The organism is Pseudarthrobacter sp. AB1, from assembly GCF_014926485.1.
GTDB lineage: Bacteria > Actinomycetota > Actinomycetes > Actinomycetales > Micrococcaceae > Arthrobacter.
Map to the genome: position 1 here is coordinate 1 of NZ_PZKO01000004.1, position 40,614 is coordinate 40,614.

34 protein-coding genes, 1 tRNA gene and 5 pseudogenes are annotated in these 40,614 nt (G+C 64.2%); 19 read left to right on the forward strand and 21 right to left on the reverse strand.

All coding sequences use genetic code 11. The features are described from left to right. From DAD99_RS00180 to DAD99_RS00200, 5 genes and pseudogenes are all read left to right on the forward strand, one after another. The coding region (locus DAD99_RS00180) for an alpha-galactosidase (protein WP_193339852.1) at positions 1-1,128 on the forward strand (1,128 nt) is incomplete at its 5' end. 234 nt (positions 1,129-1,362) lie between these two features. Beyond that, a complete protein-coding gene (locus DAD99_RS00185) occupies positions 1,363-2,034 on the forward strand; it encodes an MFS transporter (protein ID WP_193339853.1) in 672 nt (223 codons plus the stop codon). 435 nt (positions 2,035-2,469) lie between these two features. Beyond that, complete coding sequence (locus DAD99_RS00190) at positions 2,470-2,844, forward strand: hypothetical protein (protein WP_193339854.1); 375 nt, start codon at positions 2,470-2,472, stop codon at positions 2,842-2,844. 384 nt (positions 2,845-3,228) lie between these two features. Further along, positions 3,229-4,519, forward strand: a pseudogene (locus DAD99_RS00195) (IS256 family transposase). Positions 4,520-4,994: 475 nt separating this feature from the next. Beyond that, positions 4,995-5,507, forward strand: coding sequence for a universal stress protein (locus DAD99_RS00200; RefSeq protein WP_193339855.1), 513 nt, complete (start codon positions 4,995-4,997; stop codon positions 5,505-5,507). A 31-nt stretch (positions 5,508-5,538) separates the two neighbouring features. On the opposite strand, the pseudogene DAD99_RS21430 reads toward DAD99_RS00200, so the two are convergent. Continuing rightward, positions 5,539-5,672, reverse strand: a pseudogene (locus DAD99_RS21430) (DUF485 domain-containing protein); the annotation flags it as partial. A gap of 156 nt (positions 5,673-5,828) precedes the next feature. Here DAD99_RS21430 and DAD99_RS00205 point away from each other — a divergent pair. From DAD99_RS00205 to DAD99_RS00240, 8 genes are all read left to right on the forward strand, one after another. Then, positions 5,829-7,100 (forward strand): 3-hydroxyacyl-CoA dehydrogenase family protein, encoded by a 1,272-nt coding sequence (locus tag DAD99_RS00205; protein ID WP_193339856.1) that lies wholly within the window; start codon positions 5,829-5,831, stop codon positions 7,098-7,100. Positions 7,101-7,183: 83 nt separating this feature from the next. Beyond that, positions 7,184-8,365: an acyl-CoA dehydrogenase family protein gene (locus DAD99_RS00210; protein WP_193339857.1), complete on the forward strand. Its 1,182-nt coding sequence runs from the start codon at positions 7,184-7,186 to the stop codon at positions 8,363-8,365. A 9-nt stretch (positions 8,366-8,374) separates the two neighbouring features. Further along, positions 8,375-10,009 carry an AMP-binding protein gene (locus tag DAD99_RS00215; protein WP_193339858.1) on the forward strand — a complete coding sequence of 545 codons (1,635 nt, stop codon included), beginning with the start codon at positions 8,375-8,377 and terminating at the stop codon, positions 10,007-10,009. Beyond that, positions 10,006-11,205: an acetyl-CoA C-acetyltransferase gene (locus tag DAD99_RS00220; protein WP_193339859.1), complete on the forward strand. Its 1,200-nt coding sequence runs from the start codon at positions 10,006-10,008 to the stop codon at positions 11,203-11,205. The genes DAD99_RS00215 and DAD99_RS00220 overlap by 4 nt, the downstream gene beginning before the upstream one ends. Then, positions 11,189-11,872 (forward strand): TetR/AcrR family transcriptional regulator, encoded by a 684-nt coding sequence (locus tag DAD99_RS00225; RefSeq protein WP_193339860.1) that lies wholly within the window; start codon positions 11,189-11,191, stop codon positions 11,870-11,872. The genes DAD99_RS00220 and DAD99_RS00225 overlap by 17 nt, the downstream gene beginning before the upstream one ends. Positions 11,873-11,927: 55 nt before the next feature. Further along, positions 11,928-12,785: a LuxR C-terminal-related transcriptional regulator gene (locus DAD99_RS00230; protein WP_193339861.1), complete on the forward strand. Its 858-nt coding sequence runs from the start codon at positions 11,928-11,930 to the stop codon at positions 12,783-12,785. A 118-nt stretch (positions 12,786-12,903) separates the two neighbouring features. Then, complete coding sequence (locus tag DAD99_RS00235; RefSeq protein ID WP_193339862.1) at positions 12,904-14,259, forward strand: MFS transporter; 1,356 nt, start codon at positions 12,904-12,906, stop codon at positions 14,257-14,259. After that, positions 14,216-14,455, forward strand: a complete 240-nt coding sequence (locus tag DAD99_RS00240; protein WP_193339863.1) for a hypothetical protein — start codon at positions 14,216-14,218, stop codon at positions 14,453-14,455. The genes DAD99_RS00235 and DAD99_RS00240 overlap by 44 nt, the downstream gene beginning before the upstream one ends. Before the next feature lie 672 nt (positions 14,456-15,127). Here DAD99_RS00240 and DAD99_RS00245 read toward each other — a convergent pair. The 4 genes and pseudogenes from DAD99_RS00245 to DAD99_RS00250 all read right to left on the reverse strand — a co-directional run bounded on the left by DAD99_RS00245 (position 15,128) and on the right by DAD99_RS00250 (position 18,475). Then, a complete protein-coding gene (locus tag DAD99_RS00245; protein WP_375372166.1) occupies positions 15,128-16,501 on the reverse strand; it encodes an NAD-glutamate dehydrogenase domain-containing protein in 1,374 nt (457 codons plus the stop codon). A gap of 30 nt (positions 16,502-16,531) precedes the next feature. Beyond that, positions 16,532-16,612: pseudogene (locus tag DAD99_RS22235) on the reverse strand (hypothetical protein); the annotation flags it as partial. Positions 16,613-16,776: 164 nt separating this feature from the next. Further along, positions 16,777-17,286, reverse strand: a pseudogene (locus DAD99_RS21995) (NAD-glutamate dehydrogenase); the annotation flags it as partial. After that, positions 17,264-18,475 carry an NAD-glutamate dehydrogenase domain-containing protein gene (locus tag DAD99_RS00250; protein ID WP_193339864.1) on the reverse strand — a complete coding sequence of 404 codons (1,212 nt, stop codon included), beginning with the start codon at positions 18,473-18,475 and terminating at the stop codon, positions 17,264-17,266. The gene DAD99_RS00250 and the pseudogene DAD99_RS21995, both read right to left, overlap by 23 nt. A 197-nt stretch (positions 18,476-18,672) precedes the next feature. On the opposite strand from DAD99_RS00250, the gene DAD99_RS00255 reads away from it, so the two are divergent. After that, positions 18,673-19,293 (forward strand): helix-turn-helix domain-containing protein, encoded by a 621-nt coding sequence (locus DAD99_RS00255; protein ID WP_193339865.1) that lies wholly within the window; start codon positions 18,673-18,675, stop codon positions 19,291-19,293. Beyond that, positions 19,290-19,856 carry a DUF6036 family nucleotidyltransferase gene (locus DAD99_RS21435; RefSeq protein ID WP_227007451.1) on the forward strand — a complete coding sequence of 189 codons (567 nt, stop codon included), beginning with the start codon at positions 19,290-19,292 and terminating at the stop codon, positions 19,854-19,856. Before DAD99_RS00255 ends, DAD99_RS21435 begins: the two co-directional genes overlap by 4 nt. A gap of 48 nt (positions 19,857-19,904) precedes the next feature. Here the strand turns inward: DAD99_RS21435 and DAD99_RS00265 are convergent, their stop codons facing one another. The 3 genes and pseudogenes from DAD99_RS00265 to DAD99_RS00275 form a co-directional block, all read right to left on the reverse strand. Next, the gene (locus tag DAD99_RS00265; protein WP_309233161.1) at positions 19,905-20,210 is read right to left on the reverse strand and encodes a helix-turn-helix transcriptional regulator; all 306 of its coding nucleotides are present in this window, start codon (positions 20,208-20,210) and stop codon (positions 19,905-19,907) included. Further along, a pseudogene (locus DAD99_RS00270) lies at positions 20,210-20,443 on the reverse strand (type II toxin-antitoxin system RelE/ParE family toxin); the annotation flags it as partial. The pseudogene DAD99_RS00270 and the gene DAD99_RS00265, both read right to left, overlap by 1 nt. A 213-nt stretch (positions 20,444-20,656) precedes the next feature. Continuing rightward, positions 20,657-20,812 (reverse strand): hypothetical protein, encoded by a 156-nt coding sequence (locus tag DAD99_RS00275; RefSeq protein ID WP_193339867.1) that lies wholly within the window; start codon positions 20,810-20,812, stop codon positions 20,657-20,659. Between the two features lie 327 nt (positions 20,813-21,139). Here DAD99_RS00275 and DAD99_RS00280 point away from each other — a divergent pair, with 327 nt between their 5' ends. Together DAD99_RS00280 and DAD99_RS00285 are read left to right on the forward strand one after the other, a co-directional pair. Then, positions 21,140-21,562 carry a DUF309 domain-containing protein gene (locus DAD99_RS00280; RefSeq protein ID WP_309233162.1) on the forward strand — a complete coding sequence of 141 codons (423 nt, stop codon included), beginning with the start codon at positions 21,140-21,142 and terminating at the stop codon, positions 21,560-21,562. A 74-nt stretch (positions 21,563-21,636) separates the two neighbouring features. Then, positions 21,637-22,455, forward strand: coding sequence for a DUF1206 domain-containing protein (locus DAD99_RS00285; RefSeq protein ID WP_193339868.1), 819 nt, complete (start codon positions 21,637-21,639; stop codon positions 22,453-22,455). Between the two features lie 342 nt (positions 22,456-22,797). Here DAD99_RS00285 and DAD99_RS00290 read toward each other — a convergent pair whose 3' ends face one another. Then, positions 22,798-22,950: a hypothetical protein gene (locus DAD99_RS00290; protein ID WP_193339879.1), complete on the reverse strand. Its 153-nt coding sequence runs from the start codon at positions 22,948-22,950 to the stop codon at positions 22,798-22,800. A 301-nt stretch (positions 22,951-23,251) separates the two neighbouring features. Further along, a tRNA-Leu gene (locus DAD99_RS00295) sits at positions 23,252-23,333 on the reverse strand. 204 nt (positions 23,334-23,537) lie between these two features. Here DAD99_RS00295 and DAD99_RS00300 point away from each other — a divergent pair. Next, complete coding sequence (locus tag DAD99_RS00300; protein ID WP_056345656.1) at positions 23,538-24,143, forward strand: ANTAR domain-containing response regulator; 606 nt, start codon at positions 23,538-23,540, stop codon at positions 24,141-24,143. Positions 24,144-24,205: 62 nt separating this feature from the next. On the opposite strand, the gene pyk is transcribed toward DAD99_RS00300, so the two are convergent. The 11 genes from pyk to hisI form a co-directional block, all read right to left on the reverse strand. Beyond that, positions 24,206-25,690 (reverse strand): pyruvate kinase, encoded by a 1,485-nt coding sequence (gene pyk / locus DAD99_RS00305; RefSeq protein WP_185263328.1) that lies wholly within the window; start codon positions 25,688-25,690, stop codon positions 24,206-24,208. A 71-nt stretch (positions 25,691-25,761) separates the two neighbouring features. Continuing rightward, positions 25,762-27,219 (reverse strand): glutamate synthase subunit beta, encoded by a 1,458-nt coding sequence (locus DAD99_RS00310; RefSeq protein WP_193339869.1) that lies wholly within the window; start codon positions 27,217-27,219, stop codon positions 25,762-25,764. Continuing rightward, positions 27,212-31,825 (reverse strand): glutamate synthase large subunit, encoded by a 4,614-nt coding sequence (gene gltB, locus DAD99_RS00315; RefSeq protein WP_193339870.1) that lies wholly within the window; start codon positions 31,823-31,825, stop codon positions 27,212-27,214. The genes DAD99_RS00310 and gltB overlap by 8 nt, the downstream gene beginning before the upstream one ends. Positions 31,826-32,088: 263 nt before the next feature. Beyond that, on the reverse strand, positions 32,089-33,243 hold the full coding sequence (gene lgt / locus DAD99_RS00320) for a prolipoprotein diacylglyceryl transferase (RefSeq protein ID WP_193339871.1): 1,155 nt from the start codon (positions 33,241-33,243) through the stop codon (positions 32,089-32,091). A 5-nt stretch (positions 33,244-33,248) separates the two neighbouring features. Continuing rightward, positions 33,249-34,055 (reverse strand): tryptophan synthase subunit alpha, encoded by an 807-nt coding sequence (trpA, locus tag DAD99_RS00325; RefSeq protein WP_185263324.1) that lies wholly within the window; start codon positions 34,053-34,055, stop codon positions 33,249-33,251. Continuing rightward, positions 34,055-35,461 (reverse strand): tryptophan synthase subunit beta, encoded by a 1,407-nt coding sequence (gene trpB / locus DAD99_RS00330; RefSeq protein ID WP_227007452.1) that lies wholly within the window; start codon positions 35,459-35,461, stop codon positions 34,055-34,057. The genes trpA and trpB overlap by 1 nt, the downstream gene beginning before the upstream one ends. 75 nt (positions 35,462-35,536) lie before the next feature. Further along, positions 35,537-36,358: an indole-3-glycerol phosphate synthase TrpC gene (gene trpC, locus DAD99_RS00335; RefSeq protein WP_193339872.1), complete on the reverse strand. Its 822-nt coding sequence runs from the start codon at positions 36,356-36,358 to the stop codon at positions 35,537-35,539. Next, positions 36,358-36,645, reverse strand: a complete 288-nt coding sequence (locus tag DAD99_RS00340; RefSeq protein WP_056345635.1) for an HGxxPAAW family protein — start codon at positions 36,643-36,645, stop codon at positions 36,358-36,360. The genes trpC and DAD99_RS00340 overlap by 1 nt, the downstream gene beginning before the upstream one ends. 117 nt (positions 36,646-36,762) lie before the next feature. After that, positions 36,763-37,365, reverse strand: a complete 603-nt coding sequence (locus DAD99_RS00345; protein WP_193339873.1) for a Trp biosynthesis-associated membrane protein — start codon at positions 37,363-37,365, stop codon at positions 36,763-36,765. Further along, on the reverse strand, positions 37,362-38,966 hold the full coding sequence (locus tag DAD99_RS00350; RefSeq protein WP_193339874.1) for an anthranilate synthase component I: 1,605 nt from the start codon (positions 38,964-38,966) through the stop codon (positions 37,362-37,364). Before DAD99_RS00350 ends, DAD99_RS00345 begins: the two co-directional genes overlap by 4 nt. 122 nt (positions 38,967-39,088) lie before the next feature. Beyond that, positions 39,089-39,496, reverse strand: coding sequence for a phosphoribosyl-AMP cyclohydrolase (gene hisI / locus DAD99_RS00355; protein WP_193339875.1), 408 nt, complete (start codon positions 39,494-39,496; stop codon positions 39,089-39,091). A gap of 136 nt (positions 39,497-39,632) precedes the next feature. Here hisI and DAD99_RS00360 point away from each other — a divergent pair, with 136 nt between their 5' ends. After that, positions 39,633-40,277: a TIGR03085 family metal-binding protein gene (locus DAD99_RS00360; protein WP_185263719.1), complete on the forward strand. Its 645-nt coding sequence runs from the start codon at positions 39,633-39,635 to the stop codon at positions 40,275-40,277. Positions 40,278-40,614: the final 337 nt, after the last annotated feature.

Below are 40,614 nucleotides of genomic sequence, written 5' to 3' on the forward strand. Positions count from 1 at the left end.
GACTGGTACGTCGACGAAACCCTCTGGCCCGACGGCCTCACGCCCCTGATCGACGCCGTAACCTCGCGCGGAATGGAATTCGGGCTCTGGGTGGAACCCGAAATGGTCAACCTGGACTCCGATATTGTCCGCGCACACCCCGAATGGATCGTTGGTCCGTCCGTCCACAGCTACAAGGACGGCGGCCGCCTGCCACTTGAATGGCGGAACCAGCATGTGATCGACCTCGTGAACCCGGACGCATGGCAGTACATCTACGACCGTGTCGACGCCCTGCTGCGCGAGAACAACATCAGCTACCTCAAATGGGACCAGAACCGGGACCTGCTCGAACACGGCCACGGCGGCCGCTCCTCCGTCCACGAACAAACCCTTGCCGCCTACCGCCTCTTCGACGAACTCCGCAAGGCGCACCCCGGCGTCGAAATCGAGAGCTGCTCCTCCGGCGGCGCCCGCGTGGACCTCGGCATCCTCGAACGCACCGACCGCATCTGGGCCTCGGACTGCAACGATGCCCTCGAACGCCAGACCATCCAGCGCTGGACCGGCGTCGTGGTTCCGCCTGAGCTGGTGGGCGGACACATCGGCCCCACCACCTCGCACACCACGGCCCGCACGCACGACTTGTCCTTCCGCGCCATCACCGCCCTGTTCGGCCACTTCGGCATGGAATGGGACGTCCGCAGCGTCCAGGGCGCCGAGCGCGAGGAACTCAAACGCTTCATCGGCCTCTACAAGGAACACCGCGCCCTGATCCACTCCGGGCGCATGGTCCGCGCGGACATGTCCGACGATTCCCTGATGCTGCACGGTGTGGTGGCCCCCAGTAGTGCCACGCAGGGAACGACCGCGGCCCTGTTCGCCCTCGTCAGCACACGCACCGCCTTCGCAGAACAGCCGGGACGGATCACCATCCCCGGCCTGGAACCGGACCGGGACTACCGGGTAGAAGCCATCTTCCCAGCCCCGGCAGATGCAGACTACGCCCACACCTTCACCCAGGTCCAACCCCCCACCTGGCTAGCGGACGGCGCAGTAGCCCGCGGGAGTTTCCTCGCCGAAGTGGGCCTGCCCATGCCCGTACTCAACCCGGAGCACGCACTGCTGCTTAAAATCATCGCCATGTAGCAATGGGAATGACTGCCCCGACGTTCCCGGCTGTCCTGAGCCGCCGGAACGTCGGGGTAGTCTTCGCTCAATGAGGATGTACATGAAATTTCTGGTCACAGGTGGCATCAGGTACGTCGGTACGGGCAGATCGCGGCAATGTTCGGTACTGGCGGATCAAGGTTTGGAATCATCGAGGGAGCTGAACCCGGCCATCGGGATGTTCAAGTTCTAGTTGGATTTGCCCTGGCGGCTATGAGTACGGCAGTTTTCATCGCCGCACAGGTTCGCGGCCGGCACCCCATGATCCCCCGGCAACTGTTCGGATCCTCTACCGTTGCCTTGGGACTCAGCACTGCGCTCGTGAATATGGCTGCTTTCTGCGGTGTCGTTTCCTCCAGACTCACAATTTCCACCAGCAGCACGGCATGGATCTTTTGGCCGCCGGGCTGCATTTTCCTGCCGATTACCGTGCTTGTCGTCATGCTCAAGTCCACAGTCGTTCGAGCCCTGGAACGATTCGGGAAGCTGCCGACCATGATCGGAGGCCAGGGTCTCGTTGCCGCGGGACTTGTGGCCATTAGCCTCCTTCCACAAGACGCACCGACCATCGCTGCGGCACTCCTAATGGTTCCTGTTGGCGGCGGTGGCTCCTTCACTGGGCCCCCACTCACGGCTCTCATTCTGGATCACGTACCGGCCGACCGTGCCGGAACAGCGGCTGGCGTGCTCAATACCGCACGGCAACTCGGCGGTGCCATCGGAGTGGCGGTCCACGGCGCCACAACCAGCATTCAGCCCGACTTCATCAGCGAACTTCAACTCGACTTCCTGATAACTGCTTTCCTCGTGGTCATCTCGGCCGCCGCGCTGTTACCGCTTCGTGACGGCAGGATTGCCATGACGACCAGGCCGTCAAACCTGTAATACTGAGCTGCGGCGGGACGGCTGTGCCCCGAGGATGGGTTGGAGATGTGTCGAGCAGAACGTCAGGTGTGCTGGACTTCCATGGTGATGGCTGCCCGGGTGACTTCCCTGGCCATCGATTTTTCGAGGGCAGTTTCGAACCTGTCGCGGGCGAAGACGACATCCGCTAAGAAGCCGTCTCAATTCTGGAATTAGGTTCGGTGCACCTGATACGTTGAGGCGCCCCCGCGGTTGAGAGCGCGGAGGGAGAGCATGGGATGTCCTCAAGACCGACCTATTGCGGGAGGAAGCGAGGCGTCCAACCTTTTAAGTTTCTGGCGGAGCGGCGGTGCCGGAGGTTGACCCTGCGACTTCCGCGAGAGCCCCCAGGAGCAGCACGGCGTCGCCTCAAAAATTCCCCAGCACGCCAAGAGGGCAACAGCGGAGCCGACGGCGATGGGTAGGGTGATCTGCGCCAGCCGGTTGACCGTCATCCTCAGCCCCAGAACGGCGCTGTGGCTGGGTGATGCCGCCAGCGAAAACTACCCAAGTCATGGTGAGTGGCTGGGGTATGCCGAGACCGATGCTCAGTCCGATCATCACCGCGATCTCACCGCAGGGCCCCACAAACGGCAGTGCGACCAGTCGGGTAAGGCCCACCCTGCTCGCTACAACGTGGACCCGGAGGACGAGGAGCGTCCCTACGACTGCGCCACTGACGTTTGTTCGGCGGCCCAGACCGGGATGAACGCATACATCAGGTCCACCGCTACCACGACGCAGCCGCTGACCACCAGGGAACGGCACCGCCCTGGCGCCTTGAGGACTTAGCGAGGCTGACGGGCCCAGCGGCTGTTCTATGCCTGCCATTGCGCAGTCCGGCGTCCGTGCGCCCCAAGGAGAAATACGCTGGCGTGGCCAGCGCGCTGAATCTGAGACAGACCATCAGCCCCAGGGAAGTATCCGGATGGTCCCCGGCCGCGACACCCAGCGACGCCACGAGGGTCACGGCGGGCGGACCAATGAGCTGGCCGATGGAAGCGGCAGTTGTTGGGTTGCCGAACGCGCTGTCGGTGGAGCTACCCGAGCTAACCTGGGCTACGAAACCCTGCTGGCCAACCGTCACCATAAGGTGTCCCAAGCCAGGGACTGGGGAATTAACGGTGTATCCGGCTCGACATGCCGGGCGGTAAGCCTGGCGGGGAGGAGCCCGCTATGGCCGCGACACTTGAGGCTGTGCCGAGTACGAAAACCGCTGAGAAGAAGACAGAAATATCCGAGGCTGACGCTGCCCGCGAGCTGGTCAGGATGGCGAAGGAGCAGGGCCTGTCCCTGACCGGTCCCGATGGTCTGCTCAAGCAGCTGACCAAGACCGTGATCGAGACTGCGCTCGATGAGGAAATGACCGAGCATCTCGGATATGAAAAGCACGATACGGCCGGTAAACAGACCGGGAACTCCCGCAACGGGGTGCGCCCGAAACGGTGTTGACGGAGACCACCGGCCCCGTGCAGGTGGACGTGCCGCGGGACCGGGAAGGCACGTTCGAGCCGGTCATCGTCAAGAAGCGCCAGCGCCGCCTGACCGGGGTCGATGAGATGGTCCTCTCGCTCTACGCCAAGGGCCTGACCACGGGAGAAATCAGCGCGCACTTCGCCGAGATCTACGGTGCGTCGGTGTCGAAGGAGACGGTCTCCCGGATCACCGACCGGGTGCTCGAGGAGATGGCCGCGTGGCAGAACCGGCCGCTGGATGAGGTCTACGCGGCGATCTTCATCGACGCCATCGTCGTCAAGATCCGCGACGGGCAGGTCGCCAACCGGCCCGTCTACGCCGCAATCGGCGTGACCCTGGACGGGGAGAAGGACATCCTGGGGCTGTGGGCCGGGACCGACGGGGAGGGCGCGAAGTTCTGGATGAGCGTGCTCACCGACATCAAGAACCGCGGCGTTAAAGACACCTTTTTCCTGGTCTGCGACGGACTCAAAGGCCTGCCCGAAGTCGTCACCAACGTCTGGCCGCTGACAACCGTTCAGACCTGCATTATTCTCCTGATCCGGAATACCTTCCGGCTGGCCTCGAAGAAGGACTGGGACGCGCTCAAACGCGATGTGAAGCCCATCTACACCGCTGTGAACGCTGCGGCGGCCAGAGCGGCTTTCGAGGAGCTCACGGAGCGCTGGGGCAGGAAATACGGGGCGATCGTGCGGCTGTGGGAGAACGCGTGGGAGGAATTCATCCCGTTCCTGGACTATGACGTGGAAATCCGGCGCGTGATCTGCTCGACCAACGCGATCGAATCCCTCAACGCCAGGTACCGGCGCGCCGTGAAGGCGCGGGGTCATTCCCCACGTAGCAGGCTGCGCTAAAGTGCCTCTTTCTGGTCACCCGATCCCTCGATCCGACCGGTGCCGGCAGGACCCGATGGGCCGTGCGTTGGAAGCCCGCTTTGAACGCCTTCGCCATCACTTTCAGCGACCGATTCCCGGCCGCCGAAAGCTACTAAATGAAAACGCCGGATACACCGTTAATGAGATAGTCCCCCCCGTCCCTACTTAGGACGTACACAGAATGATTAACGGACGCGTTGCAATCCCAAGGATGCGCGGCACGGATGAATGGGAATCCCTGGCCGGAAGGGTGGTGGACGTTCATCTCGACAATGACCTTCACCGCCGGGGCTTGGTCGAAGATGTCATGCCCGACTCATCCGGTCTCTGGATAGCAGCTCAAGGCTCTTGCTCCCGCGAATTTGTCGATAAGGCGAGTGGTTACTCGGTTTGGACGGACCCGTGGACACTGCTTTAGCCCATGCGGCTACTTCGGTGATTGGACCTAAATAGCATCGGATTCCCGGACAGACCCGAGAAACATCTGTAGGCAGTTCCGTTCGCCTGCGGGTGCGCATATGCTCGGCACACAGCTACCGCTATTGGGAGCTGCAGACTACCCAGGGGATTCACCTTCGAAGGAGAATGATCATGGATGCGGAAGCCAAGGTTCTTGTCGGTGTGGACGGTTCGGAATCGTCCATCCAGGCGCTCCGTCTGGGGGCACAGCTGGCGCCGGCCCTGAACGCCACCATTGTCGCTATTGCCTGTTGGGATTTTCCGGAGATTTACGCCGGATATGTCCCACCCGATTTCGCCCGGTTTGAAGCGGCTGCGGCGAAGACTCTTGCGGACGCCTTGGAAAAGGCGTTCGGTGAGGAGACTCCGGAAAGACTGACCTCGAACCTGGTCCGCGGACCAGCTGCGGCGAAGCTCGTGGAAGTGGCGGCCGGCGCTTCATTGCTGGTGGTTGGACGCCGGGGCCATGGGGGTTTCCTTGGCATGCACCTCGGCTCCGTGAGCTCTGCGTGTGTTGCCCACGCGGACTGCCCCGTCTTGGTGCTGCATGCCGAAAGCAGCCACCGCTCCCATCATCTATGGAAGGGCTCCAAGGCGAAAGGGCAGACCCCTGCAAAAGCCGGGATTCCGCCTCTCAAGCCGTAAGACACGGCTTCTCACAGGAACCGGGTCCCTCTCATTTCGCCGCTCCGTCCACTCGGTTGCCGGATTGGTCGAACTCGTGGCTTTCGATTTCGTGGCGGATTTCAGGGCGATGGGGTCCAGTTTCCGGTTGGAGTAGCTGACATACCAGCCCGTAACGGCGAAGGTCTCGCCCTACTGCGACATCAGCCGAATTGAGGCGCACAGAAAAAGGAACTATCCCGGAGATCATCGCGCCAACCCAGCCGTTCCAAAGCCACCATCACCTTCTATGAAACTGAGTATCAGTTGACTTGACACTTAGTTTCACTGTAGAACGGTGACATGGTTCCTGACAATGTCGTAGAAACTGCCTCACTCACGGGCGCTGCCGTCGACGCCTGCGAGTCGCCCGGAAAATCGGCGCAGGCGTATGCCGCGGCCCTACTGGACACTCAACGGCAGCGTCCGGCGGGCGCACCCAGCGCCGATCCGCGCCCCGTCCGAAGCGTTGGCGTAATCGGGGCCGGGCTTATGGCGAGCCAGCTTGCCCTTGTTTTTGCCAAACAGCTCGGCGTTCCGGTCCTGATCACGGATCTTTCCCAGGCAAAGGTGGATGGCGCGCTTGGCTGGATCGCCGGGCACTTGGAGAAGCTGGTGAGCCGTGGGCAGCTCAGCGAAACGGCGGCCCGCGACTTGGGAAGTCTTGTCCGCGGCACCGTGGATAAGCGCGAGTACCGGGACTGCGATGTGGTCATCGAGGCGGTGTTCGAGGAGTTGGCCGTCAAACGCGCCGTCTTCGCGGAGATCGAGCCCCTGCTGCGCACTGATGCGCTGCTGCTGACGAACACGTCGTCCCTTTCCGTGACGGCGATGGGCCACGGCCTGGCACACCCGGAACGCCTGGTGGGACTGCACTTCTTCAACCCGGTGGCTGTGCTGCCGCTCGTGGAAATCATCAGCACTGAAAACAACGACGACGTCAGCGTCGCCACCGCTTGTTCGCTTGCCCGGCTTCTGGGCAAGACTGCGGTCCTGGTAACGGACACGCCGGGCTTTGTGGTGAACCGGATCCTGACCCGGCTGTTCTGCGAACTGCTGCGGGTCATTGATGACGGGACGGATATCGAGGTGGCGGACCATGCCCTGGACCCGCTCGGGCTACCCATGACCCCGCTGACGCTGCTGGGTTTCATCGGACCCGCCGTCCAGCTGCACATCTGCGAGAGCATGCACGCCGCCTACCCTGACCGGTTTTATGTCAGCAGCAGCCTGGCAGCCATTGCGGATGCCCGGCTGCGCGGCTACCTCGCTAAGACCGGCACGGTGCTTCCCGAGGCGGCCGCCCTGCTGCCCGTTGCCGAATCCGGAGGCTCAGTGTCGGCACCGGACGCGGCGGCCATCAGGGCAGGGATACTTGAGGCCCTGGCCGAGGAGGTGGGCCTGATGCTCGCCGAAAAGGTGGTGGTCGGTCCCGCGGAAGTGGATTTGTGCATGCTGCTCGGCGCCAACTTCCCCCAACATCAAGGAGGCCTTACCCCTCTGCTAGACCAAAGCGGCGCCTCCCGGCGTGTGTGGGGTAGGGATTTCCACCCCGGGTCCGGCGTCGCCGGATAGCCAGGGCCGCGCTGCCCGCCTCAAACAAGCGCCGCCACCTCGGCGCCATTCTTCAATTCCTCCCAATAAAAGGATGTAAGCCCATGCCCGACTATGACGTCGCTGAACCGCTGGACACGGACTACTACTCCGTCTTCGCCAACATTTCTGCACCCGACCGCGAAGCGTGGAGGCGTGCACGGGATTTCACCGTGGAGGCCCTCCCGCAGATGAACGACTACTGGGAACGGGCCGAGTTCCCCGCCCACCTGGCGAAGCGGATGGGCACCATGAACCTGCTGGCCGATGGCATTGACGTACAGGGCCTGGAGCCCATGTCCGCGCTGGCCGCCGGCCTGGTCAACATGGAGGTCTCCCGCGGGGACGGTTCCCTGGGCACGGTGATCGCAGTCCAGGGCGGCCTGGTACTGCGGACGATTGCCCTTTTTGGCTCCGACGCCCAGCGCAGGAAGTGGCTCGGTCCGCTGGCCCGCGGCGAAAAGCTCGGCGCCTTCGCCCTGACGGAACCGGACCACGGCTCCGATTCCGTGGCATTGGAAACCACCGCCTCGCTCGACGGGGAGGACTACGTCCTCAATGGCGAGAAGAAGTGGATCGGCAACGGCTCCGTCGGCGATGTCACGGTGGTCTGGGCACGCGATGACGACGGCGACGTCCGCGGTTTCCTGGTGGAACAGAACCGGGAGGGTTACGAGGCCGAAACCATCACCGGAAAGGCCTCGCTGCGCGCAATACACCAGGCCAGGATCAAGCTCAACAACGTCCGCATTCCAAAGGCCAGTCTTCTCCCCGGTGCCCGCACTTTCAAGGACACGTCCGAAGTCCTGGTTGCCACGCGCCTGGGGGTGGCCTGGTCCGCCCTCGGCCACGCCACCGCCGTCTACGAAGCCGCGTTGAACTATGCCACGCAACGGACACAGTTCGGCAAGCCGCTGGCAAAGTTCCAACTTGTCCAGGAGCGCCTGGCGTACATGCTCGCGGAGCTGACCAGCATGCAGCTGCACTGTTTCCACCTCGCGGGGCTTGATGCGGTCGGCGAGATGCGCCCCACGCAGGCCTCGATGGCGAAGTACCACAACACACGCAAGGCCCGCGAGCTGGCATCCATTGCCCGCGACATGTTGGGCGGCAATGGCATCCTGCTGGAAAACCACGTGATCCGGCACCTTCTCGACATCGAATCCATCCATACCTACGAAGGCACGCAAAGCATTCAGACCCTATTGATCGGCCGCGATGTCACCGGACAAAGCGCCTTCGCCTAAGGATTCGCCATGACCACAATTGAGCTTCCCAATGAAACCCCGCTGAGCCCCCTTCGGTTCCTGCAGCGCTCCGCCGAGGTGTTCGGACAGAAGACGGCGATCATCCACGGTGACCGCTCCTATACATACCGGGACTTCGCCACCGAAGCCCAGGGGCTGGCCAAAGCGATCAAGAGCAAGATCCAGCCCGGCGACCGGGTGGCCTTCCTGTGTCCTAATGTGCCGGAGCTCCTGATTGCCCATTACGCCGTCCCCCTGGCCGGCGGCGTTCTGGTGGCCCTGAACTCGCGGATGTCCGCCCGGGAACTCCAGTACATCCTGGAACATTCCGAAGCCAGGCTGCTGTTTGCCGATTCGGAACTGCTGGCCACCGTGGCGGGAATGGACCTGGGCCAGACACAGCTGGCTGAGGTGATCGAAGTGCCTGACAGCACCATCCCGTATCCGGAGGTCCCGGCAGGCATGGGCACAACGCAGTACGCAGACTTCCTCGCCGCGTCCGGACACCAGGACGCAGATCTTCCGTGGAGCGTAGAGGACGAACGCGCCCCCATCACGCTGAACTACACCTCCGGCACCACGGGCAAGCCCAAGGGCGTGCTGTATTCGCATCGCGGTGCCTACCTGAACTCGCTCGGGGAAACCTTCCACAATCACTTCACCGGCGACACGCGCTACCTATGGACCCTTCCGATGTTCCACTGCAACGGCTGGTGCACCACGTGGGCCGTGACGGCGGCCGCCGGCGTCCACATCTGCCTGCGGGCAGTACGCGCCGACGCCGTCTGGGACGCCATCGATACTCTTGGAGTCACCAACCTCTGCGGCGCCCCCACGGTGTGCAGCATTATTGCCGGCGCACCCCAGGCCCACGAGCTGAAGGTGCCGCTGCGGATCACGACGGCGGGAGCGCCGCCGTCGCCCGCGATCATCACGTCACTGGAGTCAATCGGGATCAGCGTGGTCCACGTTTATGGGTTGACCGAGGTGTACGGCCCGTACACGATATGTGAGCATCAAACCGAGTGGGATGATCTTTCCACCCAGGACAGAGCCGTCAAGATCTCGCGCCAGGGGGTGGGGATGCTGCAGGCCGAGACGGCGCGCATCGTGGACTTGGACATGCTCGATGTCCCGGCCGACGGCGCAACGCTTGGCGAAATCGTGCTGCGTGGCAACAACGTGATGCTCGGTTACTTCAAGGATCCCGAGGCCACGGCCGACGCCTTCCGCGGCGGCTGGTTCCATACCGGCGACCTCGGCGTGATGCATCCCGACGGCTACATCCAGCTCAAGGACCGGGCCAAGGACATCATCATCTCCGGCGGAGAAAACATCTCCACTATCGAGGTGGAGCAAGCCATCATGAGCCACCCGGCTGTGCTGAACGTGGCCGTGATCGGCGTCGCGCACGAGAAATGGGGCGAACGCCCGGTGGCCTTTGTCATCCGCAGCAGCTCCAGCCTGGTCACGGCCGAGGAGATCCGCTCGCACGTCAAGGGTCTGCTCTCAGGATTCAAGGTTCCGGACAGGATCCTTTTCCCCGAAGAGCTCCCCCACAACTCAACCGGCAAAGTCCTGAAGTCGCGGCTACGCGCCCTGGACCTCAGCGCCCCCGCCCTCAGCAAGGAACCCACCAAATGAGCAGCCAGGACATAGTTGTTGTGGGCGCGGCCCGCACCCCTCAGGGACAACTGATGGGCCAGTTGGCATCACAGAGCGCCGTACAGCTTGGCGCCGTGGCCATCGCCGCGGCCCTGGAACAATCCGGGGTTGGGCCGGCCGCCGTCGATGCGGTCATCGTGGGCCAGGTCCTGACGGCCGGCGCCGGCCAGAACCCCGCGCGCCAAAGCGCTGTCGCGGCAGGAATACCGCTTAGCGCCCCCGCCGTGACCGTCAACAAGGTCTGCCTCTCCGGGCTGAGCGCCATCATCCAGGGCGTCAGGCTGCTCAAACTGGGCGAGGCGGATGTGGTGGTGGCCGGCGGCCAGGAATCCATGAGCCAGGCCCCGCACCTGCTCACCGGATCGCGCGCAGGCTACCTCTACGGCGGCATCACGGCCGTGGACTCGGCCGGCCATGATGGGCTCACGGATGCCTTTGACCAGGAGCTCATGGGCATTGCCACGGACCGCGCCAACGCGGACCTTCAGCTCTCCCGCGAGGTGCAGGACACTATCGCGGCGCTGTCCCACCAGCGGGCGGCCGCGGCCCGGGCCGAGGGAAGATTCAGCGCCGAAATCGTCCCTGTTTCGGTGCCGCAGAAGCGCGGCGGGCCCGTGCTGGTAAGCGATGACGAGGGCGTACGCCCGCAATCCACGCAGGAGGTGCTGGCCGGGCTGAAGCCGGCCTTCACCGCGGAGGGAACAGTCACCGCCGGGAACGCTTCGCCGCTGAGCGATGGCGCCGCCGCCGTGGTGCTGGTGACCCGGGCGTACGCCAATGCCCACGGGCTCGAGGTGCTGGCCGTCGTCGGGCCCGCCGGGCAGATCGCCGGGCCGGACACAACACTGCCGGACAAGCCTGCGCAGGCAATCACCGCGGCCTTGGCCCGCGCCGGCTGGACGGCCGGGGACCTTGACTTCGTGGAGATCAACGAGGCCTTCGCCTCGGTGGTGGCGCACTCCGCAGCGGCCCTGGGCCTCGGTTTGGACAAGGTGAACGTCAACGGCGGTGCCATCGCCATCGGACATCCGATCGGCGCTTCCGGAGCGCGGCTGGTGGTCTCGGCCGTCCATGAGCTGATGCGGCGCGGGAGCGGCAAATCCGCCGTCGCGCTTTGTGGCGGCGGCGGACAGGGTGACGCGCTGCTACTGTACCGGGATGGCATCAGTGGCTAATTTCCGTTCCGACGTGGCCGAGGCCGCGCTGGAGTTGTTCACCGACAACGGCTACGACCCGACCAGCGTGGATGATATCGCCCTCGCTGCCGGAATCTCCCGCAGCACCTTCTTCCGTCAGTTCCGCGCCAAGGAAGACGTGATCTTTGCGGACCACGAAGCCCTGCTCGCTGAGCTGACGGTCTACCTGGCAGCCAGCCATCCCGATCCGTGGGAGGCTGTGTGCCAGGCCGCAGAGCTGGTCTTCGTGAAATTTTCCGAACGCCGGAAGCTGTCCCAAAAGCGCTACCACGTGGTGCAGGCGGTGCCCGCGCTGCGGGACCGGGAAACGATCATGGTCTCCCGCTATGAACGGCTTTTCTCTGACTACCTTCGCCAGTCACTGCCGGGCATATCGACGCTTGATGCAATCCGGTTCGCCGCTGCTGTCACCTCAACCCATAACTATGTGCTGCGCGAAATGATGCTGGACTCCTCCGGCGGTTCCCTCCAGAACCTGGAACACGAACTGTTGGCGGTGCGCCGTATGTTCGGGGTACTGCCGAAGGGCGACCCCGCATCCGTCCCGGCCGGGGACGACCTGGTTGTGGCCGTATTTCCCCGCTCGACACCCACTGCTGAGCTGGCGCGGCGCATCCAGGACAAGCTCGACGGCCGCTCCGTCTAGCCTGCTCCATCCAACTGCTCAGTCCAACTGCTGAGTCCAACCGGAGAAGGGCCCTATGACAGGGCATGACAACGACGTGTACCGGCCGAGCGACCGCGACCTGCTGAAGCGGGCGATCCGGGAAACCGCAGCCCGGACGGGCTCAGCGGTGTTCTTCGCAGGCCTCGTGAACCGCACCGAGCTCACCATCACCGAGTTCTTCGGGACGACGACTCACGGACTGAAGAACCTCAGCGTGCAGCCTGGAGNGGGGGTGGGCGGGCGGGCACTCTCCCAGGCGCGTACGGTCGGGGTAGCCGATTACTTTGACTCCGACAGCATCACTCACCATCATGACGACGCCGTACGCATCGAGGGGCTGCGGACCATGGTGGCACTCCCCATCCTCGTAGACGGCCGTGCCCGGTGCATCCTCTACGCGGCAACGCGGGAGCGCACATCGATCGGCGAGCGCGTGGTGACCGAACTCAGCGCCGGCGCCTCGAGGATCTCCCGGGAACTGGCCATACGGGACGAGGTGGACCATCGGGTCTCGATTCTCCGGGTCGTCCAAAGCCTGGCCGCGGAGCCACCGGACCGGAACCTCATCGAGACCGTCCGGCTCGCGCATGCCGAGCTCCTTTCGGTCGCCAGCACCACGACTGATCCCGAACTCGCCCAGCGCATCCTCGCCGTGACCGCACGGCTCGAGGGCTCCGACGCGGCGCCGGCCGGCGCCCCGCACCTCACCCGGCGGGAGACGGATGTGCTCGCCCAAGTGGCGCTCGGCTGTTCCTATGCGGAAACCGGCAAACGGCTCTCGCTCAAAGCAGTCACCGTTAAGAGCTACATGCAGTCGATCATGGCGAAACTGGACACGCACAGCCGTGCGGAGGCCGTAGTGGCCGCGCGCAGGCTCCGCCTTTTGCCCTGACCGGTGGCGCGAAAACACCTCCATCGGGAGGTGGTGGCGAACGCGCGGCGCTGGCACGATGACATCTTCGCGTCGAAACAAACCTCGTCTCGACGACCGATGTCAAAGGAGATATCGCATGCTCGAAAGCCTCGCACCGGTTGCGAACCGGTCCGGTCCTCGCCCCACCTCGATGGCCAGGGTTGCCGTCGCCAGCTCGATGGGCAGCATCATCGAGTTCTACGACTTCCTCATCTACGGTACGGCTGCGGCCCTCGTCTTCCCGCAGGTCTTCTTCCCGGCGCTCGGCCCGGCCGCCGGCACTCTCGCCTCATTCGGAACCTTTGCCGTGGCCTTCGTCTCGCGCCCACTCGGTGCTGTCCTGTTCGGCCACTTCGGTGACAGGCTGGGGCGCAAGAAAACGCTCGTCAGCACATTGCTGATCATGGGCATCGCGACCGTCACCATCGGGCTGCTGCCCGACGCAAGCGTAATCGGGATCGCCGCGCCGATCATCCTCGTTGTTCTCCGCTTTCTTCAGGGATTCGCTGTCGGCGGCGAATGGGCCGGCGCGGCACTGATGGCCGCCGAGTACGCCCCGCCTAAACACCGGGGCCTCTTCGCAGCCTTCCCCCAACTGGGCCCGTCGATCGGCTTCGCCCTCGCGAGCGCAACCTTCCTCGTCATCAATCTGTCACTTGGCGACAAGTCGGCGGCATACCTCACGTACGGGTGGCGCATTCCGTTCATCGGAAGTGCCGTGCTCGTTATGATCGGTCTCTACATCCGCCTCAAGATCGAAGAGACTCCAGTCTTCAAGGAGGCCAGCGACTCGAGCGCCGTCCCGGCTGGACCCCGCAAGCTGCCCGTGTGGGAGTCGGTGCGAAACCAGCCACGCCAGATCCTCTTGGGCGGCGCCTCCACCATGATGCTCTTCGCCTTCTTCTACATCGGCACAGCCTTTCTCAGCAGCTATGGCACAAGTGCCGAGGGCCTTGGCCACAGCCGGCCCACCATCCTCTCGCTGGGAATCGTCGGCGCGATGTTCTTCGCAGCAGGAACTATTGGCAGTGCAATGCTCTCCGACCGGGTCGGCCGCCGAGCGGTGATCGTTGGCTCGTGCGTCGTGGCGGTCCCCTGGTCGCTCCTGCTCTTCCCGATCCTCGACATCGGCACCACCTGGTCGTTTGCAGTCGGGCTGTCCGGCACGCTGCTGATCGTCGCCGGCATCTACGGTCCGGTGGGCGCATTCCTGCCGGAGCTCTTCGCCACCCGCTACCGCTACACAGGTGCCGGAATGGCCTACAACCTCGGGGCGCTGGTCGGCGGGGGCGTCACACCGCTGGTGGCGGCATCGCTCGGCGCCAGTCTGGGAAGTCCCGCCATCGGGCTGCTTCTGGCCGGCGTGAGCCTGGTTAGCCTCTTCGCCACCTTCGGACTACCGGAGACCCGTGGCATCGACCTCGCAACTTCCGGAACCACCGCCGCACGGTGACCGTGCAGCCGGCCACCGGGTCGGCGCTGCGGTCGCGGTCGACGTCGGCGGTGGCGGCGCCATCTGCGGCCCGATCATCAGGGGTGCCGTAGCCAGACTGGCTTTCGGCTGGCAGGTGAACTTCTACATGTTCGCGATCTTTGCGGTCGTGGGCGGCGTCGTGGTCTTCACTGTCCCCGAAAAGATTCACCCCTAAGCACACCCTTGCAGCGTAAGACCAGCGGCGCCAGCGGCGGGTCTTACGCTGTGCGGCAGCTTTACCATACATACGCAAGCATGGTCCGTCTGCCGTTTGCTGACGGTCCCTTAAGAAGGATGAACAGACGGGGTCTCTGCCCGGCAGCGGAATCCGGCCGGCCAGGGTTGGACGGATGAGGGAGAACAGACGTGGAACGTAATCACCATTAAGCATTGGCCCCGGCGGAGGGATGGCCGTCACTGTCGCCGCGGGCGCAGACCAAACGCTGACACCAACGGGGATACCCATGACCTGTCACATGGTGGTCCTACTGCAGCTTTGATCGCCACCAGCTGCGGCGGGAAGCCCGTTGGTCCGCTTGGCGCCTGTTTAGCTTTACAGACGGGGACGGGTGCCTAACCCCGGGCTGCGCAAATTCAATGATTTCATCGAGTCCTGACCAGCCGGTTCCGCAGCAGCACGCTTCCGGTTTGCCCCTGTGAGCACGAGCCAGTCGGAACGGTCCAAACCGCTACTCAGCCAAACGGCACACGCCTGTTGGGGTTTGGAGCCTGCAATACCTGGCGGCCCACGAGACTTTCGGGAATGCCTGCCCTACGTGCCGGCTCTGGCTTAATCCCCAACTGCGGATAGGCTTCCGCACCCATGCCCGTTGCTTTACTTTCGCTGCTAACTGACAGGCGCCACGACGTCCTCAAGCATCGACCTGTCGAAAAAACGAATCTCGCCAGTTGCCTCGAAGAACACTGGAACCACTGATGTGCTCGGATCCTTGGACGTTTCGTAGGTGTCAGGTCCGCTTCCATGCTTCCGGGCGATTGTTCCAACCAGCCCGGTACCGCGAACGCGGACGGTTCGATATTTGTAGCTCATGTTGACCCCTTCGTCGACTAGGGCAACCCTACTCCTGAGACGTATTCGCAGGACCCATAGGAGCAGTTGAGGCACAGGTTTCGCCAAGTTCAGGCGGCGTGCATCCCGCGGCCAGACGCCTCCTCCGGCACTGATCAGGGTACGGTCATAGTCATCCCAGCTGGATCGCGGGAGGCGGAACAGGCGTTCCCGTTCGCAAAAGGATGCCGCGGAGTCGGGCTGCGGATCCAGGAAGATGTGGCGATGGTCGAAGGCTCCGACCAGCCGGATGTGCCGCGACAGCAGCATCCCGTTGCCGAACACGTCCCCGCTCATGTCTCCGATGCCGACCGCCGTGAAGCCTGAGGTCTGCGGGTCGATGCCAAGTTCACTGAAATGGATCTTTACGGACTCCCACGCACCTCGGGCAGTGATGCCCATCCGTTTGTGGTCGTAGCCCACTGAGCCTCCAGACGCAAAGGCGTCACTGAGCCAGTAGCCGTAACTTCCGGCGACGTCGTTTGCGATGTCCGAGAAGGTGGCAGTGCCCTTGTCTGCAGCCACCACGAGGTACGCGTCGTCGTCGTCGTCGTAACGGACCACGCGTTCCGGCGCAACGGTGACCTCGCCCCCGTCCTCGAAGCGGATGTTATACGTGACGTCGAGCAGGCCCCGGATAAAGGTCCGGTAGCACTCCTGGCCCTCTTCCAGTCGCGCCGTCCTGTCAGCCATACCTGTGGCGAGCTTGGCGTAGAAGCCCCCCTTGGCGCCGTCCGGAACGATCACGGCGTTCTTGATGGCCTGTGCCTTGACCAGCCCTAGGACTTCGGTGCGGAAGTCTTCCTGCCTATCGGACCAGCGGAGCCCGCCACGGGCGGTCCTGCCGAAGCGCAAGTGGACCCCTTCGAGCCGCGGAGAGTACACCCACACTTCGTGCGCGGGTCGGGGGGTGGGGAGAACGTCGATCCCGGAGGGATCAAACTTGGTGCTGATGTGGGGTTTGGCCTGGTAGAAGTTTGTTCGCACGGTGGCCCGGATCAGGGAGGCGAACGTTTCCAGCACAAAGGCAGCGTCGTCCAGCGTTGCCACGCCTGAAATTGCATCCGAGACCGGATCATCGGCCAGACGCACCCCTCTGCCACGGTCGGGGAGGTCTATATCCGGGTCGAATTTGACAGAGAACAGCGACACGAGCGCCTTTGTCGCCACCGGGTACGCCTGAAGTGTCGAGGCCACGAACTCGAAGGAATACGACGTCCCCAGTTGGCGCCAGTACTTGGCGTAGCTGCGAAGGAGCGACACAACGCGCCACGGAAATCCCTGGCGAAGGACGAGGCCGTCCAGTATGTCCGATTCGGCCCGCCCCGTGAGGGCAGCACTGTCTGGGCTTCCGGGCCGACAAAGTCCGCCGGATAGCGCACCGAGAGGTCGTACAGGAAGAACGTCCGGGACTGCGAGTCAACAATTTCATAGGGACGTTCCTCGAGGACCTCCAGTCCGAGGTGCTCCAAGTAGGGCAGGATGTGCGTCAGACTTTGCGGCTCGCGGAGGTAGAGGCGCAGCCGCCCGTGCCCCTCGGGAGGACCGGGCGTCCGAGAGTCCATGTACAGCCGCGCCGCGGAGCCCATGCCGTCGTCAAGCTGTTCAAGTCGCGCGATGTCCGCCCGCGCGTCCTCAACACTGTATTTGACCCTGTACTCGGCTGGAAACGCATTACCCCACCGTTTGGAGAGGTCTTCGGCGTCCAGGCCCGGATGGGTCTCCCGGAGGACATCGAGGATTCCTTCGGGCCAGGACCGCACCGCGCGGCTCACCCTGCGTTCAAGGTCTCCCTCGGTAACAGATGGTGTTGCGTCCCCGGGGAGCCACACGGTAAAGAAGATTCGGGCCAACGCCGACGACGTCACCCGCGCCTCGTGGTCGACGTCGAGGGCGCCGAACGCCTGGCGCAGCTCATTTTCGATCCGGATGCGCACTGAGGTGTTGTAGCGGTCCCGCGGCAGATAGACCAGTGCCGTGATGAACCGCCCGCAGGAACACGCGGGAGCGCCTGCGCTCCTGCATGCGCGTGATTTGCAGGGCCTTCTGGGACAGGTCATCGACGCCGGTCTGGAAGAGCTCATCTCGCGGGTAGCTTTCCAGAATAGTTATCAGGTGCCGGCCGGAATAACTGGCTTTTGCCAACCCGCTGTTGGCAAAAACGGTCCGGACCTTGTCCGAGACTACCGGCATGTCATCCACTGGGCCGTTGTAGACGCTGGAGGTGAACAGGCCAAGGAACCGGTGCTCGCCAGTGACTTCGCCCTCGGCGTCAAATGTCTTGATACCGATGTAGTCCAGGTGGTCGTCCCAATGAACCGTGGACTTCGAATTCGCCTTGGTCACGAGGAAAGGAGGCGGTACACGAAGGGCCTTCGTCGCGGTTGGTGAAAGCCGACGCGGCTTGGCATCGCCGTGCCTGAGTATCCCCAGCCCGGTTCCCTCCACTGCCTGGAGATACTCCTCTGACGCTTCCTCGCGGATCCTGTAGGTCTTGTATCCAATGAAGACGAAGTTATTGCTGGCCAGCCACCGCAGGAGACTTCGGGCTATTTCAATGCCGTGTCCGGGGCGCTCGGCAGGGACATCAGGCAGGGCTTCAGCCTCCAGCGCCTTCCGGCGCATCGCCTGCCAGTCCGACACGGCGATGCCAACATCGGCGATTACCCGCCGGATCCCAGCCAGCAGCGCCTCGACGGCCTCTGCACCGAGGGACTCACGGAATTCCACGGAAACCCACGATTCAGCCGGAGCGTTCTTCTGCAGAGAGGCAGGGCTGATATCTGTGAGTTGGCCGCTGGAATCCCGGATAACGGTGAACGTCGGGTGGACCACCAAATCTATACCCAAGCCCTGCCGCGCTACCTCGGCCAGCACGGAATCCACAATGAACGGCGCATCATCGGTGACCACGCCAAGGACTGTACTGTCCGTTTCGGGAATTAGTCCCGCCCAGGCGCCAGCGCCCGGGACCCGTGCCAGACCGGCGCAGTAATGCGCGGCCGCTCGGGCCTCCAAACGACCGGCTTCGTAAGGTTCCCTGTCTTCTGGCGGCAACTCGGCGTAGTAGGCCGCCAGGAAGTCTGCCGGCGGGTTGGCCGCTTCTATCAAGCCCGCCGTTGACATGTCATGTCCTCTGCTGCCGCAGCGCTGGGTAACTACAACTGCGCACTGCTCCCACTCAGTATCGCAGTTAGGACGCAGGACAGCATCTGGAAGGGCTCAGATCCGTCTGCGCTGGCAGACAGCAAACCGCCGGACATCTCTCGAGACAATGCACTTGTAACCATTCGGTGACATAATGAACCGGTAGGAGGGATGCCATGCCACTGGGAACCACAATTGAATCCCCCGCCGCTGCGGGCGCCATCATCCGCGCTCGCCGCACAGCCCGCGGGCTGTCCCAGCAAACCCTCTCCGACAGGGCCGGGGTGTCACGGAAGTTCCTCATCGATCTCGAAGCCGGCCACGACCGCGCCGAACTCGGCAAAACCCTAGCCGTCATGACCGCCCTTGGCCTGTCCCTGGCAGCCACAGATCCCCTTCCTCACGGCAGCGACTTCGACCCGGCACGGCGCGACTACGCCGCCACCTTCTCGCGCCTCATCGCCGAACGGGACTTTGAGTTCGCCATCAAAATGCTCGCCGACTACGCCACCGCATCCCTCACCGCCGGCACCCCGCTGCTCCAGCACAGCCCCCGCCTCAAAGACCCGCACTGGTCAGCAGCCCTCGCCGGAATCACCAACTACACCGCACACCGCCTCGGCCAACCCGCGCCATCTTGGACACGCCGGATCAAGCCCCTCGACGCGGCATGGATGCCTGCAGAGTCCTACCGCACCATCCGAACAACCATGAAGGAACTCACCCGCACCGAGACCCCGCCGGAACTCGCCGCTTTGAACGTCTTCATCCGCGAACGCAGCCTGGCCACCGCATGACCGGCGGAGAACTCACCGCCGCACAAATCCGCGCACTACTCCGTGAACTCGGCCGACGCCTGCAGGCCGCCGGCGCCCACGGCGACGTCAAACTCGTCGGCGGTGCCGCCCTCATCCTCCAAGGCATCGGCAACCGCCCCACAGCCGACATCGACGCCAGCTACACCGACCCACACACCATCCATACCGTCGTCGCCGACATGGCCGCCGACCACGACCTCGCCCCCGACTGGCTCAACACCAACGCCGCAGCCTTCGTCCCCGAGAACGCCACCTGGGTCAACCTTGAACAGTTCGACGGACTCACCATCCAGGCCGCAGACACCGAAACGCTCCTGGCCATGAAAATAGCCGCCGAACGCGACAAGGACACCCTCGACATCGCCCGGCTCCTGCGCCGACTCAACATCACCAACGCCACCGACGCCGTCGACCTCGCCTACGACAAATACGGCGAACACTCCATCCCACTCGCCGCAGGCCGGGACAACTACCTCATCGTCGTCGACGACGCCCTCGACGCAGCCACCACACTCGAATCCCAGCCCGAACCCAACGAATAGCCCGTTCTTAGAGACTGTCTGCCGCGGCGGACCTGCCGAGTCGCTATATCAGGCGATCTGGATTCGTTCGTCGCCTAGTTCAACCTCGACACGAAGCCGGCCACCCAGTGCCTCGAAGTATTTTCGCAAGGTGTCTACCTGAGCACGATCAATGTCACCGTGCTCGATGCGGGACACCCTGTTCTGGCTGACATGCAAACGCCCAGCCAGCTTGACCTGCGTCAACTCCGAGGCCTCGCGGAGCTCCCGAAGCCGGTAGGCCCGGACCTCATCGACCATGCGCTTCTTGTGGGCATCCACAGCTGCCCGGTCAACCGGACGCTTCGCCAGTAGTTCCTCCATGGACTTCGCCACTATGCCCCTCCTTTCAGAATCCTCAGATGATCATCGAACAGGTCATCAGCAACCGGAATGTTCGTCTTGTACGACTTGCTCCAGTTGCCCGCCTTGTCCCCCGCGACAAGCAGGATCGCCCGCCGCTCCGGATCAAAGGCAAACAGGATTCGCAGATCCGACCGCCCGCTCGATCCCGGCCGCAGCTCCTTCATGTTCTTATGCCGTGAACGAACCACAGTGTCGACCAATGGACGACCAAGCGACGCTGGCGCGGGGCGTCAAACACCCGGCAGACTTCCTGACTCACTCGGCTGGGCCACCGCCTTCGCTCACTCCAACCCAAATGCGCAAACCGGGAATATGGGTCCGTCGGATGCATTTGGAGCCACCCTCCCCAGGCGGCGGCCTCAACCGAAGCGTAGCTGCGGACGACCTGTCGTCGTGCGGCTTGATTCTTGTTGGGTTCAAGCGATTAGGGCATGCAGATCGACGGCGAAGAAAGCCACGAGCGGCCAGAGAATTATGGCAGCCAGACCTTCCAAAACATTGCCCGGGATGTTCCAGGCCACGAGGTAGCCGTGAGTTCCAGCAACCAGCAGTCCGATGACCAGATAGATCACCCCGATAAGACCTATTCCGCGTCCGCCCAATCTGCGTCTGCCAAATCCGCGCATCATCGCTTCTCTCCCAGTGTGGGGTGGGAGCTAAAGTATATTCCGCGCAGTCGGCTTTGGGTATGGACCGTGGCGACACCTCGCGTCCGGTGGATGAACACGCCGACGAGACCACGCAGCGGACCTTAGTGCGGTGACGAATGTTCGAAGGACCGGGGTCTTAGGATTGGGCGGATGAAGGTTAGTAAGGTCCACGGACGCTCCGAGTGGAAACTGCAATGACCGGCGACAGGGATCGGGACGCTTCAAGGCGCCCGCGGCAGGCCCGGCCACGTGACGCTCTTGGACGGCCGCTGCCGTACGGAAGCGCTGGCGTTCGAACCGGTCTCGGAGGAGCCGCTGCCGCCGGCGCAGACTTTGGTATCGGCCCGGCGTCTGGTGGAAGCTGGCCGGCCCTTCGCCGCCCATGAGGTACTCGAGGCCCGCTGGAAAGCCGGACCGGCCGAAGAACGCAACCTTTGGCAAGGACTCGCCCAAATCTGCGTTGGGCTCACCCACGCCGCCCGGGGTAACAGTGTTGGCGGGCTCCGGCTTTTAGAGCGCGATGCGGCCGGACTCGAGGAGTACGGTTCCGGCGACGGGCCGGCCTACCGGCTCGACTTGTCCGCCGTTGTGAATTGCACGCGCGATCGCATGCGGCCCCTGAGCCGGCTCCGGGTCAGTTCGTCTTCGCCGGCTCAGACCGGGCCTGTTTGAGCGCGGGTTCCCGTGGGAAAATAGGCGTGTAGTACACCACCGCATTTGCTCGCGCTGGCACTGAGGATCGGAAAATGAAGAAAGAGCTGAAGGACGCCGCGGACGCGGTGGAGGACGCATCGAATTCCAGGGCTCTCGTGATCGCCGCCAGGGCAGGTTTTGCCGTCAGCGGCGTGTTGCACGTTCTGACCGGGTCCGTCGCAATCCAGTTGGCCTCCGGCAAGGCTGGAGAGGCGGACCAGGGCGGGGCCGTCGCCCAGCTCGCCGGCCAGCCAGGCGGACTGCTGCTGCTGTGGACCGGATTCGCTGCCTGTGTGGCGCTGGCGCTCTGGCAAACCGGTAACGCCGTGTTCGCCTACGGTCAGCTGGAAGCCAAGAAGAAGGTGGGGAACAAACTTTCCGCCTCAGGCAAGGCGGTGGTGTTCGCCGTCATCGCGCTGACGTTCGCTGCCTCGGCAAGCGGAAACAGCAAGAACAGCGGACAATCCACCAGCGATTTCACGGTCTCAATCATGAAAGCACCCGGGGGTGCGTTCCTGCTGATCGCCACCGGGGCCGCGGTCGCCGTCGTCGGCATTGTATTCGTGGTCCTCGGATGCAAGGCATCGTTCAGGAAGGATCTGCGGCTGCCGTCCTCGGGCACCGGCCGGTCCGTTGTGACGGGGCTGGGCGTGGTCGGCTACGTAGCAGAGGGCATCGCACTGTTTCTGGTGGGACTGCTGGTCATCATTGCCACAGTTAACGCCCACCCTCAGGAGTCCACCGGCTTGGACGGCGGATTGAAGGCCTTGCGCGAGCAGCCGTACGGAGTTTATATGCTGACCGCCGTCGGCGCCGGTCTGATCTGTTATGGCCTTTACCTGATGGTGAAGGCCAAAGTCGCGCGGATGTAAGCCTCCCGCCGACGCGGCCGGCTCCTGCTCCACTGACCTGAGGGAACGGCCGAATCGCCCGGGAGCCGCCAGGAGCGCGTCGACAGGCGAAGGGGCAGCGCAGCGGGAAGGTCAGCAGACCTCACCGGTGCCGATCTGCACGAAGCGGACGTGAGCCCTGCCGATCTTTCGGAAGCCTCTGTTCACACGCGGATCCAGATCAATGCGGCCGCAGACGATTGCAGGACAGAACGACCCGCAGCACGCAGACTCCTGCCGACCGTGCTCAGGTCCTCCTGCGCCCCATGAAGAAGCCGACGGCAGCGAGGATCAACAGCACCACGCCAACCCAGATCAGGAAGTTCAAAAATGAACCAGTCCGCCTCCTAAGAGGAACAGCACCGCAAGGACCGTTACGAGGATCAGAAGGATGTTCATGACCGTTACCCGCCTTTCCTGGAAACGTTCAAGCTCATCGCGCCGGCGGTCGAGATCTTCGGGAACGCGCAGATTCACATCCACACCCACGGTACCAAAGCGGTACCAAGGCTCACCCAAACACCTCCCGATGCACAACGGAAACGAATGACGTCATGGAGGCGTTCAAGTTGCGTTGGCTCGTGAACTTGCTGCTTGAGTCACGTCATGTCGCTTGGACCCGAGAATGCCATGGAGAAGGAACAAGCCAAGACCTCGTCCGTAAGGAAGGGGCGCGGCCACAGCAACGGCCCCAACAAACAAGGCCCCCGAAGGGGCCCGTAAGTAAACAGCTTGTGCACACTCAGAGGCCCACCGGCCCTGACCTGCGGTAACACTGTGCCCGAGGTGGGACTCGAACCCACACACCTTTCGATACCGCATTTTGAGTGCGGCGCGTCTGCCAATTCCGCCACTCGGGCGCGGAATACGTTGTGCAAACCGGTACGCCCACAGCTGATTGTGAGCAACGCGATCGCTTCACGTACGCGGAATTACTCTACATGCAGATAGGCTGAATTCCAGAATCGCGCCGCTGACGCCGCAATAGACCATGCAGATCAAAGTACGGCCGAGGGCGCATCTAAGATGGTGATGTCCTCGCCGTACATTTCCAAGGAGATCCCGTGACTGAACAAACGGAGTCAAAACCCACGTCCCAGCCGGCGCGCCGCGTCATTGTGGCCGAGGATGAAACCCTCATTCGACTCGACATCATCGAGATCCTGCGCGGCGAAGGCTATGACGTGGTGGGCGAAGCCGACAACGGCGAGAAGGCCGTGCAGCTGGCCGAGGAACTCAAGCCGGATCTCGTTCTGATGGACGTCAAGATGCCCATCATGGATGGCATCACCGCGGCGGAGAAGATCGTCAAGGCCCGTATCGCCCCCGTAGTGCTGTTGACTGCTTTCAGCCAGAAGGAACTCGTGGAGCGCGCCCGTGACGCTGGCGCGATGGCCTACGTGGTCAAGCCCTTCACCCCGGCAGACCTCATCCCTGCCCTGGAAATCGCGCTCTCCCGCCACGAGGAAATCAAGGCCCTCGAAAGCGAAGTGTCAGACCTGCAGGAGCAGTTCGCCACCCGCAAGCTCGTCGAGCGCGCCAAGAGCCTGCTGACCACCAAGATGGGCCTGACGGAGCCGGAAGCGTTCCGCTGGATCCAGAAAACCTCCATGGACCGCCGCCTCAGCATGCGCGAGGTTGCCGAAACCATCATCAACCAGGTCAACTAAGCCACTAGCTCTTAAAAGGAAGGACCCCTGCCAGCCGGCAGGGGTCCTTCCTTTTTAGGCTGCTATGCCGTCGGCCAGGGCCCGAGCTTCTCCCTGGGAGCACCTTCGCTGGCGTCGCCCAGGCTGCCGGCGTCTGCAAAGTCGCCCACCCTGTGCGCCTTCAGCGAGTTGGTGGAACCGGCCTTTCCGGGAGGGGACCCGGCGGCAATGATCACCAGGTCACCGTCCTCGACGAGCTTCATTTCGAGCAGGCTGCGGTCAACCTGCGCGGTCATCTCGTCGGTGTGGCCCACCATGGGGACCAGCACCGGCTGGATGCCCCAGGTCAGTGCCAGCTGGTTCCACACGTGCTCCACCGGGGTGAAAGCGAACACCGGCCGGATGGGACGCAGGCGTGAGAGGCGGCGTGCGGAATCACCGGACTGGGTGAAAGTACAGATGTACTTTGCTTCCAGCTGGTCGGCGATTTCGACGGCGGCCCGCGTGATGGCACCACCACGGGTCTTTGGCTTGGTGCCCAGCGGCGGAACGCGTTCCAGGCCGTGGACCTCGGTGGATTCAATGATCCTGGCCATGACCTTGACGGTTTCGATCGGGTACTTGCCCACGCTGGTCTCGCCGGACAGCATGACGGCGTCTGCACCGTCGAGCACGGCGTTGGCGCAGTCCGAAGCTTCTGCGCGGGTGGGGCGCGGGTTGTCGATCATCGATTCGAGGACCTGCGTGGCCACGATGACCGGCTTCGCCCAGCGGCGGGCCAGTTCGATGGCGCGCTTCTGCACGATCGGCACTTCCTCCAGCGGAAGTTCCACACCGAGGTCGCCACGGGCCACCATTATGGCGTCAAAGGCGTCGATGATCTCGTGGAGCTGCTCCACTGCCTGCGGCTTTTCGATCTTGGCGATGACCGGCACACGTCGGCCCTCTTCGTCCATGATCTCGTGCACGCGGACGATGTCCGAGGCGTCACGGACGAACGACAAGGCAATCAGGTCAACGCCGCGGCGCATGGCCCAGCGGAGATCGTCCTCGTCCTTTTCGCTCAGTGCCGGCACGTTGACCGCAACGCCGGGAAGGTTGATGCCCTTGTTGTTGGACACCATTCCACCGACGGTTACGACGGTGACAACCTTCACGGCGTCGACCTCGGTCGCCCGCAGGGCCACCTTGCCGTCGTCGATCAGCAGTGCATCCCCCACGTTGACGTCCTCGGTGAGGCTCTTCAGCGTGGTGGAGCAGATGTCCTTGGTGCCCGGCACGTCTTCGGTGGTGATGGTGAAGATGTCACCCTCCGCCAGTGCGTGGGGGCCGTCTACAAAGCGCCCAAGACGGATCTTCGGGCCTTGGAGGTCAGCCATGATTGCCACAGGCTTGCTCAGCTGGGCTGCTGCCTTGCGGACATTCTCGTAGGTGTTGTCGTGCACGGCGTAGTCGCCGTGACTCATGTTCATCCGAGCAACATCCACACCGGCTTCCAACACCGCGAGCGTGTTCTCAAAGCTGGCAATTGCCGGGCCAAAAGTGGCCACAATCTTAGCGCGTCTCATATACCTACCCTAGTAGTGTCCTGCATTGGTTAAGTTGTTGTGGAGGTTAATCCCCGGCGAACTGACGGGTATCAGAGAACCGTGATGGCCCGGTCCGTCGGAGCCACCGGCGCCGGCAGGATGGTGCTGCCCATGAGGAAATTGTCCACGGCGGCGGCACAGGCCCGGCCTTCGGCGATGGCCCACACAATGAGCGACTGCCCGCGGCCGGCGTCACCGGCCACGAAGATGCCTTCCGTGTTGGTCATGTAGTACCCGTCGCGGGTCACGTTGCCGCGCCCGTCGAACTCGGCGCTGACCTGCTCGGTGATGCCCGCAGGCTCCGCTCCGGTGAAGCCCAGCGACAGGAAGACCAGGTCCGCCGGGATGATCCGTTCGGTGCCGGCTTTGGGGAGCCGCTTGCCGTCAACGAATTCCGTTTCGGCAACCTTGACGCCGGTGAGCTTGCCGTTCTCTCCGACAAACTCCACGGTGGAGGCGAGGTACGTACGTTCGCCGCCTTCCTCGTGGGCGCTGGCCATTTCGAACAGGGTGGGGAACGTGGGCCAGGGCTGGTGCCCGGCACGTTCCGCCGGTGGCTGCTTGCCGATGGCCAGGGTGGTCACCGATGCGGCTCCATGCCGATGCGCAGTACCGAGGCAGTCAGCACCGGTATCGCCGCCGCCCAGGATCACCACGTGCTTCCCCTTCGCGTGGATCTGGTTCTCTACCGTCTCCCCCGCGACAACACGGTTGGCCGGCACCAGGTAATCCATGGCGAAGTGCACGCCCTCAAAGTCGCGGCCCGGGATGGGCAGGTCCCGCGGGACGGTAGCGCCAGTGGCAACCACAACGGCGTCGTAGCGGCGTCGCAGCTGCTCCCACGTCACGTCGGTGCCTACAGCGACGCCGGTGCGGAAGCGGGTGCCTTCGGCCTTCATCTGCTCAACGCGGCGGTCCACCTGCTCCTTCTCCATCTTGAAGTCGGGGATGCCGTAGCGGAGGAGGCCGCCGATCTTGTCGTCACGCTCGTACACCGCAACGGTGTGGCCCACCCGGGTCAGCTGCTGCGCCACGGCCAGACCGGCAGGGCCGGAGCCGACGACGGCAACGGTCTTTCCGGTCAGGCGCGTCGGAGGCAGCGGGTTGACCCAGCCGTTTTCGAACGCTTCGTCGATGATGGAGACTTCAACCTGCTTGATGGTGACCGCAGGCTGGTTGATTCCCAGCACGCAGGACGCCTCACAGGGTGCCGGGCAAAGCCGGCCGGTCCACTCCGGGAAGTTGTTGGTGGCATGCAGCCGCTCAATCGCTTCCTCGCCTTTGTCCCGCCAGGTGAGGTCGTTCCACTCCGGGATGAGGTTGCCCAGCGGGCAGCCCTGGTGGCAGAACGGCACGCCGCAGTCCATACAGCGGCCGGCCTGGGCCTTCAGGACACCCTTTTCCTGGGCCTCGTAGACTTCCTTCCAGTCCATGATGCGGACCGGAACGGGACGGCGCGGCTGGGTTTCACGCTGGCGTACTTTAAGAAATCCGCGTGGATCAGCCACCGGTTACCTCCAGGATTCGAGCCCATACTTCTTCGCCGTCGGGGTCAAGGCCCTCTTCGATGGCGTCCAGTCGGGTTTGCAGGACTGCCGCGTAATCGCGCGGCAGCACTTTGGTTATGCGGGCAGCGGTGTCGTCGAAGTTCTCCAACAACCGGGCAGCATGCAGCGATTCCGTTTCCTCGACATGCTTCACCAGCAGGCCGTGGACAATGTCCCGGTCTTCGGCGTCGAGTTCAACGAGCTGGAGTTCGCCGGACTGCAGGGCGTCCTTGTTGACCTGAGTGGTCTGCAGGTCCAGCACATAGGCGGTGCCGCCGGACATGCCGGCGCCGAAGTTGCGGCCGGTGCGGCCGATGATCAGCGTCTGCCCGCCGGTCATGTACTCGCAGCCGTGGTCGCCGATGCCTTCAACAACTGCGGTGGCTCCGGAGTTGCGGACCAGGAAGCGTTCGCCCACCTGGCCGCGCAGGAACATCTCGCCGCTGGTGGCGCCGTAGCCGATCACGTTGCCGGCAATGACGTTGCTTTCGGCCTTGAACACGTTGGTGCGGTCCGGCCGGACGATGATCCGTCCGCCGGAAAGGCCCTTGCCCACGTAGTCGTTTGAGTCACCGAAGAGGCGCAGCGTGATGCCAGCGGGCAGGAAGGCGCCCAGCGACTGTCCCGCGGTACCGGTCAGGGTGATGTCGATGGTGTCCGTCGCCAGCACGTCCGTGCTGAACGTCTTCGTCACCGTGTGGCCCAGCATGGTGCCCACCGAGCGGTCCGTGTTGATCACGTCCACCGCGATCTTCACCGGGGTGCGGTCGGTCAGCGCCTCCGTGGCCATGGTGATGAGCCGCTGGTCAAAGTGCTTGTCCAGCTCGTGGTTCTGCGAGGTCATGTTCCGCAGCGGAGCGTCATCGTCGAACTCGAGCCCGTGCAGGATGGGGTCCAGGTCCAGGCCGTCGGCCTTCCAGTGGTTGATCGCTTCGCGGGCATCCAGCACCTCGGCGTGGCCGATCGCCTCCTCGATGCTCCGGAAGCCGAGTTCCGCCAGGATCTCGCGGACTTCCTCGGCCAGGAATTCGAAGAAGTTGACCACAAATTCGGGCTTGCCGGTGAAGCGGGCCCGCAGTTCGGGGTTCTGCGTTGCGACGCCCACCGGGCAGGTGTCCAGGTGGCAGACGCGCATCATGATGCAGCCTTCCACCACCAGCGGGGCGGTGGCGAAACCAAACTCCTCGCCGCCGAGCAGCGCGGCGATCACAACGTCACGGCCGGTCTTGAGCTGGCCGTCCACCTGGACCACCACACGGTCACGCAGGCCGTTAAGCATCAGCGTCTGCTGCGTCTCTGCGAGACCCAGCTCCCACGGCACACCCGCATGCTTGAGCGAGTTCAGCGGGGACGCGCCGGTTCCGCCGTCGTGGCCGGAAACGAGTACGACGTCGGCCTTCGCCTTCGTGACACCCGACGCCACAGTGCCGATCCCCACTTCGGAGACGAGCTTGACGTGCACACGGGCCGAGGGGTTGGCGCGCTTCGCATCGTAGATGAGCTGCGCGAGGTCCTCGATGGAGTAGATGTCGTGGTGCGGCGGCGGCGAAATCAGGCCGACGCCGGGCGTCGAGTGGCGCGTCCGGGCGACCCAGGGGTACACCTTCTGCGCCATCAGCTGGCCGCCCTCGCCGGGCTTGGCACCCTGGGCCATCTTGATCTGGATGTCATCAGCGTTCGTCAGGTACAGGCTGGTGACGCCGAACCGGCCCGACGCGATCTGCTTGACGGCAGAGCGGCGCTTCGGGTCGAGCAAGCGGTCCACGTCCTCGCCGCCTTCGCCGGTGTTGGACTTCCCGCCCAACTGGTTCATGGCGATCGCGAGGGTCTCGTGGGCTTCCTTGGAGATGGACCCGTAGCTCATGGCGCCGGTGGAGAAGCGCTTCACAACGCTGGAGACGGGCTCCACTTCCTCCAACGGGACAGCAGGACGGTCGTTCTTGAACTTGAGAAGACCGCGCAGGGTCATCAGGTTCTCGGACTGGTCATCCACGCCCTTGGTGTAGGACTTGAAAATGTCGTAGCGGCGCTCCCGCGTGGCATGCTGCAGCCGGAAGACAGTCTCCGGGTTGAACAGGTGCGGCTCACCGTCGCGGCGCCACTGGTATTCGCCGCCGCCCAGGAGCGGGCGGTGCGGCATTTCGATGCCACCTTCGGGGTAGGCCATCTGGTGCCGCGCCGAAACCTCTGCGGCGATGACATCCAGGCCCACGCCGCCCAGTTGGGAATGCGTGCCGGCGAAGAACTCGTCCACCAGTTCCTGCCCGAGGCCCAGGGCCTCGAACGTCTGCGCGCCGGTGTAGGACGCAACCGTGGAGATGCCCATCTTGGACATGATCTTCAGGACGCCCTTACCGAGGCCCTTGATCAGGTTGTAGACGCCGTCCTGCGGCGTGACCCCAACAACGTCACCGGAGGTGATGAGCTGCTCCACTGACTCCATGGCCAGGTACGGGTTCACGGCAGAGGCGCCGTAGCCGATCAGGACAGCCACGTGGTGCGTCTCGCGGACGTCGCCGGCCTCGACCACCAGTGCGGTCTTCGTGCGGTTGGCGCTGCGCAGCAGGTGGTGGTGCACGGCGCTGACCAGCAGCAGCGAAGGAATCGGGGCCCACTGCGCGTTCGAGTCACGGTCGGACAGCACAACGTACTGCACGCCGCGGTTGATCGCGCCGGACACCTGCTCGCAGATCTCGGTGAGCCGGGCACGCAGCGCGTTCTCGCCGCCTTCGGGGCGGTAAAGGCCGCGGACCTTCATGGCTACCCGGTCGCCGTCGGGCGTTTCGATGTTGGCGATCTTGGCGAGCTGGTCGTTGTTGATCACCGGGAACGGCAGCATCACCTGCGGCTGGCGGACCTGCTTGGTGTCCAGCAGGTTGCCGTTCGGGCCAATCGCGCACGTCAGAGACGTGACCAGCTCTTCCCGGATGGCGTCCAGCGGCGGGTTGGTGACCTGCGCGAAGGACTGCACAAAGTAGTCGAACAGCAGCCGGGGACGCTTGGAGAGCACTGCAATCGGGGTGTCCGAACCCATGGCACCCAGCGGCTCGGCGCCGGTGCGGGCCATCGGGCCGAGCAGGATCTTAAGCTCTTCGGTGGTGTACCCGAAGGTCCGCTGGCGGATGTTGACGGACGCGGCGGTGTGGACCACGTGCTCGCGCTCGGGGAGGTCCTTGAGGTCAATCAGGTTGTCCTTGACCCACTCGGACCACGGGTTCGCGGCAGCAACGTCGGCCTTGACCTCTTCGTCGTCGATGATGCGGCCGGCGTCGGTGTCCACCAGGAACATCTTGCCCGGGGAAACCCGCCCCTTTTTGACCACCTTGGAAGGTTCGACGTCGATCACGCCCACCTCGGAGGCGAAGATGATCAGCCCGTCTTCGGTGATCCAGTAACGTCCGGGGCGCAGGCCGTTGCGGTCCAAGGTGGCGCCGACAAGGTTGCCATCGGTGAAGGAGACAGCCGCGGGGCCGTCCCACGGCTCCATCAGCAGGGAGTGGTATTCGTAAAACGCACGCCGTGCCGGATCCATGGTGGCGTGGTTTTCCCAGGCCTCGGGGATCATCATCATGATCGAGTGCGTGATGGGGCGGCCGGAGAGCCAGAGCAGCTCGGCGACCTCGTCGAAGGACGCGGAGTCTGACGCACCAGGGGTGCAGATGGGGTACAGCTCTTCCGGTGACTCCCCGAGCAGCGGGTTCGCGAGCTGCGACTGGCGCGCGCGCATCCAGTTGCGGTTGCCCTTGACGGTGTTGATTTCACCGTTGTGTGCGATCGTCCGGAACGGCTGGGCCAGCGGCCACGAAGGGAAGGTGTTGGTGGAGAAGCGCGAGTGGACGATCGCCAGCTTGGTCTTGAAACGCTTGTCCGAAAGATCAGGGTAGAACGGCTCCAGCTGCGCCGTGGTGAGCATGCCCTTGTAGACAATGGTGCGCGAGGACAGCGACGGGAAGTACACGCCGAACTTGTTCTGGGCACGCTTGCGGATCCGCCAGGCACGGGAGTCCAGCTCATTGCGGTCCAGTTCCTCGCCGGTTGCCGAGGCAAGGAAAGGCTGTGAGAAGTAGGGCATGCAGGCGCGCGCCATGTCGCCGACGAGGTCCGCGACGATGGGCACTTCGCGCCAGCCGAGCACTCTCAGGCCTTCATCGGCGGCGAGGCCTTCAATACCGGCCTTGGCGGCGTCGGCTTCGCGTTGCTCGGCAGGGAGGAACGCGGTACCCGCAACGAACTGGCCCGGTGCGGGGAGTTCAAATTCTGTGACGGCGCGGAAGAACTCGTCCGGGATCTGCATCAGCAGACCGGCGCCGTCACCGGTTCCCTCGTCGGCACCCACAGCTCCACGGTGCTCCAGGTTGCGGAGCGCAGTCAGGGCGGCGTCCACAATGTCGTAGCCGGGCTCGCCGCGGAGCGTGGCGATGATCGCCAGGCCGCATGCGTCTTTTTCGTTCTCCGGGTTGTATAGACCCCGGGCCTCGGGCAGCGCGGCAAAGCGCTTGAACGGGGACATGGCAGCCTCAGGCTGGTCCGGTTCGGACCAACTGGGAGTGTGAAGAGTTTGGCTCATGGGAGACGTCCTTCCTCCTGATCGTGCGTATGGAAGGGACACCGTTGGCCCCACTCGTCAGCGCCTCTGTGATGGGCACAACAAAGTGTTATTTACAGGAAATTGTAGGCCAGACCGGCCTGCTGACTGAACAGTTACGCAGGTCCCTGACCCGGGCTTGACCGGCCAGCTGCTGTCTGCCGACCGGATGGGCCCTATTGCCACGACGCTGTGGTGTGTGGGCGCTCCGAGTGTTGACTCTGCTACCCTGCCGTGCTGGCGTACTACTTGCTCGTGCCAGCCTCCGGCGCGGATTCCGTTGCCTTGTGGCCGGAAGTTCCGGTTACCGGCGATTCCGGAATTGGCTTGTCGGCGTCCCGGAATGCCGGTTCCTCTTCCGTTGGGGCGGAAGGGATCCGGGCACCATTTTGGTTATCTGGGAGATTATCACGCGATTCACTATCTGAGACAGAAGAGTCCGCATCGCGGACCGGTGCCTTGACTGCTCCCGAGGCGTCCATGGCATCGTCTGCTGCCGGTTCACGGCCCGCCAGGAACGGTGTGTCCGGTTCCGGGCGGCCTTTCAATCCCAGGAGGACGAACACGATAAGTGCTGCCACAAAGACAAAAATGCTGGTCCAGACGTTGAGCCTTGTGGTGATGCCGAAGAGGTTGATCTGTTCGGCATCGTCGATCCGCATCGCTTCGATCCAGACCCGGCCCAGTGTGTAGTACATGGCGTAGATCCAGAAGAGCCGGGCACGGCGGAAGTTGAATCGGCGGTCCAGTGCCAGCAGGATGAGAACACCGGCGATGTTCCAGAGCGACTCGTAGAGGAAGGTGGGGTGGAAAAGTGTATCCGCCGGCATACCGGCGGGGAAGTTGGCGTTGTCCGCATCAATCTGCAGGCCCCACGGCAGGGTGGTGGGCCCGCCGAAGAGTTCCTGGTTGAAGTAGTTTCCCCATCGGCCAATGGCCTGGGCCAGCAGCAGTCCGGGCGCCGCGGCGTCCAGGAAGGCGGTGAGTTTCACGCTGGATCGGCGGCAGCCGATCCAGGCGCCCAGGACGCCCAGCACCACGGCACCCCAGATTCCGAGGCCGCCGCGCTGGATCTGCGGGATGAGCCCCAGGTCCCCGGTCCCGTCGAAGCCGGGCCCGAAGTAGGCGTCCGGCGAAGAAACCACGTGATAGAGCCGGCCGCCGATGATGCCAAAAGGAATAGCCCAGATGACGATGTCCCAGACGCTGCCTTCAGGCGCACCGCGGCGGGCCCACCTGACGGACGTGAGCCACAGGCCGGCGATGATCCCGGCGAGGATGCACAGGGCATAAGCGTGGATCCGCAGAGACCCCCACGGCAGCGGGATGTCGAAGCCGGACCAGTCCGGGCTGGGGATGCTGGCCGGCACCAGGGCGGCGGCCTGAAGGAGGATCTGCATGGTGGTTAGGCTTCTTCCCTGGCGAGTCCGGCGCTCAGGTCCCGGGTGAGGTCCGCGACGGCGGCTACTCCCCCGTCGCGGATGGCAGCAACGAGCGCGGTGCCCACGATGACACCGTCCGCGTACGCTGCGATCTCGCGGACGTGGCTGGCGTTGGAGACACCGAGTCCCACGCACACGCGTTCGGCACCGGCGGCATGCGTGTCGGCGACGAGCTTCTCTGCGCTGCTGCTGACGGCCTGGCGGGTACCCGTCACGCCCATGATGGAGACCGCGTACACAAAGCCCCTGCTTGCCTTGACCGTCATGGCCAGGCGTTCGGGGGTGGAGGACGGCGCCACGAGGAACACGCGGTCCAGTCCGTACTTGTCCGACGCAGCGAACCATTCCGATGCTTCGTCCGGGATGAGGTCGGGCGTGATGAGCCCTGCTCCCCCGGCCTCGGCCAGCCGGCGGGAGAACTCGTCCACACCCAGCCGGACCACGGGGTTCCAGTAGGTCATCACCAGCACGGCGACGTCTGTGGCTGCCGTGATGCCGGCGACCACGTCAAAGACGCTTTCGACCCGGAATCCGTTGGCTATCGCCTCGGTGGTGGCGGCCTGGATGACCGGGCCGTCCATGACCGGATCCGAGTAGGGAATACCGATTTCGATCAGGTCGGCACCGTTTTTCGCCATGGCAATGCCGGCGTCGATGGTGGCCTGGACGTCCGGGTACCCGGCAGGAAGATAGCAGACGAGCGCTGAGCGTCCGGCGTCCCGTGCTCGGTCGATGGCAGCGGCGGACTTGCTGGCCGTCTGTTCAGTCATCAGTTCTTGTCCTCGTTGTTGTCCGCGGCGCTGCCGGCAGGAGCGGCTGTGGTGGGCACGGCTTCAGTCTCTGCCCGGTCGGCAGGGCCCTTGGGCTTACGGGTGGACAGGTTGGTGCCCTTAACCTTGCCCTCCTCATCGAGCATGTCAAACCATTCAGCGGCGGTCTCAACGTCCTTGTCTCCGCGGCCGGAAAGGTTCACGATAATCACCGTTTCGGACGGGTTGGCAGTGCCTTCGGTGAGGCGCTTGCCAACCTTGATGGCACCCGCGAGGGCGTGTGAGGACTCGATGGCGGGAATGATTCCCTCCGTCCGGCACAGCAGCTTGAACGCATCCATTGCTTCGCTGTCGGTGATGGGCTCATAGCTGACGCGTCCAATATCGGCCAGATAGGCGTGCTCCGGGCCAACACCCGGGTAGTCCAGGCCTGCCGAAATCGAGTGCGACTCGATGGTCTGGCCGTCGTCGTCCTGCATGAGGTAGGAGCGTGCGCCGTGCAGGACGCCGGGCTTGCCAAGGGTGATCGTGGCTGCGTGCCGGCCGGTGTCCACGCCGTCGCCGCCGGCTTCAAAGCCGTAGATCTTCACGGACGGATCATCCAGGAATCCGTGGAAGATGCCGATTGCGTTGGAACCGCCGCCGATGCAGGCGCAGACGGCGTCGGGCAGTTTGCCGGTCTGCTCCAGGATCTGGGCGCGGGCTTCCTCGCCGATGACCTCGTGGAAGAAACGGACCATGGCCGGGAACGGGTGCGCCCCGGCGGCGGTGCCCAGCAGGTAGTGCGTGTTGTCCACGTTGCTGACCCAGTCCCGGAGGGCATCGTTGATGGCGTCCTTGAGGGTCTGCGAACCGTTCACCACCGGCACCACGGTGGCGCCCAGCAGCTGCATTCGGGCGACATTCAGCGCCTGCCGGCGGCAGTCTTCGGCGCCCATGTACACAACGCATTCCAGGCCAAGGAGCGCGGCGGCGGTGGCGCTGGCAACACCGTGCTGCCCGGCACCGGTCTCGGCGATGACGCGGGTCTTGCCCATGCGCTTGGCGAGCAGGGCCTGGCCCAGGACGTTGTTGATCTTGTGGGATCCGGTGTGGTTGAGATCTTCCCGCTTGAGGAAGATCCGTGCGCCGCCGGCGTGCTCGGAAAACCGCTTGGCTTCGGTCAGCAGCGAGGGGCGGCCGGAGTAGTTCTTGTTCAGGTCGGCGAGCTGGGCCAGGAAGTCGGGATCTGCCTTGGCCTTTTCAAAGGTGTCTTCGAGCTCGTCCAGTGCGGCGATGAGCGATTCCGGCATCCAGCGCCCGCCGTAGCCGCCGAAGTATGGCCCGGGGGCGTGCTTCAGCGAGCCGCCCTGCAGGAAAGCGTCCGCAGCGTTGTTGTCAGCGTTTTCTGAGGGTGCGTCAACCATCAGTCTCACCGTCCTGTTCCAGTTGATCGTTCGGAAGTGTTGTGCCGCCGGCGCCAGGGCCGGCGGGTGCCCGGACTAGGCCCGGGCGGCGATGGCGGCAGCGCCGGCTGCCGAGAATTCGGCGATCCGGTCCCGCGGCGTTGCGTCGCTGACCAGGGCCTCGCCCACCAGGATGGCGTTGGCACCGTTGGCGGCGTAGTGCGTCACGTCGTCCACGCCGCGAACACCGGATTCGGCGATGACCAGCGCTTCGGCCGGAATCAGTCCGGCGAGGGAGGCGAAAACTGAACGGTCGACGTCGAGCGTCTTCAGGTTGCGCACGTTGACGCCGATGATGCGCGCCTCAGCCGCCACTGCGCGTTCGATTTCCTCTTCCGTGTGCGTCTCCACGAGCACGTTCATGCCGAGTTCGCGGCTGAGAGCGCTGAAGTCCCGGAGCTCGCTGTCGGAGAGCGACGCCACGATGAGCAGGATCAGGTCCGCGCCGTGGGCGCGGGCCTCCCAAATCTGGTACTCGTCGAGCGTGAAGTCCTTGCGAAGCAATGGAATGTCCACGCGGGCACGCACGGCGTCCAGGTCCGCAAGGGAGCCGTTGAACCGCCGCTTTTCGGTGAGGACGCTGATCACGGCCGCGCCGCCGTCGGCATACTGCTCTGCCAGCGACGCCGGATCCACAATTGTGGCGAGGTCACCCTTGGACGGGCTGCGTCGCTTGATTTCCGCGATGACCTTTAGCTGGTCCCGCTGCACGGCCGTGCCGCCGAGGGCCGCCCAGGCGTCCCGGGCGGGTGCCGCGGCCGCAGCCACGTCCATCAGTTCCGCCAGCGGAACGAGACGCTTCCTGGCCTCCATATCCTCCCTGACACCGGCATTGATGTCATCGAGAACAGTCGCCATCAGTGGCCGGAGCTCTTCAGCTTGCTGCCTTCGACACCGTAGCCGGCCTTGCGCATGATGTAGCCAAGGATGAGGCCGAGGACCATCACGGCCGCGCCCGCGATGAAGATGGGGGTGTTGGCAATGACAAAGGCGATGGACGCAATGAGGGCGCCTACCAGCATAACGATCACGCAGGTCCAGGCCGCGGGGCTGTTGCCGTGGCCAAGTTCCTGGCTGTGGTCCACGACGCCGGGGGCAACGGTCCGGGTGCCTGATTTCGATACGGAAGCGGGTGCTTTGCTCATGTGAATCTCCTCGGGATGAATACTGCTTACATTCTGCCATTTTTTGGCCGCGACCTGCCCATCGGCAGACCGGGCTCAGGTTTTAGCGGGCTGCACGGCTTTAGCTGCGAGCGGGGTTCAGGTGGGGTCGTCGCCGCGCGAGAGCCGGTCCCAGCTGTCGATCTCGTCCACAGGACCGGTGGCGGCCGCCGCGCTGCCGGCGGGCGCCCCATAGGTGGCCGCGTCATATTTGGTCCGCGACTTCCAGTGCCGGCCAGCGGGGATGATCAGCAGGGCGGCCAGCGCCAGCAGGGCACCGGCGACGACGGCGAGGACAGGGAAGGCGGTAACAGCCACGTCCGCGTGGCCGCCCGTGACCCCGGTGGCAGCGGCGATCGAACCCTGCGCGGCGCCCAGCGGATCAGCCAGCACGGTGGCGGCCGCGGCGATGATGCCTACGGAGGCCAATATGATGAGGACGGTGATGACCCACCGCGCGAATCTTCCGGCGATGGATGCCGCCAGTCCTCCTGCCAGGGCAACGACGGCCAGCGCTGTCACCGCAGTGGCGGCTTTGCTGCCCTGGACCGGAAGGGTGTTCTGGTCCCCCGCGGCCTGGCCCATCTGGTTGGCGTCCAGGCTGACAGTGATCCAGGTCTGGGTGGTGGCTCCGAACACGGCCAGGGCAAGGACGGCAATCAGCAGTACCAGCGTGGATTTCCTGGCCCAGGCCGGCGTCATTCGCCGGCCAGGCTTTCACCGGAGGGGGTGCCGGCGTCGCTGGTCTGAGAGGTGCCGGGGAGCGATTCCGCCGCAATGTTGTGCAACGATCCGGCGGTATGCACGGCCCGGAGTGGAGCGGCCGCCTTGTTCACGGTCTCCAGCGCTTCTGTGGGGTTCACCGAGTCCGCCACGATGCCTCCGCCGGCCTGGACATAGGCGCGTCCTTCGCGGAGAAGGGCCGAGCGGATAGCAATGGCCATATCCATGTCGCCGGCGAAGTCGAGGTAGCCCACCACCCCGCCGTAGATGCCGCGCCGGTGCGGTTCAAGCTCGTCCAGCAGGCGCAGTGCCCGGGGCTTCGGGGCACCGGACAGGGTGCCCGCGGGGAAGGTCGCTTTCAGGACGTCGTAGGCGTTGGCGGCCGGGGACAGCTTGCCCACCACGGTGGAGACCAGGTGCATGATGTGGCTGAAGCGCTCCACCTCCATAAACTGGGTGACGTCCACGGTTCCCGCGACGCAGACCTTGGACAGATCGTTGCGGGACAGGTCCACGAGCATCAGGTGTTCGGCGCGTTCCTTCTGGTCGGCGAGCAGTTCCTCGGCGAGGGCTTTGTCTCCCTCCACGGTTTTGCCGCGGGGCCGTGAACCGGCGATCGGGTGGGTGATGACTTCCTCGCCGGTCACCGTCACCAGAGCCTCGGGCGAGGACCCCACTATCGAGTACTCCCGCCCGTCGGCGTCCTCGAGGCTGAAGATGTACATGTACGGACTGGGGTTGGTGTTCCGCAGGACCCGGTACACGTCAAGCGGGGAGGCCCCGCACTCCATCTCGAAGCGGCGTGAAATCACCACCTGGAACACTTCGCCGTCCACAATGGCTTCCTTGCCGCGGTCAAGGGCGGCCAGGTAGGAGGGTTCGTCCCACCGTTCTTCGACGCTGGCGGCGAAATCCAGGGCGGCGGGTTCCAGTACGGAGACCGGCTGGGCCACGGGCGTGCTGATTCGCGTGAGGAGGGCCTTGACCCGTGCTACGGCGTCTGCCCAGGCCTCGTCCACACGGTCGGAGCTGCCATCGAAGTTGATGGCGTTGGCGATCAGCAGCACGGTGCCGTCATGGTTGTCGTGCACTGCCATGTCGGTGACCAGGTTCAGCGCCATCTCGGGCAGGTGGAGGTCATCCTCCGGCGGGCTGGTCAGCCGTTCCCAGTGGCGGACAGTCTCCCAGCCCAGGAAGCCGACGAGTCCGGAGGTGAAGGGCGGCAGGCCGTCAAACCTGCTGGTCCGCAATGCTTCGATGGTGTCGCGGATGGCGTCCACGGGGTTGCCGTCCAGGGGGACGCCCGCAGGTGGCTGGCCCAGCCAGTGCGCCTGGCCGTTCCTGGTGGTCAGGGTTGCCCGGGACTTCGCGCCGATGAAGGAATACCGCGACCACGTGCCACCCACCGCCGCGGACTCCATCAGGAACGTGCCGGGCTGGCCTTGGGCCAGCTTCCGGTAGAGGCCGATAGGGGTTTCCGCGTCCGCCAGCACTTTGAGCGTGACGGGGATGACCCGGCTGCTGCCGGCGAGTTCGCGGAACTCCTCGAGGCCCGGGCTGATGATTCCAAGGTCCTGCATGGCTATGCTTCGCCGCCTGTTCTTGTGTCGCCTCGTGACTGCCGCCGGGTGTGGAACGGCGCGAGTTTCTGCTGCCAAAAAGTGTGTGTCCGCGGGGCGGTTATGTGCCCATGGGCCATGGATCAGAGTGCCTCGCCGGTCTGGACGTCCAGGTCCCTGCCGTCGAAGCAGGTCCGGGTGCCGGTGTGGCATGCCGCGCCGACCTGGTCTACGCGGATCAGGAGGGCATCGCCGTCGCAGTCCACAGCAACGGATTTGACCCACTGGACGTGGCCGGAGGTGTCGCCCTTGCGCCAATACTCCTGGCGGGAGCGGGAATAGAACGTAACCCGGCCGCTGGTCATGGTGCGGTGCACTGCTTCGTCGTCCATCCAGCCCAGCATCAGCACTTCGTTCGTATCGAACTGCTGTACGACGGCGGCCACGAGCCCGGCGCCGTCACGCTTCAATGCGTCCGCGACTGCGGGCGGAAGCGGGCTTGTGGCGGGGGCCGGGACAATGACGGGGGCGAAGGCGGGCTGCTCAGACATCAGACCAAGTCTAGTGCCTGATCAGCGGCCTCTGAGTATGCACAAGCGGGCATATAACCAGTGTATTAACAAGGGCACCCCCCGGCTGGCGGTTCTGCTGCCCAACTTCGCTGCTCTCGTGCTAGTTTCACAAGTGATGCATTTCGTCGAACCATCCCGAGAAGTCCTGGCCGAAACCCTGCTGGCGGCCGGTCCTGATGCCCCTACCCTCTGCCGAGGCTGGCGCACCAGGGACCTTGCCGCGCACCTTTACCTGCGCGAACGCAAGGCGGCCGTGGGGCTGGGCCTCATCATCAAGAGCCTGTCCAAGGCTTCTGACAAGGCCACCGCCAGGCTCGCGGCGAAGCTGAAAACGTCTGACGACTACACCGGCCTGGTGAATACCTTCCGCGGCGGCCCGCCGGCGCTCTCCCCCATGAACATCAAGGCATTGGACGAGAGCTCCAACCTGATCGAATATTTCGTCCACACCGAGGACATCCGCCGGGCCGTGGACCGCTGGGCGCCGCGCGCCCTCGACGAGGCCTATTCGGACGCCCTCTGGGACGAGCTGATCAAACGGGCAGCCATTCTTTACCGCGGCGTCGACCTGGGAATTGTGCTGGTGCGCCCATCCGGGCCGCGGCACGTCGCCAAGCGGGCACCCGTTTCGGTGGCGATCGTTGGTGAGCCTGGCGAACTGCTGATGCACGCCCACGGACGGACCCGCCACGCTTTGGTCACCTTCGAAGGCCAGCCAGACGCCGTCGCCCTGCTGCAGTCAGCAGAAGTCGGCCTCTAACTAAAGCAACGCGGGGTCACTTAGCGCCCATCCCGGAAGGGCAAAGTCATATGGTCGTAGCAACGCTCTGATTGATGGAGCGTTTCATGGTCAAGTCATTTCCTCCGAATACCCGCACCGTGTTCGTTGACATGGTGTGTGGCGGGATGTCGATTCTCGCTGCCGCCCGGCGTGTCGGAACCCGACATGGGACCGGGCGGAGGTGGTGGGCCCAGTCTGGCCAGATGATGACCATGAACATGGGCGCTGTTGGGGGCCTTTCGGATCCGGCGCCTTCGGCGGAGGGCCCGGGCGGCCGGGTGTTGAACCTGGCGGAGCGGGGAATGATCCAGATGGG

Excerpts from the sequence above, each read along its gene's own strand:
- gltB (WP_193339870.1), bottom strand. The coding sequence starts at position 31,825 with ATGAGCCAAACTCTTCACACTCCCAGTTGGTCCGAACCGGACCAGCCT.
- trpB (WP_227007452.1), bottom strand. The coding sequence starts at position 35,461 with ATGGTTGACGCACCCTCAGAAAACGCTGACAACAACGCTGCGGACGCT.
- trpC (WP_193339872.1), bottom strand. The coding sequence starts at position 36,358 with ATGGCGACTGTTCTCGATGACATCAATGCCGGTGTCAGGGAGGATATG.
- DAD99_RS00185 (WP_193339853.1), top strand. The coding sequence starts at position 1,363 with ATGAGTACGGCAGTTTTCATCGCCGCACAGGTTCGCGGCCGGCACCCC.
- DAD99_RS00340 (WP_056345635.1), bottom strand. The coding sequence starts at position 36,645 with ATGAGCAAAGCACCCGCTTCCGTATCGAAATCAGGCACCCGGACCGTT.
- hisI (WP_193339875.1), bottom strand. The coding sequence starts at position 39,496 with ATGTCTGAGCAGCCCGCCTTCGCCCCCGTCATTGTCCCGGCCCCCGCC.
- DAD99_RS00215 (WP_193339858.1), top strand. The coding sequence starts at position 8,375 with ATGACCACAATTGAGCTTCCCAATGAAACCCCGCTGAGCCCCCTTCGG.
- DAD99_RS00225 (WP_193339860.1), top strand. The coding sequence starts at position 11,189 with ATGGCATCAGTGGCTAATTTCCGTTCCGACGTGGCCGAGGCCGCGCTG.
- DAD99_RS00220 (WP_193339859.1), top strand. The coding sequence starts at position 10,006 with ATGAGCAGCCAGGACATAGTTGTTGTGGGCGCGGCCCGCACCCCTCAG.
- DAD99_RS00235 (WP_193339862.1), top strand. The coding sequence starts at position 12,904 with ATGCTCGAAAGCCTCGCACCGGTTGCGAACCGGTCCGGTCCTCGCCCC.
- DAD99_RS00250 (WP_193339864.1), bottom strand. The coding sequence starts at position 18,475 with ATGTCAACGGCGGGCTTGATAGAAGCGGCCAACCCGCCGGCAGACTTC.
- DAD99_RS21435 (WP_227007451.1), top strand. The coding sequence starts at position 19,290 with ATGACCGGCGGAGAACTCACCGCCGCACAAATCCGCGCACTACTCCGT.
- trpA (WP_185263324.1), bottom strand. The coding sequence starts at position 34,055 with ATGACTGAACAGACGGCCAGCAAGTCCGCCGCTGCCATCGACCGAGCA.
- lgt (WP_193339871.1), bottom strand. The coding sequence starts at position 33,243 with ATGCAGATCCTCCTTCAGGCCGCCGCCCTGGTGCCGGCCAGCATCCCC.
- pyk (WP_185263328.1), bottom strand. The coding sequence starts at position 25,690 with ATGAGACGCGCTAAGATTGTGGCCACTTTTGGCCCGGCAATTGCCAGC.
- DAD99_RS00285 (WP_193339868.1), top strand. The coding sequence starts at position 21,637 with ATGAAGAAAGAGCTGAAGGACGCCGCGGACGCGGTGGAGGACGCATCG.
- DAD99_RS00200 (WP_193339855.1), top strand. The coding sequence starts at position 4,995 with ATGGATGCGGAAGCCAAGGTTCTTGTCGGTGTGGACGGTTCGGAATCG.
- DAD99_RS00190 (WP_193339854.1), top strand. The coding sequence starts at position 2,470 with ATGGGTAGGGTGATCTGCGCCAGCCGGTTGACCGTCATCCTCAGCCCC.
- DAD99_RS00350 (WP_193339874.1), bottom strand. The coding sequence starts at position 38,966 with ATGCAGGACCTTGGAATCATCAGCCCGGGCCTCGAGGAGTTCCGCGAA.
- DAD99_RS00210 (WP_193339857.1), top strand. The coding sequence starts at position 7,184 with ATGCCCGACTATGACGTCGCTGAACCGCTGGACACGGACTACTACTCC.
- DAD99_RS00255 (WP_193339865.1), top strand. The coding sequence starts at position 18,673 with ATGCCACTGGGAACCACAATTGAATCCCCCGCCGCTGCGGGCGCCATC.
- DAD99_RS00345 (WP_193339873.1), bottom strand. The coding sequence starts at position 37,365 with ATGACGCCGGCCTGGGCCAGGAAATCCACGCTGGTACTGCTGATTGCC.
- DAD99_RS00360 (WP_185263719.1), top strand. The coding sequence starts at position 39,633 with ATGCATTTCGTCGAACCATCCCGAGAAGTCCTGGCCGAAACCCTGCTG.
- DAD99_RS00205 (WP_193339856.1), top strand. The coding sequence starts at position 5,829 with ATGGTTCCTGACAATGTCGTAGAAACTGCCTCACTCACGGGCGCTGCC.